The following is a 46,562-nucleotide window of genomic DNA, read 5'->3' as shown; positions in this document are numbered from 1 at the left end:
ACCTACTCTGAATGTTGATAATGGCGCAGTCGTTTCTGAAGAGGGGCTTTCCGGTGGTATTAAGGATACTGCGGGCAACAGCGACAGCACTGATAGTGTGATAGCTAGCGGTAAGATCACTGTGGGGGATGTAGATAGTCAGGACACACTAAACGTTACTCTCAGTGCTCCTTCCACAGCTTTGACATCCGGTGGCGTAGTGGTTCAATGGAGCTGGAATGCAACTACCAAGGTGTTGACTGGTTATACCGGCACTCAAGGCGGAGCGGACTACAAGGCGGTCATTGATGTCAAGTTGACCGCTCCTACCGGTAGCACCAAGGGTGACTGGAGCTATGAGGTGACCCTTAAGGCGCCGCTTGATCATCCGGATAAGGAAAGTGAAGACGCGCTTAGCTTCAAGGTGGGGGTGTCCGTATCGGATGGCAAAACAACCGTTACCGATAGTCTGCCTATCACTGTGGAGGACGATGCCCCCATCGCTGGCGATGCTGCCGCGGTTTCGCTGGTGAAAACCAGTATTCCTGATGTATTGACCGGCAAGTTCAGCATGACTGGTTATAGCGGTGATCGCACCAGCATTGATGGTGGCAAGTTCACCATTACGGCTAAAGGGTTCCTCTCTTCAACGTCTACTGTCTTGACCGGTGCTCTGGTTAATGGCTCGGGTGAAGGCATTGGTGTCAAGAGCTCGACAGCCCCTTACCACAATATTGAGAACGAGGTCGATTTCCGCAAACTGGCCGACGGCTCAGGGGTATCTGAAGAGCTGGTGATCAAGCTGGATGCCGGCACTGTGGCTTACGGTGCCAAGATCGAGTTCAGCAAGATGTTCGGTGGTGAGCTGGAGAGCGGCGTGGTCGAGTTCTACCGTGACGGAGTACTGATCTCAACACTTCCCTTTAGGTCGGATGCGGCGGGGGGAGAGTACAACCAGAACTTCCAAGTGCAGCAGGGTGGTTTTGACACCATGGTGATCAAAGCAACCGATAACGGCAATTCGTTCAACGTCAAGGACAACAGCGACTTTACCGTCAAGTCTATCGAGTTCCTTGGCTCCTCTACTCCGCAGGCAATTGCCTATGGCTCGGGGACCGCGGCACCGCAATGGGGGGCTGATGGCAAGGGACATATAGGGCTTTTGGGATCCAATGAAGTGGGTTTGATGACAGCTACTGGTAAAGAGATTTCCATTTCCAGCAAACCGGGCTTACCCAATACCCTGTATGGCGAAGCCAGCGATGGCACCCTGGTGTTCCGTCTGGAATTTACCCCTGCTACCGGCAAGTGGGAATTCTTCCAGTATGCAGAGATGCAGCGTCCGGTTGGTGATGGCGACATCGACTTCACCTTCAAGGCCTATGATCGGGACGGTGACGGCTCGCAAGGCAGCTTTGCTGTCAACCCGCTGGCGCGCCCTGATGTAACCGGCGTATCGAGTGCCACTGTGGTTGAAGGGGCTACCTTGCAGCATGTTGTGACCTTGAGTGGTGCGACTAATGTAGCGACTGAGTACAGCCTCTCAATCGCGGGCAGTGGTACTCATGCTGCCTCTAACTCTGACTGGGGAACTCTGCAGTTCAGTCACGGTGTTACCTATAACAGCAGCACAGGCAAAATCTCAGTACCAGCCGGTGTGACGAGCTTTACCGTGTCAGTGCCGACAGTGAATGACAAGCTGGTAGAACAGACTGAAACCTTGACTCTGACAGTAGGTGGTGCGACCGGAGCCGGAACCATTACTGACAACGATCTCTCTGTGCGACTGGGCAATGGTCTGGTTGATGAGGATGGTTTGTCTGGCGGAAATGCACACTTGCCTGAGCCTGTGGGTATGCCTGCTAGCGGCCCGCTTTCTGTGACTCAGTCGCTGCAGGTGACTGATGGCAGTGGTGGCAATGTCTCTGGCGTACAACTCAAACTTGTTGGCACCACGGGTCTGAGCGGGGTGACGGGTATTGATGGTCAGCCGGTCAATGTTGTTCAAGATGGCGCCGGGCTCAAAGGGTACTTTGGTAACAACCCTGCCAATGTGGCCTTTACCGTGACGGTGGATAACAGTGCCAATCCACCGAGCTACACCTTTACTCTGCTCAAGCCGCTTAGCCACACAGTAGATGGCCAGAGCACAGTGTTGACCAGCCAGGACGAATTGCGCTTTACCGTCAACTATGAGGTAAGCAAATCTGGGTCTGAGACTGCCACTGGTTCGTTTGACTTGGCTGTGCGTGACGATGTGCCGGTTGCCGGCCCGATTTTCCATGCTGTGGAGTCAGAAACCAAGATTGGCGCCAATGTGCAGCTGATTTTGGATATTTCCGGCTCGATGGGGCGAGATGCTGGCAATGGGAAGACTCGCCTGGATGTCATGAAGGAGTCTGCTAACCAGTTGCTGGATCAATATCTGGCGCAAGGGCAAACCCGGGTGCAGTTGGTGTTGTTCAGCTCTGACGCAAGTATTGTGAATCAGGGAACAAGTGGTAGCCCCATCTACTGGATGACTGTTGAACAAGCCAAAACACGGATCAACGGTTTGACTGCAAATGGTGGCACGGATTACGACGACGCCATTAAATGGGCTGAGAGTTTTTGGAGTGGCAATAGTAATGCAAGACCGTTAACCGGTGCTTCCAACGTAAGCTATTTCCTCTCTGATGGCGTACCGGAAGGTAGCGATGGCAGCAATCCCAACACCATTGAAGCGAGTGAGTTGGCAGCCTGGACGAAACATCTGCAGAACAATAAGGTGACTGCGCTTGCATACGGCATGGGGAACAGTGTGCCAGCTGGCGAGCTGGACAAAGTTGCATTTGATGGTTACTTGAATGTGGATGGTAATGCGGTAATTGTCCCGGACGTGACCAAGTTGCCACCCATTCTGTTGCAATCTGTGGTGCAGCCGATAGGCGGTAATTTGTTGAGCGGTGTTGAGGGATATGGAGTTGGTGCTGATGGTGGTTTTGTTGGCCAACTTACGATCCGCGGCGTGACGTATAACTTTGACGGCAGCACAGTTACTACTGCAGGCAGTTCGAGCGCGCTCAGCCATAGCTTTGATGCAGCAACCAAAACGCTGACTATCTACATCGATAACAAGCATTCGCTGATTGTCGATCTTGATAACGGCAGTTATCAGTTCTTTGGTGCCGCAGTGTCGCCCTCGGTCAAGCTTGATTTCGGTTACACCTTGAAAGATCTCGATGGTGACACTAGTGCAAGCACGCTGACCTTTGTTGTGGGTTATGACATCAAGTCAACGGGCGATATGATCGACTCTGTACAAATGTATGACCCCACAGCCAGTAATCAGAAAGTACAATGGTCGACATCCGGAACTGGCACCCCGATCAATAAGACGCTGCAGCACGTTGAAAACGGCATAGTTGTCGATGTGGGTGTCGGTGGCGACAAGGTCTACCTGGGTAAGGGTAACGATATTATCTATCTGGGAGACAGCCATGTATCCGGTTTCGATAGCAACGCTCAGCAGAAACAGGATGCAGCAGAGCTGGCTGTGGATAACTTCAGCCGTGGGGCCGACTCGCTTCTACTGCAAGACCCCAACAATGAAAACAGCGATCTGAAGATCACTGCAAACAGCAATGCCTATCTGGATATTGCTCATGGTGGTGGTGGTGATGACCGAATCTATGGTCAAAATGGCTCTGATGTCATTTTTGGTGGTTCGGGTAACGACCATCTCTACGGTGGTGACGGTAAAGATGCGCTGCGTGGAGGGAGTGGAAGCGATGTGCTGGATGGTGGAGCTGGTAATGACTATCTGATCGGTGGTTTGGGTAATGACATCCTGATTGGTGGGGAAGGGGCTGATACCTTTGTCTGGAACAAGGGAGATACAGTGTCCGGCTCCCTGACCAAGGATTACATCATGGACTTCAACAAGGGGTCAGGCTCCATCAACCGTTTGGAAGGTGACAAGCTGGATCTGAGCGATCTGCTGGATCACGATGGTTCTCACAGTACGACTGATCTGAAGAGCCTACTCTCGGTGTTCCAGGACAATGAAGGGGTGCACCTGCAGGTCAAGGAGAGCAGTACTGCGCCGGTGACTCAGGAGATTGTGCTGATGAACCATACCTTCGACAGTCTGACGGGCGGTTCTGGCACCACGGCCAACCAGGTGATCGATTACATGTTGACCAACAACATGCTCGATATCGACAAGTAAGCCCAACTCGGGGCAATAAAAAAGCGGCAGAGCAATCTGCCGCTTTTTTTATCTTTGCAGGGAAGCGAAATCAGTTGCCGAGGGTGGCGAACAGGCTCTGCTCCAGGGTGCCGCGGGAGACACAGACTGGCTTGATGGACGGGGCCGGTACGCGCTCGCCTGAGGATTCAACGAAGAACAGCTCGGTGTTGCCCTTGATGTTGACCGTGGCCACGCTGCTGTTGCCGCTCTGGGTGATGATCAGGTTGATCTGCAGGTTCGGGTTGCCCAGTGCAACTTTGGAACCCATAGTTCCGCAGTCCAGCCACTCCAGCCCGTCGGCTGACTGGTTGACGTTGGCAGTCATCAGGCCGGAGCCACGCTGGCTGTTTTCGATGGTTAGGCCGTGATCGGTGAACCACTTCTCGGCGCGAGCCCACACCAGATCCACCGGGATCGCCATCTCCTGTGTATTGTTGGTTGCCTTGGCAATTGGCGGGTTGTAGCGATACTCCTCACCGCCGTTATTGTCACCAGCACAACCAACCAGCAGCAGCGCCAATGCGCTCCCCATAATCTTTTTCATCTTGTTTCTCTCGTCCATATCACCAGGCCATTGGCCAACCGGCGCCTATTATCGCCGGAGCGACAATCTCTGTCAGCAACCATCCAGCGTTCGATGTTATGGGGAGGTGATCGGGGTGCTTTACAAAATTGGTTTGCTATCATAGATTTGCTCGAAATTCCTCCATAAGCACTCCTGTGACCAACATGCTCACCCCGGATCTGCTGCAGCAGATCATCGACCAATTGCCAATGAGTATCTTCTGTCGGGATAGTCATGGGCGTTACCTGTTCGCCAATCGTGAGTTCGCCCGTGAAGCCAAGCTGGAGTCGCCTGCCGAGGTAGTCGGCAAGACAGATGCAGATATGCCCTGGGGCGATCTCTTTCGCAGTGAGGATGAACAGCTGCTTGCCGGAGGCGTGCCGATGCTGTATCAGCAGCTCCATTGCAACCGGGGCGGGAATACCTGCTGGATGGAGGTGCACAAGGTGCCTCTTTACACCCCGCAGGGAGAGGCGTGCGCAGTATTCGGGGTGGTTAACGAGATTGCCCAGCGCAAGAGCCTGGAACAAACGGTCAAAAAGCAGCAGTTGTTGCAGCGTTTTCTGCTCGATGCAATTCCTGATCTGATCCGTTTCGATGATCACAACGGGGTGTTGCTGGAGTGCAATCAGGCGTTTCTCGACTTTATCGGCCATGGGGCCGATGAGGTGCTGGGTCAGCAGCTGCCGTTCCGGTTGGCGGCGCCGCAGGGGATGGGTCATGGCGAGTGTTGTCTGCTGGATGCCAGCGGGCAGGGGCGACACATGGAGATCACCCGGGTCGATGTCCCCGATGGTGATGGTCACTCTCTCGGGATCCTGACGCTGGGGCGTGACATCACCGGTCTGCGCACCACTCAGGCGCAGTTGCAGCAGGAGCAGCACTACGACAGTCTGACCGGACTGCTCAAACTCTCCCGGTTCTTGCAGACCAGCCGCCATCTTGGGGGACGCAGTGCCACATTGGTGCTGGTCGATCTGCACCATTTTCGTGAAATCAACGATCGTTTCGGGATCCGGATTGCCGACCGCTTGCTGAGCCAGGTGGCCAAGCGGTTGCAGCAGCTGGTACCGCCGCGTTCCCTGCTCTGTCGGGTCGCTGCCGATGACTTCAGCCTGTTGTTGCCCGACTTCAACGAGCCATTGCAGGGGTGGAGCCAGCATCTGCAGCAGCAGTTGATGGAGCACTATCAGGTGGAAGATCACCGCATCCAGATCCCGGTGTTTCTGGGGCTGGCCCAGGGGCGGGCAAGCGATGCCGAGCGGTTGCTCAGTCATGCCGAGGCTGCGCTGGCGCAGGGCAAACGGCAGCAACAGTACTGCACCCTGTTTGATCCCGAGCTGCATGCCCGGCTCAAGCGGCGTCAGTTGATCGCCGCCCAGTTGCCGCTCGCCATCAAGTCCGCCCAGCTGGTTGCCGTCTATCAGCCCATCATCTGTACCCGCACCCACCGGCTGCATGGCGCTGAGCTGCTCTGTCGCTGGCCCCATCCCGAGCTTGGGATGATCTCCCCCGACGAATTCATTCCGTTGGCGGAAGAGATGGGGATCATCGGTCAGCTTGGCCAGTTAATGTTGGAGCAGGGCTGTGCCCAGCTGGCGCAGTGGCAAACTGCGCAGCCGGATATGATGCTCTCCATCAACCTTTCGCCGCTGCAGTTCCGTGATCCGGCGCTCTGTGAGCGGGTCTCAGCCTGCATCGCTCGCCATGGTCTCAAGGCCAGTCAACTGGAGCTGGAGATCACCGAAGGGGTACTGATGGAGAATGCCGACGAGATTGAGACCAACCTCGACAACCTGATTGCCGCCGGTTTTCAGCTGGCCATCGACGACTTTGGTACCGGTTACTGTTCGCTGGCCTATCTGCCGCGTTTGCAGGTGGCGACCCTCAAGCTGGATCGCAGCTTCACTCAGGGGCTGGCCAGCAATAGCGCGACTACCGCTATCGTGCGTTCGGTCATCGGGTTGGGCCATGAGCTTGGGATCCGGATTACGGCCGAAGGGGTAGAGACACCCGAGCAGCAGCTGTGGCTGACCGAGGCGGGGTGTGATCGGCTCCAGGGCTATCTGTTCAGTCGCCCACTGCCGCCGGCGGAGTTTGCTGCCAGCTATCTGGCGTGAGAGATCGTCAGAAACAACAAGGCCATCGCAAGGTGGCCTTGTTGTTTTACGATGGAGGCAGGATCAATCCTGGAAGTAGGTGCCCCAGCCATCGTAATCCACCCCGTATTTTTCCAGGATGGGCAGCATCTTGGCGATATCGGCGACGATCGCTTCGACATTCAGCTTGCACTCGATGGTGGCATCGAAGCAGAAGATGGTGGCGCCGTCATCCAGCTCCATCTCTTCGGCATCGGTCACTTCAAAACCGGCCTTGAACAGGTCAACCGCTGCTTTTTCCAGACGGTCGAAATCCTGGCAGGCGAAGTGGTGCTCGATGTCGTAATCCGCATCGGGATTGCTGCCATCGGCCAGCAGTTCGTTGACGATCTCGGTGGTCTCATCACGCCACTCTTGCATATTCAGACTCATGTTGCCTCCAGGCGGTATCATTGCGGCAAAGCATACTCGCAGAGTGGATTCGGCTCAATGCGGCGGACCCACTGAACCTCGAATTTCCATCATATTGGCGCAGCCTGCAGGGCGTGCAGAGGCCAGCAAGTACGGCAAACAGGACTGAAATGGATAATAAATGGCCGCTTCGTTCGGTTGTTGAGCGAACGCGCTTTTTATCGTGCCATCATGGTTGACACTCTGCGCTGGAAAGGGTTTAATGCGCGCCGTTGCCCAGATAGCTCAGTCGGTAGAGCAGGGGATTGAAAATCCCCGTGTCGGCGGTTCGATTCCGTCTCTGGGCACCACAATTCCTCCTTAGTTCAGTCGGTAGAACGGCGGACTGTTAATCCGTATGTCACTGGTTCAAGTCCAGTAGGAGGAGCCAAATTCGAAAAGCCCGCTCAATCGAGCGGGCTTTTTCATTTCTAGTTGCTGTTGCATGCTGCCAAAAAGAGCGTCGCGCCACAGGTGGCACTGAACAGCAGCATTCCGGTTTGCAACATGCTGCCAGGGCATGGCTTCTTCTCTCTTTTTCTGGCCCTGATCCACTTCGGTTTCATCACATTCCCTTATCCATTTTGTCGGCCTGAATGGCTGCACTCCTGTGCAGGCGAGCCATCTTTGTTGAATGGCGCCATGGCGTCAATCTCCCCCGCAAAACAATTAATTCAGCACCGTTGAAGAGCGGCTTGTCTGGTGATGTTTCGACCTTTAAGCCATTGTTAACATTTTGGAAAACCGGAGTGACCCTGTGGCTGGGCGGGGATATGATGGGGTCAATGATGTTCCCATCCTGACGGAGAGATCCCAGATGAACAGCCCCTTAAGCTATGTACTGGACGGCATTCATTGCGAGCCGCACTTTTTTACCGTTCCCCTCGATCATGATGAGCCGGATGGTGACAGCATTACCCTGTTTGCCCGCACCCTCTGCCGTAAAGACAAGCTCGATGAGAAGTTGCCCTGGCTGCTGTTTCTGCAAGGTGGGCCGGGATTCGGGGCGCCGCGCCCGACGGCCAATAGTGGTTGGCTCAAGCGGGCGTTGCAGGAGTTCAGAGTGCTGCTGCTGGATCAGCGGGGCACCGGGATGTCGAGCCCCATTCACGGGCAGATTCTGGCCAAAATGACACCGACCGAGCAGGCGGAGTATCTCGGCCATTTTCGCGCCGACAGCATAGTGCAAGATGCCGAGTTCATCCGGCAGGAGCTCAGCCCCAAGCATCGCTGGAGCCTGCTTGGTCAGAGCTTTGGCGGTTTTTGCTGCCTGACCTATCTCTCGCTCTTCCCCGATAGCCTGCGGGAGGTCTATATCACCGGCGGTATCGCACCGATCGGCCGCAGTGCCGAGGAGGTCTACCGCGCCACCTATCAGCGGGTGGCTGACAAGAACCGTGCCTTCTTTGCCCGCTTCCCCCACGCTCAGGGGATTGCCAACCGGTTGGGCAACCATCTGCACCAGCACGATGTGCGGCTGCCCAACGGTCAGCGCCTGACGGTGGAGCAGTTCCAGCAGCAGGGGCTGGATCTCGGTGCTACGGGGGCCTTCGACGAGCTCTATTACCTGCTGGAAGAGGCCTTTATCGGTGACAAGCTGAGCCCGGCCTTTCTCTATCAGGTGCAGAGCATGCAGCCATTCAATACCAACCCGCTGTTTGCCATTCTGCACGAGGCTATCTACGCCGAAGGGGAGGCGACTCGCTGGGCGGCAGATCGGGTCAGAGGGGAGTTTCCTGCGGTGAACTGGGCACCCGGCAAGGATTTCGCCTTCACCGGCGAGATGGTTTACCCCTGGATGTTCGAGCAGTTCCGCGAGTTGCTGCCCCTGAAAGAGGCGGCCCATCTGCTGGCCAACAAGGCGGACTGGAGGGCGCTCTATAATCCGGCCCAGCTGGCCCGCAACAAGGTGCCGGTAGCCTGCGCCGTCTATGCCGAGGATATGTATGTGGAGTTTGACTACAGCCGCGAAACCCTGCGTGGCCTTGGCAACAGTCGCGCCTGGATCACCAATGAGTATGAGCACAACGGTTTGCGTGCCGATGGTGAAGCGATTCTTGATCGTCTGATCGCGTTGAATCGCGACCGTTAATTGCCGTTATCGGCAACTATCGCGGGAGCCCGGACTCCCGCGATGGTTGTGATGGATAGTTGTTATGAAAGCGTGACTCCCTGAACCTTGCCCCGCGCCTGCCAGACGATGAGTGGATAGCTGGCTGATTAATTTCCCCCTCTTTCACTGTATCTGCCGATCCCTCACCATATACTTGCCAAACGACTCTGTATTGAGCCGCGGTCAAACCGATTGACCAACCCGTGCTCATTACCATTAGAAAGTCGCTCCGATGCTCTGTATCCCGCGTATCAGATATGCCATCTCTGCATGCCCCGCTGTCCGGGGGAGGGGATGGTCGTGCTTTTCAATCAAGATAAGGATGTATGATGAGAAAGTCTCTGTTGGCCTGCTCCCTGTTGCTGTGCCCTGTCGTGTTTGCTGCCACCCCCCATTGGGAATATAGCGGTGAGGCAGGGTCTGCCCACTGGGCCAAGTTGACCCCTGAGTTTGGTCAGTGTGCGGGCAGCAATCAGTCGCCGGTTGACCTGAGCGGATTGGTCGAGGCCAAACTGGCCCCGCTGGTACTCCACTATCAGGCGGGTGGCAACACAGTGGTCAACAACGGTCATACCGTGCAGGTCGGTTATGCCCCGGGCAGCACCTTGCAACTCGATGGCACCAGGTTTGAACTCAAGCAGTTCCACTTCCACGCCCCGAGTGAGAACCTCATCGAGGGCAAATCCTATCCGCTGGAAGGGCATCTGGTGCATGTCAGTGACAAGGGAGAGATCGCCGTGGTGGCGGTGATGTTCGAGGCTGGCAAGGCAAATCCGGCGTTGGCGGCTGCCTGGAGTGCATTACCTGCCAAGGTGGGGGAGATCCAGGCCCTCAAAGCGCCGCTCTCTGCTGAACAACTGCTGCCCGAGAATCGTGACTACTATCGCTTCAGCGGTTCCCTTACTACGCCTCCCTGCTCGGAAGGAGTGCGCTGGCTGGTGATGAAGCAGCCGGTTGAGGTCAGTCAGGCCCAGATCGACGCCTTCAAGGCGGTGATGCACCACCCCAATAATCGGCCGGTGCAGCCCCTCAATGGGCGCGTGGTGCTGCAATAACACAGCGTTGCAATAGCGCAGTAGATAGCAAAAACAACAAAGAGGGCCGCGAGGCCCTCTTTTACATGGCGAGGTATCGGCGAGCGATCAGAGGCTGGCGGCGATGCGGGCACCGAGCGCCGCGTTGTTTAGTACCAGCTGGATGTTGGCCGCCAGCGAGTTGCCGCCGGTCAGCTCGCAGACGCGTGCCAGCAGGAAGGGAGTAGACGCCTTGCCTTTGATCCCCTGCTCGTCCGCTTCATGGAGCGCCCGGGCAATGGCTGCGTCGATGTCGGCTTTCGGCATGGCGTGTGCGGTCGGGATGGGATTGGCCACCACGGCGCCGCCCGCCAGCCCCAGCTCCCACTTGAGGCGAAGCGCCTCGGCGATGGCTGCCGGACTCTCCAGTCGATAATCAACCTTGAAGCCGCTCTCGCGGGTGTAGAAGGCGGGCAACTCTTCGGTCTGATAGCCGATCACCGGCACCCCTTGCGTCTCCAGATACTCCAGAGTCAGCCCGATATCGAGGATCGATTTGGCGCCAGCGCAGACCACGGCTACCGGCGTCTGGGCCAGCTCCTGCAGATCGGCGGAGATATCGAAGGTCTCCTGCGCGCCGCGATGTACCCCGCCAATGCCACCGGTGGCAAAGACCCGGATCCCCGCCATGGCAGCGATGATCATGGTGGAGGCGACCGTGGTGGCCCCCATCCCCTTGCGCGCCAGCACGAACGGAATGTCGCGGCGGCTGCACTTGGTCACGCTGTGGCCTGCCCGGCCCAGCGCTTCCAGCGCACCGGCATCCAGACCCACCTTGAGGCGGCCGTCGAGGATGGCGATGGTCGCCGGAATGGCGCCGTTATCGCGCACTACCTGCTCCACCTGACGGGCCGTCTCCACGTTCTGCGGATAGGGCATGCCGTGGGAGATGATGGTTGATTCTAGGGCGACGACCGGTTTGCCGGCGGCCAGCGCGGCAGCAACTTCCGGTTGGATATCGAGGTAAGCGTTCAGCATGAGTACTCCTCCAGTATGCGGTCAACGGCGGTCTTGCTCAGACCGGAAAAAACGGTATCGGAACAATTGACGGTGAGGGCGGCGCAGCCCAAGGCAAAGCGGGTGGTTTGGGCAATGTCGAGCTCTTGCAGCCAGGCGTGGGCGAGGCCAGCCATAAAGGCATCCCCGCCGCCGGTGACGTTGAGCACCGGACTACCCAGCACAGGCAGGTGGCCCTGTTGCTCGCCATCGCTGTAAAAGATCCCCTGTTCACCCAGACTGAGGAACAGTCGCTTGACCCCGGCGCGGTGGAACCAGGCGGCCACCATGGGCCAGGTTTCGGGCCCGGCGATGGTCATGCCGCACAACTGCTCGGCTTCACTGCGATTGGGTTTGAGGGTGTGGATCTTGCCGAGCCAGGGGCGGATCTTCTCCACCTTGGCCACCGAAACGGTATCGACAAAGATGGCGTGCTCTCCCTGCCGCTCGAACAGCCAGTCGAGGGTGTGGATGGCCAGATTGGTGTCGAGCACCCAAAGCCGGGCACCGCCGAGAAAGCCACCGAGCGGGGTCAGGCGGGCAGGGGTGAGCTGCTCTATGATGGCCATGTCGTTGATGGCGCAGCTCATTTCGCCGCTGCCATCATGCAGGCTGAGGTAGCAAGAGGTAGTGTGGCCATCGAGCACCAGGGTCTGGCGCACATCGACGCCGGCCCGCTGGCTTACCTCCAGCAGATGATGACCATACTGGTCGTTGCCGACCGCTGTAAGCAGCCGGGTGTCGCTGCCGAGCCGCGCCAGATTCTCGGCGATATTGCGGCCAACACCACCTGCCGAGGTGCGCACCTTGCCCGGGTTGGAGTCGCCGAGCAGCAGGTTGTCATGGCTGGTGCCACAAATATCCATATTGGCACCGCCGATCACCACTACGTAGGGGCCTTCTCGCAGTACATAACCTCTGCCTTGCACATATCCCTGCCGGATCAGGCTGGAGATGTGGCTGGCCAGCGCGGAGCGGCTGATGCCGAGGCGATCGGCCAGATCCTGCTGGGCAATCATGGGATCCTGACGCAGCAGGGCTAGGATCTCTTGTTCACGCTCAGTCATAGACAAACATCCATTTACAAACGTTTGTCCATTATTGCTGGGAAACGTTTGCTGGCTATCGGCTTGTACAAAATTTGTCGGCTTGCGCACAAAAAATCGACATTCAAAGCTGGGTTGGCAAGCGGTTTAGCCGGGGAGGGGACTTTTAACGGGTCGGTGGCCCTGCAACGGCTTATAATGGCCGTCGCAAGATGAGGAGAGATGATGGAAAAGAGTGCATTCTGCTGCGTGGGGTTGGTCAATCCCAAGTCCCCGGAAAATGTCGGTTCCGTGATGCGGGCTGCGGGTTGTTACGGGGTGGACGAGGTCTACTACACCGGCAACCGCTTCGAGCTGGCGCGCCGCTTTGCCACTGATACCAAGCAGATGGTGGAGAAGATCCCGCTGCTCGGGGTGGATGATCTGATGGCGTTTATCCCGCAGGGATGCGTGCCCGTGGTGGTCGATCTGATCGACGGCGCTACACCGCTCCCCGACTATGTCCATCCGGAACGCGCTTTTTATATCTTCGGGCCGGAGGATGGTACGCTCGATCCTGCCCTCTATGGCGCGGTGAAAGATGTGGTTTATGTGCCGACCAGTGGCTGTATGAATCTGGCCGCCTCGGTCAATGTGATCCTCTACGACCGCTTGGCCAAGGGAATGAGGGGAGAGTAATTAGCGCAACGTTATCATTCAGTCTGCAGGACTGGCAGCCACTTTCTGTTCCAGTTCTTCGATAAAACCCTGATAGTAGTCATAGAGCTGATAGTGCTTATAGATCTCTGCCAGACCCCCGCTGCGGATCAACTCAACCATTCCCTTATCCCAGAGCTGTAACATCCGGTTGCCTTGCTGGGTATCGGCAAAAATGGGATAGGTCGGGATCCAGCGCAGGAAGACGCGATGCAGCTCGGGAGGGATAGCCTCATCCACATAGAGCACGCCGGCAGTGAGGTAAAAGCGATATCGCTCTTTACCAAGCAGTTGCAGGGCCAGCTCATCGCTGTCAATTTCATGCCACTGCATGGTGACCGCAATGTACTTGTCGAATGCCCAGCCCCGCCGCCATATCACGGTTTGCCCTTCCAGACTTTTCTCCCCTTGCCACTGGGGTTGCCATTTCTTGAGCATGAACACGGTCAGGTCATCCGCTGATGCCGGATAGCGAGATTGCTGGACGCCGGATACTTCATCGCGATATACCCCCATGGCGATATCTCCCCCTTTTTTTGCAATGACAGCGAGAGCGCGCTTATAGGGCACAATATGGGGGGTTACCTGATAGCCGTGAGGCTGGTAGATGGCTCGCACCAGATCCAGATAGAGGCCTTTGCCATCCTTTTGACAAAAACCGGGCCAATCATCGCAATAAACGTCAATAGACTCTGCCCGGCAATTCGCCGCAGTGAACAGACAACAGAGCAACAGACAGATGCGTAGCATGGTCAGAGCTGGCCTCGCTGGGGCAGAGGAAAAAACACTGATACCCTACTTTATACCATGGCATTGATGGCGACGGCGTACAGAAAAAATCCCTGATGTTCATTTTGCGACAGGGTCGAGAGTTATTTTCAATCTGATGGTTATGATGAACTCAAGATTCAATAGTACCCCAATCAGTAGAGGAGACTGCATTATGCCATCGATCAAAACTCTGCTTTGTCCTGTCGATTTTTCCCAAATGTCCCGGGCGGTACTCGACTATGCCGTATTCATGGCGCAGAGCCATGAGGCCCAGCTCAAGCTGATCCATGTCGTAGACCAACTGCACGGCTTTGACAGTTACAAAATTCTTCATATGACAGCCGTTGAGATCACTCACGAAATGGAGCGTCAGGCCAGAGCCCAACTCAAAGAGCTGATTGCCACCCTGCCTATTCCGGCAACGTTTGATATTCGCTTTGGTAGGGCAGCGGATGAAATCATTATCCAGGCCAAGGAAGACGAGGTTGAACTGATCGTTATGGGGAGTCACGGCCGCTCCGGCATCAGCCATCTGCTGGTAGGCAGTGTCGCCGAGTCTGTGGTGCGTCATGCACCCTGTCCGGTACTGGTGGTGCGCCAATAACGCGCCACGTTTAGTGTGAAAAGCGTAACAAACAAGGCCAGCGATTGCTGGCCTTGCGTTTTCTGGTGTTGTGCCCGCTAGCCGTGGGCGTAGATGACACTCCCTCCCTTGATGGTATCTATGATGGCTCTGGCCTGCTCTTTGGGCAGGGCGGGGCAACCCCAGCTGCGGCCCAGCTTGTCATATTTGCGCAGATGGGTCGGGCTGGCATAGGCGGCGCCGTGTACCACGATGGCACGCTTGCGGGCATTGCAGTTTTTACCCGGTGACAAGCCATCGAGTCGCAGCGAATAGCCATGCTTGCCCTGATAGGTTTCCGCCGTGCGATAGACGCCAAGAGAACTTTGCCGAGAGTTGAGCTGGTTAGAGAAGCGTTCAGCATCCAGTTCACCGGAGTTGCGGCCATGGCTGACCCAGGTGTGATAAAGCAGCTTGTGGCGTTTCATATCGATGACAAACAGTCTGCGCTGGGTGGATGGCTTGCTGTAATCGATGATGGTGAGAATGGGTTTGCGTTTGTGGCGCACAGTTTGATAACTGTTGAGTGCCTGACGAAAGGTCTGTTTATCCAGCTTGCCGGCCAGACCCAGTTGACGATAGAGGCTCTGATCCCAGCTGGCATCTGCTGTACTGCTCCAGATGAGTGATATCAACAGCAGTGGCAACAGCAGCCATCCGCGTTGCCAGTCTATGTTCCCGCGCGCTTGTCTCATCCGTGAATATCTCCTTGTCACACCCTGTCAACGACGCGGATATTGCCATCAATCCGCTCGATAGTTATATGCAAGGTGCTGAAAAGGCGCAATAAAAAAACCGGCCGCAGAGCGGCCGGAAGTAATTCAAACAGTAGACATTGGTATCACAGGGTATAACTGACTTCCAATTACTTAGAAGTTGTACTGCAGGGCAACCGCGACTACGTCATCGGTGTTCTTGCCCAGAGAGTTGGTGGACTTGCCATCTACGGAGTCCAGCAGGTTCAGCTTGTAATCAACGTAGGCGTTGAAGTTGTCGGTGAAGTTGTACCAGGCACCGATAGATACGTACTCGGTGTAGGTATCATCGATACCACGAGCGGAGTCTTTCACGTCAGTGCGCAGGTAGGCCAGAGAAGGCTTGAACTTGCCGATGGTGTACTGGGCAACGGCTTCGTAGCCATCCATCTTCTCGGCGTAGCCGTTGTTGACGAACAGGTGGTCTTCACCGTGGGAGTAGGTTGCAGCCAGGTAGAGGTCGCCAGTTGCATATTTGGCGCCGAAGCCCATCAGCTTGGCATCCTTGTCGCCACCGAAGGCGGCATAGCGAGCTTGCTCGTCAGTCTTTCCAGCCTGGTTATAGGCAGCACCCAGGCTCAGGCCCATATCGAAATCGTAGTTGGCAGATACTGCGAAGCCTTCAGCAGAACCTTTGCTATTCCAGCTTTCGCCGTTGTAGGTGTTGCCGTTGAAAGATTCAGTGATTGCACTGCGACCGGCGTTTTGCGGATCGTTGTTACCGGTGAACTGGGCACCCAGAGTCAGACCCTGATAGGTGTAGATGTACTGGGCCAGACCGTTGGTACGGCCGGTGCCGAATACTTCGGTATCTTTGCCCAGGCCGTCACCGCCCCACTCAGGCAGGACGTCGGTATAGTTGTTGACGGCCTTGGTGAACAGACCATCCTGACGACCATAGCTGAATGCGCCGAAACGGTCGTGCTTGATGCCGGCATAGGCATAACGCAGCTCGTCGTTGTCAGAACCGGAAGTCGGCAGGTTGTACTCGGCAAAGCCGAACGCCTTCATCTCGGGAGCAATCTTGGTCTCGCCAGCAACGTGCAGACGGAAGTAGCTCTGGTCACCTTCGGAACCGTTGTCGTCAGTACCGTAGTAAGCACCTTGTGCACGGCCACCGATATCCAGCTTGGTATCGTTCTGGTTGTAAACGGTAGCAGCATGGGCGCCGCTCGCCAGCAGCAGGCTGGAGATGGCAATAGTCAGTGCAGACTTCTTCATATGCGTTATTCCTCTGATGTAAACACTTCCGAACTTGTTGTCGGTTCTGTGAAATCGGAAATAGTCCGATAGCCACACGGTAGGCGTCCCAACCTTGACTGGGCCTGAATCCATCGTTGTTTAATTGAGGTGACGAGGTCGTTATCAAGACTGGGTGTGACGGTTTTTGACAAGATAAAAAGAGATTAAATTCAATGAATTATTTTCTAGTGACTTTTTTGATATCAAGGCTGTTCTGAGCAACAAGGTCGATGGCTCAAGTTGTGAGCTAGATCACGCAGGGGAGAATGGGGCGGGAAAAACGGGGCGGGAGCCTTGCAAGGCTCCCCCCAGTGATCAGATGGGCTTTTGCCACAGGGTCAGCAGCAGATCCTGTTCCAGTTCATTCGGGCCCTGTTGAGCGAAAGCGTGACGCTGCTCACCGGTTGCCCGCCAGCCAAGACGGCTGGTCTCCAGAATAAAGCTGCGCATGGCCTGATCCATGGTGAAGCTGAACTGGCAGCGTTGTTGAGTCACCGGATTGAGGCCGCCGAGGGTTGGCCAGCTGAGGGGGTGTTCCATGCTCACCGGATTGAGGCTGACCCGCAGTTGCCACTGATGACGGGGGCCCGGCTGCAGATAGAGCAGATAGCCACCGGGGGCCAGCCAGCTGACCAGCTGCTCGGTCTTTACCTTGAGATCGTTGACCAGCAGCACCTGAGCAGAGCCCGGTTGCAGCGGTGCACGAGCGGGATCGGCAATGACAAACTGGCCGTCCGGCTGCGCTTTTTTGGCGGCAAAGATGGTGTTCTTGGCGATATCAACCCCAGCAAACTGCCAGCCGGGCAGGCGCTCTGCCAGCGCGCGGCAGTAGTAGCCTTCACCACATCCCAGATGAACCAGCTCTTGCGGGGCCAGCGGAGCGAGTAGAGCGGCCATGGCCTCGACCAGCGGCAGTTGGTGGCCGGCTTCTAGGAAATGGTGTTTGGCGCGCATCAGGGCGCGGCTGTCGCTGTCTTTGGGGTTTTTCTTGCCGGGGATGAGATCCAGATAACCTTCCGGTGCCGGATCGAAGTGATGCTTGTTGTCGCAATAGCGCCCCTGGGAGGCTTCATGAAGATGGAGCGGACTGCGGCAGCGGGGACATTGAAGGTGCATAGTAACTCTCTGGGCGAATGCCGGAACAGTGAAGGGCGTTCGGGATTATAGGGGAGAGGATCAAAAAAGGCTGCCGTAGCAGCCTTTTTTATCCCAAGGCCTCAGTCAGGCCTGCGGACGGGTCATCAGCGAGTGCCAAATACCACAATGGTCTTGCCGTGAGCAGAGATGAGCTCCTGCTCTTCCAGCATCTTCAGGATGCGGCCCACGGTTTCACGAGAGCAGCCGACGATCTGGCCGATCTCCTGACGGGTGATCTTGATCTGCATGCCATCCGGGTGGGTCATGGCATCCGGCTGTTTGGCCAGGTTGAGCAGGGTCTGGGCGATCCGGCCTGTCACATCCAGGAAGGCGAGGTTACCCACTTTCTGGCTGGTGTGTTGCAGGCGCTTGGCCATCTGGCCAGAGAGACGCATCAGAATGTCCGGGTTGACCTGGATCAGCTGGCGGAACTTCTTGTAGGAGATCTCTGCCACTTCGCAAGAGCCTTTCGCGCGAACCCAGGCGGAGCGCTCGGGGTTCTCGTTCTCCTCGAACATCCCCATCTCGCCCAGGAAATCACCCTGGTTCAGATAGGAGAGGATCATCTCTTTGCCCTCATCGTCCTTGATCAAGACGGCCACAGTGCCCTTGACGATGTAGTAGAGGGTCTCCGCTTTTTCACCCGCATGGATCAGGGTGCTCTTGGCGGGATACTTATGAATGTGGCAGTGCGACAAGAACCATTCCAGGGTGGGATCGCTTTGCGGTTTGCCAATGACCATGAGAATTCCTCTGTAGTGTCTTTTTATGGACTTGTGCGTCCGGGCAAGCTGCCAATCTTGCCATTCCTTGTATTGGTCGCAGTAGGATAAGAGCCTTTGCCTGTGCTGACAAGGCTTTGCGGGCTTTTGACAGAGCCCTTTGAGTAATGCCTGCTGCGCCGCTTCGGCCATTCTAGGGAAGATAGAGGTCGGAGATGTTGATTTTGATCTATTTCCATCCCAACTCCCCCTGTTCGGCAGAGATAAGCGACTGGGTTATGCTAGGGATCCATCATCATGATTAACAGGAGAGAGTGCGAGATGAAAGCCAAGGTCAGCTGGGTGGAAGGGATGAAGTTTGTGGGTGAGAGTGAATCCGGTCACAAGGTGATCCTGGATGGTGCCAACCCCGGTGAGGGGGCCAGCCCGATGGAGATGATCCTGCTGGCGGTCGGTGGCTGCAGCTCCATTGATGTGGTTTCCATCCTCGAAAAAGCGCGCCAGTCGGTGACCGCATGCCATGTTGATGTCAGTGGCGAACGGGTCGATAGCGTGCCCCGGGTTTTCGAGAAGATTAATCTGCACTTCGTGGTGACGGGCAAGGGATTGGCAGAGAAACAGGTTGCCAGAGCGGTCGATCTGTCGATGGAAAAATACTGTTCTGTTTCCCTGATGTTGGAAAAAGCGGTACAAATTACCCATAGTTATCAAATTGTTGAAGCTTGATAACGATAGTTTCGTTGGTACCCTGGCATAAGGCCGTTACGTAAGGCCACTGCACAAGGCCATGACATAAAGCCATTACATAAGGAAAGTGCAATGAAAAAATTGATCGCTCTGCTTCCCCTTTTGGGTCTGGCGGCGTGCAGCAGCCCGCAACCTACCCAGTATCAATACAGCCAATACCAGTGTGGCGAAGAGATGCTGGCCGTTACCTATGATGCCCAGGCTGACATGGTGCAGTTCCCCTATGCCGGGGTTTATCACAAGCTGGCGCGTGTGGAGTCAGAGTCTGGCGCCAAATATTCCGACAGCGTCACCACTTTCTGGAATCAGGAGAAACAAGCCCTCCTCACTCAGAAAGGAGTAACGCTGCTGACCTGTACACTTAAATAAGTGACCACAGATAGCTGAAGGTGTGCAGCTTTGTGCCCGGGTCTGGCCTAGGCCGGATTGGGTCAAGAGGTTGAGACCACAAAAAACGGCTTGCCGGGAGGCAAGCCGTTTTTCTATCCATCCGTTATCACTAAGCAAGCGCTAGTTGGTGGGGACGCGATTGAGCAGCTCGGCCGCGAGCTGCTGGCTAAGCGCCTGACGCTGGCTGTCTGCAATGCTCACGTCGCTGGTCAGCTGGATGATGCTGCTCCAGACTGCTTTCTGGGTTTTACGATCGAGCAGCACGATGGCCAGCGACCCTTTGCGCTGGTTGGCCGAGGCATATACCCCGGGCGTCATGCCAAGGCGCGCGAAAATTTCGCCGTCACTCATATCCTTGCCGCCCGCGACGCCGATGGCGACCCAGAGATCCGCCTCGTCGAGCGGTGCACTCTGCCACCCCTTGCCATTGAGCTCCCGGCTCACCGCCTGCTGCATCGGCTCAAGCCACCCTTCCGCCAGCTCACCGGCAAATTGATACTGTTCGGCCAGGGCGTAGCGCGGGGTTGCACCATAGGTCCAGTTGCCCATCGGGCGAACCAGCATGGTGCCGGACTCCAGCGTGGGGGCCGCTGGCCCGCTGCTGCAACCGCCAAGCAGGGCGAGCAGTGCCACAGAGAGATAAGCAAGCCGCATCGTGAACTCCTTTGAATCAGGTTATTTTGCCGGTTTCGATCAATTGCTGGATAAGCGGGCGCAGGATCAGCTCCATCGCAAAGCCCATCTTGCCACCCGGCACCACTATGGTGTTCATTCGCGACATGAATGAGCCATCGATCATCGACAGCAGGTAGGGGAAATCCACCTGCTTGATACCGCGAAACCGGATCACCAGCATACTCTCGTCCAGACTCGGGATCACCTTGGCGCTGAAGGGGTTGGAGGTATCCACCGTTGGTACTCGCTGGAAGTTGATATGGGTGCGCGAGAACTGCGGGGTGATGAAGTTGATGTAGTCATCCATGGAGCGCACGATGGAGTCGGTTACCGCCTCGCGGGAATGCCCTCGCTCCGAGGTATCGCGAATGAGCTTCTGGATCCACTCCAGGTTGACGATGGGCACTACGCCTATCAGAAAATCCACGTGGCGCGCCACATTGTGATCCTCGGTGACCACACCGCCGTGCAGCCCTTCATAAAACAGCAGATCGGTATTGCTGGGCAGATGCTGCCAGGGGGTGAAGGTGCCGGGCATCTGGTTGAAGGGCACCGCCTCGTCAAAGCTGTGCAGGTAGCGGCGATACTGGCCATTGCCATCCTGCCCATAGCCCTGAAAAAAGCTCTCCAGCAGCCCGAAGTCATTGGCCTCAGGGCCAAAATAGCTGATATGACGCCCCTGCTCGCGCGCCTTGCGGATCGCTACATCCATTTCCGGTCGGGTGTAGCGGTGAAAACTGTCACCTTCCACCACCGCCGCGGTATATCCCAGTTGATGGAACATGGAGCGAAAAGCGTTGGTGGAGGTGGAGGTGCCGGCACCGGACGAACCGGTAACAGCAATAATGGGGTGCTTGGCCGACATGGGATTCTCTCTTCCTTGGGAATTCCGTTATAAGGTCCGGATTGCGGTTGGGTCAAGACTGCTCGATGAAGCGGTCTTTCATGACGATATTCACCGATTCGTGCAGCTCGCTATAGACGATGACAGCTTTGCCTTGCTGTAATTGTTCTCTCACTGCATCGACTTTGACGCCAAGCGGTACATCCTGCTCTCCATATTCGGTTCCCTCCTGCAACACAAAGTGTTCGATCAGGTTGGTCAGGGTGTCGCCGTCCAGTTCTTGCCAGGGAATGATCATTTAAAGGTCTCACAGCAAAAGAGGTGATCGTCAGGCTATTGTTGTGTTGAATCCCGCGAATGCAATCACTTTTTACCTTTTCACCGGAGTCTGAGAGATGTTGTCTGAAGCGCAGCGCAGCGCGCCGTTAACCCTGACTGAGCATCTGGACAGCGCACGTCGAGAGGCGATTGCCCGAGGCATGGTGTGGTTCTGGTTGTTGAACTGGCTGGTGGTGTTGTTTCTTTCGATACGCTACGAGGTTTACAGCCAGGTCGGGCTCGCCAGTGATGACAGCTTGCCCTGGCGCTTTCAGAGTGAGCTGGCCCTGGTCATGGTGGTGCTATTGCTGCTACCTGTTGTCAGCCTGTTTTGTGACCATCTGCAGGATCGCCTCTGGTTACGGATGGCTGCGCTGGTGATGGTGCTATGGGGCGGACTCTGGACGCTGCACATCTACACGATTGGTCAGGTGGAGCTGCGGGGAGGGGTCAGCTATGCCAACGGGATCATGCGGCTCAACCTGCTGGCTGCGCTCATTGCGTTTTATCCCGATCGCAAGGTGTTTTATGGCTATCTCTTGGGCCCGATGACGGTGGGTGTGGGGTTGGAACTCTTTTTACGCGTCGATTTTCCCCAGATCTACCTGCTTGGCGTGTTGTTTGGCGTGATTGCGCTGGAGGTCGGCCGCCGCATGCTGCACCGCTGGTTTGAGTTGGCGATCATGCGGGAGCATGAAAATCTGACGCTGCTGCGCAAACTTGATCAGCTCGCCAAGCAAGATCCTCTGACCGGTGTCGCCAACCGGCGGCATTTCAATATCGAGTTGGACCGCGCGTTGGCCCATAGCCAGGAGAGCGGCGCTCCGCTATCGCTCATCCTGATCGATGTGGACTATTTCAAGCGCTTCAACGACCACTATGGCCATCAGGTGGGGGATATGTGTCTCAAGGAGGTGGCACAAGCGCTCAACCGTGCGGTACGCACGCCATCTGATCTGGTGGCCCGCTATGGCGGAGAGGAGTTTGTGCTGCTGCTGCCCAATACCGACCGTCAGGCTGCGGCCAGCGTGGCGCAGCGGCTGCAAGATGGCTTGGCCAGCCTGCAGCTGGAGCATCTGGCGTCCGATGTTGCCCCCTGGGTGACGGTGAGTCAGGGGATTGCCAGCAATGTGTCCGGTGAAGGGGCAAACCAGCTGCTGGAGCGGGCCGATCAGGCGCTCTATCGTGCCAAGGAGTCGGGACGCAATCAGTTCTGTGTTGCGGAGTGACTCTGTTCGGCAATCCAGCGACTGATCCGCTCATCCAGCCAAAACCGTGGCCGCCAGGGCGTGCCGTGCAGAAAGCCGACATGGCCGCCACGCTGGCTCAACTCATAGCGCACCGTGGGCGAGAGTTGCTCCGGCCGGGGAATGACCGCGTGTGACATAAAGGGATCGTCGGCGGCGTGCAGGATAAGGGTAGGGATGGGGATTTGAGCCAGCAGCGGTAGTCCCGAGCAGCTCTGGTAGTAGTGGGTGGCGCTGTGAAAGCCGTGCAGAGGCGCGGTAACCAGCTCGTCAAAATCGCGCAGGGTGGCAATCTGCTCCACTTGTCGAGGTTGCCAGCGTTCACTCGCTTTCTGCTGCTGGCGGATCTTGTTGAGCAGGTTGCGGCGCATGGTGCGCAGCAGATAGTTCTGATAGACCTTCGAGAAACCCTGATTGACCCGCTCGGCGCAGCTTGCCAGTTGCAGCGGGGCCGAGACCACCACAGCCGCTTTCAATGCCGCAGGACAGCCCCGCGCCAGCAGATTGACCAGCATATTGCCACCCAGTGAAAAGCCGATGGCGATCAGCGGTTTGCCCGGGAAGCGCTGGCTCAGCTCGGCAATCAGCTCCTGCGCATCACCGATGGCGCCGGAGTGATAGGCCTGCAGGTGGCGATTGGGCGCGCCGCTGCAACCGCGAAAGTGCATCAGCACAGCCTCTCTGCCCTCTTGCTGCAGGTGGGCGAACAATCCCTTGGCATAGTGGGAGTGAATGCTCCCCTCCAGCCCGTGAAACACCACTATCAGCGGCCGTTCATCAAGGCTGACTTCCCCGCTCCAGGCGAGGTCGACAAAGTCCCCATCCTGCAGTTCAAACCGCTCCGCCACAAAACGGGCAGGGGGGCGGCGCAGCCATTTGGGCAATATGGTCTGCAGATGAGGATTGCGTGCCCACCAGGGGGCGTGGAAGTGGCTCTCGGTCAGCATGGGGTCAGTCGGTCTGGGTCGAAGATAAGGAGGACGGGAGGTGTGTTCCTCCCGCCAGTCATTGGCTTATTTCAGCAGGCGATCGTGATGTTCGGCGCCGCGCAGCATGGCCTGAATCAGCTCATTGGCCTCGAACTTGGTCAGCGCTTCATGGGCTCCCACCTGATGGGCCCGCTCCACACTGATCTCGCTGGAGAGCGAAGTGTGCAGGATGATGTAGGCCCCCGCCAGTTTGCTGTCGCTCTGTACCTCGAAGGCCAGCTCGTAGCCATCGAGCCCCGGCATCTCGATATCGCTCACCAGAATGTCGATCGGGGTCTTCTGGCTCGCCCGCGTCTGCATCAGGGTCAGAGCATCCTTGCCATTGGTGCAGACCTCATAGGGGATATTGATGTAGTCGAGGGCGGCCATCAGCTGACGGCGGGCGACCGAAGAGTCATCAACCAGCAGGATCCGCATCGGCTTGATCCGTTCCCGCTGCACATCGGTCAGTACCGGATAGAGGTGGCTCGGATCATCCGGATAGACCCGGGAGAGGATCAGCTCCACATCCAGCAGCTGGATCAGCTGGTCATTGACCCGGGTCACGCCGGTTACGAACACATTGTGGCCGAGGGAGGCGGGGGGCGATTCGATATCGCGCCAGTTGCACTCGGTGATCTTGTCGATGCCCCGTACCAGAAAGCCCACCAGGGTGCGGCGGCAGTCGGTAATGATGATGAAGCAGTGGGGCATCTCCTCCTTGCTGATGGGGCGATAGCCCACCGCCATCGCCATGTCGATCACCGGAATGGTGGAGCCGCGCATATTGGCGGCCCCCAACACGGTCGGGTGCGAGTGCGGCATTGCCGTCAGCTGGGTGTAGGGCACTATCTCCTTCACCTTGAGGGTACCGATGGCAAAGGATTGTTTGGCTGAAAGGTGAAACAGCAACATGCCCTGGGATTGATTGGCTTTGCTCGTCATGGCAGATGTCCTGTTGGTCGAAACGTTGGCAGTCACTTCAGGCCTCTAGCATAAAGGATTACGGGGGGAATGGCCCTTCCTTGTTAACGACCATCTGGCAAAAAACTGGACTCATTCAGCCAATTTCGTTGGCGTATTCCATCGGCGTCCGGTTATTGATCGCTATCCTCGCCAACGCCCCATTGCTGGCAGGCCGCTTGCAACGCGGCCTCATCGGCATAACCCAGCTTGCTGGCCACCTGCGCGGGTTTGCTGCCGCCTTTGAGCAATCTGAGCGCCTGCAGCAGTTGCCACTGTTGTTGCAATTCACTCCCTTCCACCGGCGCATCGGCTTGTTGTGCCCACAGTTGCAGAGACTCCGGTTGGCCATTGGCCATCGCTTGCCAGCAGGCTTGCAGCTCACCGTGACCCTGCTGGCTGATGGCGCACTGTTGCAGCTCATCCAGGATCACCTGCAGTCGCTGACCGTAGGCCCCTTGCCACTCTTTTGGACGTTGCCATCGGGCCAGCGAGTCGAGCAGGGCATCGAGCAGGGGCGTGGCCTGCAGCCAGCCTGCCTGCTGCGGCTGAGCCATGCGCAAAGAGACATTCAGCTGATCGTACTCGCAACCGCTGAGGGGGCTGAAGGCCGCAAGGGCATCGGCGCAGAGCCAGAAGCTGCTGCCTGCCGGCAGCAACAGCTCATGTTGGCCCAGTCTCAGCAGCGCGGCGCCCCGGGTGATCCGCAACAGCTGCCCGACCGGAGTTCGTTTGCGGTTGCCAGCCTGCAGGTCGTGACAGGAAAAATGGTGATACTCGATGGCGTGATGCATGTAAAAACCCTGATATGATGCTGCCTGGAGGTAACAAATATGGAAACCAGACGTAAAAAACGCTTCATTGCCGGTGCGGTCTGCCCGGCGTGCGGCAAGTTGGACAACATGATGCTGTATCTGGAGCATGGAGTCGAGAAGGTGACCTGCGTCGCCTGTGGCGATACCCAGGTACAAACGCCTGCCGAGGTCGACAAGCAGACTCGCGAGGCGGAAGAGGTGATCGGGGTGTTTCGCCCCTGATAAGGCAACGGCGGGTGGAGTGCGGGTCTCCTCGCTGACGCTGTTGCCGTTTTTTTCGTCACTCCGTGGCGCCGCACGGCATATGCGCGGCCCGCTTTTTAGGGTATTCTGAGCCCGTTTTTTTCTATCCGCAGGATCCTGACATGAAAGTAGCTCCTCTGAGCGTGGTTACGCTGGAATACACAGTCACCGACGAGCACGGTGAAGTCATCGACAGCACTGTCGGCAAAGAGCCGCTGGTCTATCTGCACGGCACCCGTTACCTGGTCTCAGGCTTGGAAGCCGAGCTGGAAGGTCGCGCGGTAGGTGAAGCCTTCGAAGTGACTCTGGCACCGAGCCAGGCCTACGGCGAATATGACGAGACACTGGTACAAGAAGTACCGGGCGAGCTGTTCGACGGTATGGAAGTCTCCGAAGGGGATACTTTTGTGGCTGAAACCGACGATGGCCACCGTCCGGTGACCGTGGTTGAAGTGTCCGAAGAGTTCGTCAAGGTAGATGGCAACCATCCGCTGGCTGGCGTGACTCTGGGCTTCAAGGTCGAGATCAAGGATGTGCGTGCTGCCACTGCCGAAGAGCTGGCTCACGGCCACGTTCACGGTGCCGGTGGATGCGGTCACGATCACGGTCATGACCACGATCACGGCGGCTGCTGTGGCGGTCATGGTCACGACCACGATGAGGATCACGGCCACGGCGGTTGCTGCGGTGGTGCTGGCCACGGTCACGATCATGGCCACGACCACGGTGACGACCATGGTCACGGCGGCTGCTGCGGTGGCGGCGGTTGTGGTGGCAAGGGCCATCACCACTGATCACGGCCATGCCGATGATAAGAAATCTGCCGTAGGAGTCATACCGAGCAATTAATGCTCGTTAATGGCTCCTCCTTGGATGATGAAATCCGAAGCCGGTTGTTCTGGCTTCGGATTTTTTATGTCTGTCAAATAGGCTCGCGGCTTTTCCCAAGCTAACAGGGCCGCTTATTTTTGGTTAATGCTCAGCGTTATTCCCTCTCGGTTCCGCGATGGGGCTTTTGTGCGGAGCGCAAACGCCATCTGCAAACGAGTCATCAAATCGGTGTCTTCATCGGCACAATATGACCAAGTTACTTCATGTTCCAACAGCTATAACGAGCCAGCGTCAGTCTCTATTTGGTCTCGTTGTGCCCCATAAAAAAATAGCCAGTCAGGCTTAACTGACTGGCTATTGCCTAGTGACTAACTGATAGGCTCGAAGCCTTACAGCTGTTCGATACCGACGATATGCCAAGGGGCATTGTTCTTGGCCAGATCGCGCTCGAGGTGCCACACCTCTTTGATGTCTTCTTCGACCTGCTCCTGACGGTCCATGTAGCGGCCGCTGAAGCGCACGCTCACCTGAGCCCAGTCGCTGCCATAGTCAGCACGTACCAGCTGGGTATCCACATACATTACTTCCGTATGCTGGTCGCCAGTCAGTTCGGCGCGCTCGGCTTTGAGCTGCTCAAACAGCTCGGGGCTGACGTACTCGCGCACCTTTTCCAGATCGTTCTTGTTCCACGCCTCTTGCAGGGTGCGATAGTGATCGCGGGCACCGGCCAGGAAGCTGTTCATGTCAAAGCCCGGCGGCAGGCGGAACGGCACGTCGCTGTCGGCAAAGCCGGTGGCTTGCGGTGCGCTGTTGCTCTGCTCAAACTGCTGCGGGGCAGCAGATTGCGGCGGCTGATAGCCCGCATAGGCCGCCTGTTGTGGCTGTGGCGTCGCGACCTTGCCCTTGCGCAGGGTACGGATCAGGAAGACGGCACCCAGCGCCAGCAGGGCGATCAGCAGGAAGTCCATTCCTTGCAGACCTTCAAAGGCACCGCTGCCCAGCAGGTAGGCAAACAGGCCACCGGCCAGCAGGCCGCCCAGCAGGCCGCCCATCATGCCGCTCTTTTTCGGCGGAGTCTGGGCATTCAGTGTCGGATTCTTGTTGTCGACCGGTTTGGCCGCAGGCTGGGCCGGCGCAGTTTTGTAACTTTTACCAAAGGATTTGCCGCCGCCAAACTTCTTGGCTTCGGCGTGAGGTGCCCCCAGGCCAATGGCCAGGATCACGGCAAACAGGGTCAGCATCTTTTTCATTTTGACTCTTTTCACTCTCGTCTGTGGGTGGGGCATGCTCCGCTTTGGCAAGCTCAGCAAGGCGCATGGCAGGCTGCCTGTCCCTAATTGTGTCGCAGCTTGTATTCATCAATATCACCTCTGGCATGAATTATTCATGAACGAGGTTGTCGCGATGCGGCGTCAAACAAGAGGAGTAAACCGGATGAAAAGCAGAAGATTGAGTCGCAAGGAGCGCAAAATGCGAAGCAAAATCAAAATGGTCAAGGTAGAGCAGACACTGGTTTGGCCCTTTATGATGGTATGAGCCGCCAGATAGGGCTCGCCGTAGTTGGCTTTCTTTTGTAAAATTCCCGTCCCCTTCCCGCTGCGGTTTTTATGTGTATGGCAGAGCAAGTGACGGCGAAAAAAGACGCCAAGACACAACAGCTGAAAGTTCCTCCCCACTCTTTTGAGGCCGAACAGTCCGTACTGGGCGGCCTGATGCTGGATAACGATGCCTGGGATCGGGTTGCCGAACGGGTTATTGATCAGGATTTCTACAGCCGTCCGCACCGGTTGATCTTCCAGGCCATGACCCGCCTCTCCAACGCGGGCAACCCCATCGATCTCATCACCCTGCAGGAGGAGCTGGAGCGCTCCGAACAGCTGGAAGAGGCGGGTGGCTTCGCCTATCTGGTGGAGATCGCCAAGAACACCCCGAGTGCCGCCAACATCAACGCCTACGCCGAAATCGTGCGCGAGCGGGCGGTGGTGCGGGAGATGATCTCGGTCGCCAACGAGATAGTCGAAGCGGGTTACGAGCCACAGGGCCGTACCTCCGGCGATCTGCTGGATCTGGCCGAGAGCAAGGTATTCAAGATTGCCGAGCAACGCACCAGCGCCAACGAGGGGCCTCAGCCCCTGAAGCTGATCCTCGAGCAGACTGTCGACAAGATTGAAGAGCTGTTCAAGACCCCGCACAACGGGGTGACCGGGGTATCGAGCGGTTACAACGATCTCGACAAGATGACCGCCGGTTTGCAGCGTTCGGACTTGATCATCGTGGCGGCCCGTCCCTCCATGGGCAAGACCACCTTTGCCATGAATCTGTGCGAGCATGCGGCCCTCACTGCCGACAAGCCGGTGCTTATCTTCTCGCTGGAGATGCCCTCCGAGCAGATCATCATGCGTATGCTCGCCTCGGTCGGTCGCATCGATCAGACCAAGGTACGTACCGGTCAGCTCGATGACGAGGATTGGGCGCGCCTCTCCTCCACCATGGGATTGCTGCTGGAGAAGGGCAAGATGTATATCGATGACGCCTCCGGCCTCACTCCGACCGATGTGCGCTCCCGTGCCCGTCGGGTGGCACGCGAGCACGGTGGCCTATCCATGATCATGGTGGACTACCTGCAGTTGATGCGGGTGCCGGCGCTCTCCGATAACCGTACCCTGGAGATCGGCGAGATATCCCGCTCCCTCAAGGCGCTGGCGAAAGAGCTGCAGTGCCCGGTGGTGGCGCTCTCCCAGCTGAACCGAAGCCTGGAACAGCGGGCCGACAAGCGCCCGGTCAACTCGGACCTTCGTGAATCGGGCTCCATCGAGCAGGATGCGGATTTGATCATGTTTATCTATCGTGATGAGGTTTATCACGATGACAGCCCGGACAAGGGGATTGCCGAGATCATTATCGGCAAGCAGCGTAACGGCCCCATCGGCCGGGTGCGTCTCACCTTCCAGGGGCAGTTCTCCCGGTTCGACAACTACGCCGGCCCGGCGTTTGATGACGATTATTGATGTAAACCCAAGGTGATGGTGGTTTTGCCATTACCACAACTACCCTGACCGATAGCCAGTTATTGGCTGCCGCTCAGGGCCTGTTTTCCCGGTTCGACAATTATGCCGGTCCGGCCTTCGACGACGATAAGTGAGTGGCGGTCTTCTGCCCGATGAGGGGGAGACCATTTGTGCCCTCGTAAGGGAAAACCATGAAAGCGGCTACTGCCCAAATCAACACTGCGGCCTTGCGCCACAACCTCGCCGTGGTCAAGCGCCACGCTCCCGCTTGCAAGATCATCGCTGTGGTCAAGGCCAACGCCTATGGCCACGGACTGCTGCCGGTCGCCCGCACCCTGGTGGATGCGGATGCCTATGCGGTGGCCCGTATCGAAGAGGCGCTGATGCTGCGCTCCTGCGCCGTGGTCAAGCCCATCGTGCTGCTGGAGGGCTTCTTCTCCGCCGACGACCTGCCGGTGCTGGCGGCCAACAATCTGCAGACGGCGGTTCACACCTGGGAGCAGCTCGAAGCGCTGGAGCAGGCCGAGCTGCCAGCCCCCGTGGTGGCCTGGCTCAAGCTCGACACCGGCATGCATCGCCTCGGGGTGCGGGCCGACGAGATGCCCGCTTTTATCGAACGACTCGGCAAGTGCAAGAACGTGGTGCAGCCGTTCAACATCATGACCCACTTCAGCCGTTCCGATGAGCTGGAGCAGCCCACTACCCGCGAGCAGATCGACTTGTTCAGCAAGTTGACCGCACCGTTGGCGGGCGAGCGGGCCATGGCCAACTCGGCGGGCATTCTGGCCTGGCCAGACTCCCACTGCGACTGGGTTCGCCCCGGTGTCATCCTCTATGGCGTGTCGCCCTTCCCCAACACGGTAGCGGCCGATTATGGCCTGCAGCCGGTGATGACCTTGAAGACCCAGCTGATTGCGGTGCGGGATCACAAGGCGGGCGAGCCGGTGGGCTATGGCGCCAACTGGGTGTCAGATCGCGATACCCGGCTCGGGGTGATCGCCATCGGCTACGGTGACGGTTATCCGCGCATGGCGCCCAATGGCACATCCGTGCTGATCAACGGCCGCATCGTGCCGCTGGTGGGGCGTGTCTCCATGGATATGAGCACGGTGGATCTTGGGCCCGGCGCCACCGACAAGGCCGGGGACGAGGCGGTGCTGTGGGGCGAGGGGCTACCGGTAGAGCGGGTGGCCGACGAGATTGGCACCATCCCCTACGAGCTCATCACCAAGCTCACCTCCCGCGTCTTTATGGAGTACGTCTGATGTGGCAGCAGTGCCTGCTGACGTTGAAGCCCCGTTCGCGGGGCTTTCATCTGGTGACGGACGAGCTGGTGGCCAAACTGCCGATGCTGGCGGATTACCGGACTGGCATGGCGCATCTGCTGCTGCAACACACCTCCGCCTCGCTCACCCTCAACGAGAATTGCGACCCCAGCGTGCGCAGCGATATGGAGGCCCATCTGCACCGGCTGGCGCCGGAAGATGCCCCCTACTATCGCCACACCTATGAGGGGCCGGATGACATGCCTGCCCACATCAAATCCTCCCTGCTCGGGGTGAGCCTGCTACTGCCGATCCGTGACGGTCAGCTGGCACTTGGCACCTGGCAGGGGATCTGGCTTGGCGAACATCGCGTCGATGGTGGCGCCCGTAAGATGCTGGTGACCCTGCAGGGTGAGTAATCAGACTGCAACCAGCTGAAAGATGAAGATAAAAAAGAGGGATGGCGCCGAGCCATCCCTCTGTCGTTTCTACGGTTTTGTGAGCCATCCACCTGCCAGTGGTGAAACGCTTTTCGTGGCTCAGGCGACCTTGAAGGGGGTCAGCTCGGCCAGCGGGGCGGCGTCCATAAAGGCTTGCGGCTCCTGACCGTGTTTGAAGATCTTGAAGTCCTGCTCGCGGGCGCTCCAGTACTCCAGACGCTCGCTGCCGTTTTCTCCGGTGATTTGCAGCAGACTCGCTTCGCGCAGGGCCACCACATATTCGCTCGGGTTGATGGCGCAGAACTCGGCCAGACGCTCGTCGCGGGTCTCACCCATGTGGCCGCTGATGCTGGCATCCAGATAGTGCGGGTTGATCTGCAGCGGGAACAGGCCCAGCGCGGGCAGCACGGCGGCGTTGCAAACCGGCATGTCGTTGGTGGTGCGGATGCTCGGAGTCGCCACGTTGCAACCGGCGCTCCAGCCCACATAGGGGATGCCTCGTTCGCGCACGGCACGCTGGATCGGTACGATCAGGCCGTTTTCATGCAGCATCTGGTTGAGGCGCCAGGTGTTGCCGCCACTGATAAAGATGGCGTCGGCCTGATTGACGGTCGCGACCGGATCATCAAAGTGGTGAATGCTGATGGTCTCGATCCCGAGGCTCTCGGTAAGTTCGTTGGCACGGGCATCCCAGTCGCTGCGGATCACCGCATAGGGGATGAGCAGAATGCGCTTGACCTGTTTGCGAGCCAGCAGGCTTTGAACCCGATCTCGGGCCCAGCCGAGCAGACCCGGAAATTCGTTGGCTTTACCGTTGCTTAGCAGAAGCAGTTCCATCAGATATGTCCTCAAAAAGTGAAAGCGGAGGAGGGAGGGCCACCGGAGCCGCCGTGCGGCCGGATGGCAAGAGGAGGCATGCTACCACCATTGGCGCGGCGGTTCTGTGATCGCGAGGCCCATTCAACGGCTATGGAGGAGTTATGGATGGATAACTCAATGCCAGCTGGTGGATTAATAAGCAGCGCTCCGCTCGCTGCCATCGCCAATAAAAGACCCCGCCGCAGCGGGGTCATGGCAGAGTTAGTCGAGTTTGAGATCGACCCACACCATGCGGTGATCCGAACTGACTCCCTTGGCGATGCCGAGTTTCGCATCATAGACCAGGTGATAACCGGCCTCGAAGCTGGCAGGCCAGTAGACACCGCTCTTGACCGCGTTGAGGTTGGCGGAGGGGATGACGTGATCCAGCTGCAGCACGCTGCTATTGGTGATCCGCTCCGGGTTGGGGCGATTGAGGTTGCGTTTGCAGTCGGTCCCCTTGCTGACACACTCCGGGCCCCCTTCGCTGACCGGGATCAGGGTGCCATTGGTGATGGCCTGATTCATCAGCGGGTTGTTTAGCAGATCCTGAATGGCGGTCAGGTCACCGTCACCGGTGAGCGGATCGGCGTTGAGATCGCCGGCGATGACAAACTTGGCGTTTTTGGCCAGCCCACCCTTGGTGCCCTTGTCATCGGTCATGTAGTTGAGACCCTTGACGTAGTCGTTCCAGAAGGCGATCTCGGCGCGGTTGTGCTTGACGGTGTGACGCGCTGCGTTGGCAAAGATCGGTGGGGTCGGGTGGGAGATCAGGAAGTGGATCACCTCTTCACCCTTCTCGGTCTTGATGCGTACCGGCACATCGGCGTGGTTCTTGGAGGAGAGCGGGTACTGCTGCCAGGCCGCGTCTGAATACCAGGCATCACCACACTGGCGGCTGGCCGGGATCTTGACCTTGGGATTGTTGCAGTCATCGATGATGGGGTTCTGCTCGCCCGGCATATCCTTCCACTTGAAGTGCTGGAAGGTACGGATCTGCTTGGTGTCGATGGGGTATTTGGACATCACCGCAAAGGCGTACTGGCCGTGGTAGTTGCCAAAGCCCCAGGCATCGTCGGGGCCGCTGTTGACCTTGCCATCCAGATTGAGGTCATAACCGCTCATCAGGCCGGTGTTGGTGGCGAAGTTCTGCATCACTGGATAGCTGATGGCCGTCACCTCTACGTGCTGGGCATGGGCCAGATAGTTGTCGTTGAAGGCTTTCAGATCGGCAGTGCTCTCGCCTTTGCCGTCGTTGTCGAACTCGTTGAGCAGGAACACATCCGGGCGGGTGCGCTGGATGATCTCCGCCACGTTGCGGATCTGCTGCACGTTCTTGGCTTTGGTTTCAGTGGCGCCGCTCAGGCTCCCTTCGGCGAGGCGGGCTAGCAGGGCATCCTGCTCGGTGCGGGTCAGCGCCAGCTCACCGGTTAGCATACCGGCGGCAGTGCGATCAAAAGAGAGGTTGAAGGTGGCAAAACGAACCATGGGATCAGCTGCCTTTGAGTCGTTGTCGCTGTTGCAGCCAGCCAGCATCCCGAGGGAAATAGCGGCGGCCAGTAGGGGCTTGTTGATATTATTCATTGTAATTATTCCGTAGCATCAATGAGTTATGCCTTCTGTGAGGCGGCGTCATTATAAGTAGACGGTGATGCTGCGGGGGTTTTGCCTGAGCAAAGTGTGAGGATATTCACACCACATATCTGGCGATGATGAATGTTAGCAGGGCGATATGGGGTGTGAAAAACCGGTTTTTACGCTGCAGTTTCCGGGATGAATGGCGCGCTTCCAGCCGTTACCGCACTCTGAATTTGTCACACCACCATCGGCAGGCCGCTCTCGGGGTGATGGATCACCTGTGCCGGATAGTCATAGAGACGGGCGATGAGCTCAGGGGTCAGCACCTCGGCAGGCGTGCCATCGGCCATCAGCTTGCCCCGCTCCAGCATCACCAGCCGATCGGCATAGCGCGCCGCCAGATTGAGGTCGTGCAGCACCACCAGTACCGCTGTATTGCGGCTGGCCAGGGCGCGCGCCATGGTGAGCAACTGGTGCTGGTATTTCAGATCCAGCGCCGAGGTGGGCTCGTCGAGCAGCAGCAGGCGGGGTTGCTCGGCTTGCTCGGTCGGGGAGGGGGCCTGCCAGATCTGCGCCAGCACCCGGGCAAACTGCACCCGCTGCCGCTCGCCGCCGGAGAGACCGGGATAGAGCCGCTTGGCCAGATGCTCGACCCCGGCATGAGTCATGGCCGCCGCCACAATCTCGTCGCGCCGCGCCGCCGGTTCACTGTGGGGCAAGCGCCCCATGGCGACCACTTCTTCGCAGAGAAAGGGGAAGTTGAGTGAGGAGCTTTGCGGCAATACCCCGAGCCGGTGGGCCAGCTGGCTGCTGTCCCACTGCTGGCGATCCGCGCCAAACAGGGTGATGGAGCCCTCATATTCCAGCTCGCCGGTCAGGCACTTGAGCAGCGAGCTCTTGCCCGCCCCGTTGGGGCCGAGCAACGCGGTGAGGGTGCCGCTCTCGAGACTAAGATCGAGCCCATCCAGGATCTGGCGCTGGCCCCGGCGCAGGCTGAGTCGGCTGCAGTTCAACAGGGGGGCGGAGAGTGAGGATGAGAGTGGTTGCATAACAGTCCGTATCACAGGGTGCGGCGGCCTTTTACCAGCAGCCAGATGAAGAAGGGGGCGCCGAGCAGAGCGGTGATGATGCCCACCGGCAGCTCGGCCGGGGCCTGCAGGGTGCGTGCCAGCATATCGGCTGCCAGCAGCAGGGCGGCGCCAAGCAGGGCCGAGAGTGGCAGCAACCTGACATGGTTGGGGCCCGCCAGCAGGCGCACCAGATGGGGCACTACCAGCCCGACGAAGCCGATCATCCCCGATACCGCCACCGCCACCCCGACGCCCGCGGCGGTGAGCAGAATCAGGCGACGTTTGAGGGATTGCACATTGACCCCCAGATGACGGGCCTCTCCTTCACCCAGCAGCAGGGCGTTGAGGGGATTGGCATCTCGCATAAAGAGCCACAGCAGGGCCGCCAGGGTGAGCAGGGCCAGCGCCACATCGGCCGGTTTGCCTGCTGCCAGCGTTCCCATCTGCCACAGGCTCAGGTTGCGCAGCATCTGATCGTCCGCCAGATAGGTGAGCAGGCCGATCACTGCACCGGAGAGCGCCGTGATGGCGACCCCGGCCAGCAGCATGACGGTGACCGAGGTGCCTCCCTCACGGGTGCCGAGCAGATAGACCAGGGTGGTGGTGAGCGCGCCGCCGAGAAAGGCGAGCAGCGGCAGCAGACCAACCCCGATGGTGGCTTGCAGCTGCTGGCCGAGGGGGGCCAGCAGCACGATGGCGAGCGCCGCACCGAGCGCCGCACCGCCGGAGACACCTATGATGCCGGGGTCAGCCAGGGGGTTGCGAAACAGCCCCTGCATCACGGCGCCACAGAGCCCGAGGATCCCCCCCACGGCGATGCAGAGCAGGGTACGAGGCAGGCGAATTTCCTGCACGATCAGCAGCTTGTGTGACTCAATCCCGCTCTCCTGCCCGGCAAACAGCGCCCGCAGACTCTCGCCCAGGGTGAGAGTCATGGGGCCGGTTGCCAGCGAACCGAGCAGCAACAGTGCCAGTGCGGCCGTGGTGAAGGCCAGCAGCCAGGAGAGGGGTAACCGCATCATGACCCCTGCTTGATCCACTGGGCGATCTGGTTCGCCTGTTGCAGGGAGTTGAGGCTCAGGCCCCCTTGCAGGGCGTGGCCATCGATGGCGTGAATGGCGTTACGCTTGCCAGCCGGGGTGGCGGCCAGGGCGGGCACTTCTGCCAGCACCTTGGCCGGGTCGGCATATTGCTGCCAGTCACGACCGCTGACCAGTACCAGATCGGGCTGCATCTCGATGAGGGATTCTGCGGATACCGGCTTGTAGTTGCGCAACTCGGCGACCGGATTGATGCCGCCCGCCAGCGAGATCAGCGCGCTGGCAGTGGTGTCACCCCCGGCGATGCTGGTGGGTTGCCCCTTGTGCAGCAGCAGGAAGGCGACCTTGAGCGGTTTGTTCTGTTTGGCTTGCGCCGCCAGCTGATCGGTCTGAGCCTGGATCTCTGCCTTCAGGCGATCGCCAGCGGCTTTGTCGCCCAGCAGGCTGGAGAGGGTGTCGATACGCTGGTTGAGGTTAGCGAGGGTTGGCGCGGTATCCAGCACTTCCACCTTGACCCCGGCACGGCGCAGCTGATCCAGGGTCGGGGCCGGGCCCATCTCGTCGCTGCCCACCAGTCGGGTGGGGGATAGGCTCAGGATCCCTTCGGCGGCCAGTGCTCGGTGATAACCCACCTTGGGCAACCCTTTTGGCAAGGGGCTGCTGACATCGGTGGCGATCAGGCTCGATTCACCGCCAAGGGCCAGAATGAGTTCTGTGGTGGCGGGGCCGATACTGACGATACGCTCTTTCTGTCCGTCGGTGGCAACGGCAGAGAAGGGGGACAGTGAACTGCAGAGCAGGGTGATGGCGAGGGCAAGACGACGGCCCATGCTAACCTCCGAAGGGGTGAATGAAACGGGTGTGCCGCCGAGAATATCAAGGCTTTGGAAAAAATGCACTGATAATGATAGCAATTATCAATTGCATTGATTCCGGTGCTTTATTAGAGTAGCCGCCATGATAAACAGCGGGACAACATGGTCCCGCAAAGGGAGAAAACATGAGCATTGCACAACGCATTCACGCGCTGCTGGAGCAGGATCCCGGCGCTCATCCGTCCACCCTGGCGGCCCAGCTCGCCATCAGCGAATGGGAGGTGGTTCGCCATCTGCCCGCCGAGCTGGTGACCCTGCTGCCCGCCGATCGCGCACAAGGTCTGCTGGAAGATCTGGCCGATTGGGGCCCGGTGACCACCATCGTCGAATCAGAAGGTTCCATCTTCGAGGTAAAAGCCCCCTTCCCGAAAGGCAAGGATGCACGCGGTTACTACAACCTGATGGGCCGCGACGGTGAGCTGCATGGTCACCTCAAGCTCGACAACGTGGCGGGGATTGCGCTGGTCAGCAAGCTGTTCATGGGCAAGGAGGGGCACTCCTTCCAGTTCTTCGGTCACTCCGGCCGCTGCATTTTCAAGGTCTATCTGGGTCGCGACGAGAAACGCCAGCTGCTGGCCGATCAGGTCACCCGTTTCATGGCGCTGCGCCACAACTCTCAAGAGGAAGTCAAAGCATGAGTGAACGTCAGGAGCGTCTGCAAAACCGCCTGCAACCGGAGATCCGCGAGTTTCGCGACAGCTGCCGCACCTTGCAGCTCGCCACCGTCGATGGCGAAGGCAATCCCAACGCCAGCTATGCCCCGTTCGTGCTACAGGAAGATGGCTACTATGTGCTGATCTCCGAGATCGCCCGCCACGCCCGCAACCTGCAACAGGTGCCGCGGGTATCCCTGATGCTGATCGAGGATGAGAGCGGTGCCCGCGAGCTGTTTGCCCGCAAGCGTTTGACCTTCGATGCGGTGGCTGAAGTGGTGGCCCGTGACGACGCTCGCTGGAGCAAGGCGGTGGCGGCGCTGGAGGGGCGTTTTGGCGAGATCATCAAGGGTCTCTCCAACCTCAAGGATTTCAAACTGTTCCGCCTCAAGCCGGAACAGGGGCTGTTCGTCAAGGGCTTCGGCCAGGCGTTCGCGGTCTCCGGTGACGAGCTGGTGGATTTCGTCCATCTGGTGGAAGGGCACAAGCGCATCGACACCGGTGCCGAGCTCACCAGCCCTGCCGATGCGCCGGTCTGATAATCTCTGTCGACCACGACAGCCGTCATAACAAAACGGGCAGCCAATTGGCTGCCCGTTTTTATTGCGTTATCTCATCCGCCAGTTCAATCCTGCCAGCTGGCCTTGTTGGGAAAAGCGCGACGATCGGCGTCGGTGGCCGTTTCGTTGCACTCTCCCCGCACCTTCCAGGAGGTCTGGCTCAGCACTATGTAGCCCTGGCGGCAATACTGCTTGGTCGCCAGGGTCTCGGTCAGCAGGTTCTCCTGCAACGCTTCCCGCTGCTCCAGCAATCGTTGACTCTGGGCCGCCGAGAGGCCGCGCGGTAAGGTGTCGTTGGGGGCAGCTTCAAAGGTGAAGCGCTTGCTCCCCTCCTCGTTGATGTGGGTCAGAAACAGGGGCTCCGGCCCGTCATACTTCTGTCCGGGCAAGCTGGAGCAGGCCGACAGCAGGGGAACAATCAACAACAGGGTGGCAGACAACAGGCGCACGACAGACTCCAGTGAGAAACGAGGCGAGGCTCGCAGATTAGCACGGCTGCTGGGCGGGTGTTACTGCCAGCAGCTCGTCGGTGGTGAGCAGGGTCACATTGCGCCCCTCCGGCAGGCTGAGGTGGCGCCACATCCAGTGATGGTGCTCGGTGATCTGGGCCGCGCTCAGGTGGGGGCGATCGGCGGTGGTGTGACCATCGCTCAACACCAGCACCTCGTACCCATGGGAGGCGGCACTGCGCACTGTGGTATCGACGCAAAAATCGGTGGCACAGCCACAGAGAATGAGTCGATCGACCGGCTGCTCGGCCAGCAGGAAGGCGAGCTCGGTATCGAGAAAGCTGTCACATGCTGTCTTGCGCACCCGGCTCTCTCCCTTGGCCGGTTGCAGCGCACTGTGCAACTGCCAACCCGGGGTGCCCGGTTCCAGTTCGGTACCGGGGGGCGAGTCATGCTGGATATAGATGACCCGTCCCTGTTGCTGCCTGACATGGGCCGCAGCCCGATTGATATTGGCCAGCACCTGCTCCTGGCGGTAACGGGGCTCGTTGAACAAGCCTTGCTGCACATCGATGATCAGTAACACATCCATATTTTACCCGCCGTTTCCTGGAAGATTAGGGTTGCAGCCACTGGCTGCAGTCACGACTGCGGGATTGATGCAGCGCGCCCATATCTTGCTTCATCTCGTCACTGTTTTGCCAGCGCTTAGGCAGCGGCATGATGGTTACCTGCACATCGGCTGCGCGATCTGCAACAGAGGTCTCATCTGTACGAGGCACGACCAGCGCTACCTTGAGGGCAGGATTGCGGCTGGCGATGCGACTGGCGAGCCCAAGCCCTCCCTCGACGTGGAAATTGCCGGCGATATGCATGATCTGCTGGCCCGGGTGCTTGGCGAGATAATCCACCATGCTCTCGGCCATGGTGTCATCCCAACTGGTCTGGGCGGCGAAGCGGCGGGCGTTGCTGTCGGCATCGCCGTGGTGCATGGAGGCCATAAATTTCTGGCGATAGGGATCATCCCCCAGCGTCAGCTGGCGGGCCAGCTGGCTGCGACGTGTGGCGGGCAGTTTGTCGAGCCACTCAGCCCCCTCCTGACCGACACAGCTCACCAGCGGCTTGGGGGCGTTGGCGGCGATCACCGGCATCTGGTGCGCTTTGGCAAACTCCACCAGCGGGCGATAGTCGCTCGGATAGTTGGGCCAGGCGTTGCCTTCGCGGATCAAGGCCGCTTCACCAATCTGGTTCGCCAGATAGGCATCCAGCGTCTTCTGATCGGCGCGGCTGAACTGCTCCATGGAGAGGACCAATGGCCGACCGTGCTGCTGACCTGCGGTGTAGAGCCCGCTCAGCAGGCTCGATTGCAACAGATGCACGGCGGGATGGCTGTGCAGCTCGCCCACCAGAATGATGTCGGCGTCGGCAATTCGCGCGATTGCCTGCTCCAGCGTCAGGTCTGCATCTCCCTCGCTACTTAGCCGGTAGTCATAGAGCGTCTGCAACTGTGATGACACGGTTGGCTGGGTTGGGGTGGCACAGGCTGCCAGCAGCAGCGGCAGGGCGAGCAGGGGAAGTCGTCTAATCATGGGATCTCACGGCTGATATGCCCGGATGCCGGTGCATCTCGGGGGGCTAATAGAGAATAAGGGCAACACAGGGCGACAGTGTAAAACCAATTTGGTTCAAAACAAATGAGAATGATTTCGTTTCTTGTTGATCTTTGTCGAGAGCCGGGTAATATGCGGCCTGTTTGATAACAGTTCTCAATAAGGATTCGCTGTGACCCATCATAACGCACTCTCTCTGGTTGCCCTCGCTGTGGCGGCCGGTCTCTCCTCCCAGGTCTTTGCTGCCACCCAGAAGGCGGATGAAGTCGTGGTCGTCAGCGGCTCACGGATGGAGCAAAAACTGGAAGATGTCTCCGGCCCCATCTCGGTGATCACCGCCAAGCAGATTGAAGAGCAGGTCGTCACCAACGTCGCCGACCTGTTCCGCTACGAACCCGGTGTGACCGTGCTCGGCGGTCAGGGGGATGCGCAGACCTTTATCATCCGCGGCATGGGGGAAAACCGGGTCAAGGTGGTGCGCGACGGTGTGCGCCAGAACGATGCTTACAGCAAGGGCGGTGTTGGCCAGAGCTACTTCGATACCGACATGATCAAGCAGGTAGAAGTGGCCAAGGGGCCGGCGTCTGCCGCCTACGGCTCCGATGCGCTGGGTGGCGTGATTGCCATCACCACCAAGGATGCCAGCGACTTCCTCAAGGGCAAGGATAGTTATCTGGATGTGACCAGCGGTTACGCCTCCAGCAGCCACCAGAAGATGGCGGGCTTTACCGGCGCCTTACGCACTGGTGAAGTGGAGAACCTGCTGCGCTACACCTGGCGCGATGGCGGTGTGACCCAGAATTTCGACTCCACCAAGAACGACTTCGATATCGGTACCCACGCCCTGCTGCTCAAGAGCAAGTGGAACCTCTCCGATGAGCAGTTCCTCAAGCTGACCGTTGACTACCTGACCGATGGCGAGGAGCCGGATGCGGTCAAGCTCAACAAGGTCGGTACCGGTACTGCCCGTGTCTTTGATCAGCCCATCACCGACAAGCAGACCGACAACCTCTCTGTGGTGCTGGATCACGGCATCGCGCTGAATCAAGGCTGGGCCGATCGGATGGATAGCAAGGTCTACTTCGCCCGCACCAAGCAGACACTGGATCAGTACGCCTCATCCAAGTATCCGGTCAGCCCCGGCAACCCCTATGTGACCAAAAACTCGCTGGATCACAACGTGTTCGATCAGAAGAACATCGGCGCCCAGCTGCAGTTCCACAAGGCGGTCGCCAACCACCGCCTGGCCTGGGGGGCTGAATACGAGCACACCGACAACGAACGTACCCGTTACAAGGGGCCGACGACTCCCGGTGATTTTGTCGGCTACAACGAGCTGAGTTTCCCGGCTACCACCAGCGAGCGCAGTGCCCTGTGGGCCTTTGACGAGATCAAGTTTGGCGAGCGCTGGGTGCTGACCCCGGGTGCCCGTTATGACTACTACCGGATGACCCCGGACAACGATCCGGCCTACACAGGCGACAAGCTGCACAAGTTCTCGGAAGGGGAGTTGTCACCCAAGCTGGGTTTGGTGTTCAAGGCCCACGAGGCGGCTAACCTGTTCGCCCAGTACAGCCACGGTTTCAAGGCCCCCATGTATGACAGCGCCTTCTCCACCCTGAACCATCAGGCGTACGGCTATCGCATCGAGCCCAACCCGAACCTCAATCCGGAGAGCAGCGACGGCATCGATCTCGGCGTACGTGGCAGCAGCAATGGCTTCAGCTATGAAGTAGCCAGCTTCTACAACAAGTTTGAAGACTTCATCGAGATGGTTGAAGTGGGCAAAGAGGGGAGAACCGCTGTCTACCAGTACCAGAACCTGAGCAAGGCGACCACCAAAGGGGTCGAAGCCAAGGCGGATTACTGGCTCAACGACATCGTCAATGTATGGGGCAACCTCGCCTACATCGAAGGTAAGGATGGGGATGGAAACTACATCAACAGCCTGAGCCCGCTCAATGGCTCGATCGGTGTGCGTCTGGAACAGTCCCAATGGAACTTTAACACCGCGCTGCGCTTTGCTGATGACATGGACAAAGTCCGTAAAGACAGCAAAGGCAACGATTACGTGAAGAGCGCCGGTTGGGGTGTTGTGGATATGTACGCCCAGTTCAACCCGATGACCGATCTGCAGCTCAACGTCGGGGTCTTCAACCTGTTTGACAAGGAGTACACCAGCTACGAGCGCATCGCCGGTCGTGCCGAGGGCTCCGATAACAGCATGATGACCGAACCGGGCCGCAACCTGAGTGCACGGGTCAAATACGTATTCTAAAGAGCAAACAACAGACGCAGATGATCAAAGGGGCTTCGGCCCCTTTTTTGTCGCCGCCATGTTGTGACGATGGAGCAGAGCAGATGTTTGCCTAAAAAAAGAAACCCGCCATGGGCGGGTGGAAGGATTGCAACACTAACCAGGAGGAGGTGTTACCAGGTAGACCCCGCTTCTTCGGTAATAGTTCAATTTTATTGAAGTTTTTTCGTTTTCTTCGCGGGGTTTCCATCGGGATCTGCGGTGGAGGATGGGTTATCATTCTGCTCCCGTCATCCGGTTGCAGAGGATCTATGCCCGCGTTCTCCTGGTTAGCGCTCTTTTTCGGCGCCTTCTATTTTGTCTACGGTGCTTACTTGCCGTTCTGGTCGCTCTGGCTGGAGGGGGTGGGCGTCAGCGCCGAGATGATTGGTCTCCTGCTGGGGGCGGGGATGGCGATCCGCTTTGCCGGCAACCTGATGGTGATGGGGCAGATCAAGGGGGCGGGCCATCTGCTGCCGGTTACCCGGTTGCTCTCCCTGCTCAGTCTGCTGGCGTTTCTCGGCTTCTATCTCAGTCATAACCTCTGGTGGCTGGTGGGCTTGACCCTGCTGGCGAATTTTATCTATCCGACCCTGATGCCGGTGGGGGAGGCGCTGGCGACCCGCATGGTGGTGCAGGCGCACCTCGATTACGGCAAGGTGCGGCTGTGCGGCTCCTTTGCCTTTATCGTCGCCTCTACCCTGGTGGGGGCGCTGGTGGGCAACTTCGGTAGCGACTGGATTTTGCACACCATGGTGGCGGGGCTGGTGCTGATGCTGCTGCTCAGCTGGTTGCCGCTCTATCCGGCGCCACAGGATAGTCAGGGCGAGCGGGCCAAGGCCTCTTTGCTGGCGACTCTGCGCAGCGCACCGGTGCGCCGTTTCCTGCTGCTGACAGCTCTGCTGCAGGGGAGCCACGCCGCCTATTACGGTTTCAGCGCCATCTACTGGAAGGCGCAAGGGTATAGCGGCACCATCATCGGCTATCTCTGGGCGCTCGGAGTGGTGGCGGAGATCTGTATGTTTGCCGCCGACAAGCGTTTTTTGCAGCGCTTTGGCGCCCAGAGTCTCTTTATCGCCGGTGCCATCGGTTGTGTGGTGCGCTGGGTATTGCTGGGTGCCTCGACCGAGCTATGGGTGCTGGTGCTGGGGCAACTGCTCCACTCGGTGACGTTCGGCATGAGTCATCTGGGGGCGGTGCGTTTCATGACTCGCCAGCTGCCCGCCGAGCAGTTGATCCCGACCCAGGCGCTCTATGCGGCCCTTGGCCTCGGCATGACGGTGGCGGCCCTGATGGCACTTTGCGGCGTGCTGTTCGAGCCTCTCGGCGGCGGCATCTTCTTCCTGATGGTGCTGGTGGTCTTGCCGGTGTTCTTCCTGCGGCTGCGCCCCTTTGCGCCGTCTGCGCAGGAGAGGGCTCCGGCCTGATAGTTGTCTATTTGAATCATCACCTAACAAAAGGGAGAGCCACGGCTCTCCCTTTTTCGTTGCTGCGGTTGCGCTGTTACTGCTGCTCGCCCAGATAGAGGCGGCTGAGGCGGCGCCAGGTGTCCGAGCCGATGGTGCCGGCAAGCAGCCCATTGGATGCAGCATCAAAGCGGCCATCCGGCAGCCAGCCCAGTTGGGGCAGCAGTTGCGCCAGCGTCACGTCATTGTGCTGCAGCTCCCGCTCCAGCGCTTCCCAGAAGGCGCTCCCCTTGACGTAAAAGAGCGGGTAGTAGGAGCGATCGCCCGTCAGTACCTCGCGAGCTGCCCGATAGAGGCCGCTCTCGCTATGGGGCAGCTGTTTGCCCTGCTCGGCCAGCTCGTTGACCGCCGTGACTTGATGCAGCCGAAAGCGGCGCAGCGCTTTGATAGCGAGGTACTCGGCGAGGCTCTCATTGACCCAGGTGGGTTGTGGAGCAGAGTGGCGAGCGCTGAGGATATGCACCGCCTCGTGGGCCGAGGTGCGCAGCAGGCGCAAGGGGGCCTGTGGCGTCGGTTTGCCAGCCTCGGTGGGGTAGTTGGCGACAAACACCTGATCTCCGGCGGCGCCGCCGAGGGAGCGGGTCGCCACATCCCGCCCCAGCCACACCAGTTGCCATGGATGAGTGGGCGGATCCACATCGAGCTGGAAGGCCAGATAGTCGATGATCTCATTCAGTTGCTGCTGCAAGGCCGACAGATCGAGCTGATTGGCGGTCTCGTCATGGCTCAGCACCAGCAGCGGATCCGGCTTGGTGACGGGCACTGTGTCCAGACCAAACGGCAGGATCAGCGGCGGCTGGTTGACATCCGGCAGTGGTTGGCAGCTGCCATCCGGCAGACAAACCTTTCCTTGGCGGCTCCCCATCTGGCGCACAAAGTTACCCCACTCGGTCAATAGCCACTGGTTGGGAGCAAACAGAAGCGACTGTTGGGCCGAGGCATCTGCACCCTCTGCCGGAGCTGGTGTGAGCGTGATCTGCCAGCCGATCTCCTTGCAAGAGAAGGGCTGGTTGAGGGCAACCGGCTGGTTGTTTGCAAGGCAGACCAGCGCGGGGGAAACCGCCGTGGCACTGCCCGGCAACTGACGAGCGGGGAGCAGGGTAAAGGGAGGCTTGCCCTGCATGGTGAGGCGCACTTGCAGCACATTGGCGCTGGCGCCCTGCTCGATAAGGTAGCGGGGGCCGCTCGCGTCATTGCCAGCGCAGGCCCACAGCGGCAGCAGCCACAGGGCAAACAGGGTGATATGACGACTCATAAGAGGGTTAGCGCTCCTGCTCGTAGCCCAGCAGATCGCCGGGCTGGCATTTGAGTTCACGGCAGATGGCCTCCAGGGTGGAGAAGCGCACCGCCTTGGCGTGGCCATTCTTGAGGATCGAGAGGTTGGCCTCGGTGATGTCGATGCGCTGGGCCAGTTCGCGGGCGGTCATTTTGCGCTCGGCCAGCAGGGCATCGAGTCGGATGATAATGGGCATATGTTCCTCACACCGTCAGTTGCTGTTCATCGGCTAGCAGTTTTGCCTCGCGCATGACCAGTGCCAGCGCCAGTACGATCAGTCCCGCCAGCAGTACCCGGAAATCTGAGGTACTCAGCGCTATGGTACCGAGTACTTCCGGGCCTCTCATGGTGAGCACCGTATCCAGCAAGGGGGTCAGGATCAATTCGACCAGGAAGGTTGTACAGAGCAGCACTCCGATCTGCCGATAGCGGCGGATCTGCTCGAAGGTGAAGAGCAGACCGGCGCGGTAGCCACGAAACAGCTGGCGCAGTTGCCAGAGCATCATCATAAAGACCAGATCCGGCAACAGCTGTACCAGGGTGCCTAGCAGCCGGGTGGAGAAGTGAAGGGGATAGTCGGCAGGATTGATGCCGGGGCGGCTCAAGATGGTGTTGAGCTTCTCCTGCAGAAAATCGGCGCCACCGAAGGGGGTCCACACCTCCAGCAAGGTGATCAAAGGGGTCGCCAGCAGTGCCAGCAGTAGCAGCCATTCGATCAGCATGCTCGAGCGTTCGAGTTTGTTGGAGATCATCTCATTCCTCACTGTGATGGTTTTATCTGAAAGGTAAAGTTTATCGTTTATCAATATTTACATCGGCAATATTTATTGTTTTACGATATACAGTCAAGATGAAACTTATTGAAAAACGATAATTTCAATCTGTCCGAAGGGGATGACTTTTGGCTGCAGCCTCTCTAGACTGGCGAGGTTGTATACAAAAACTCAACATGGACAAGGAGTTATCGATGCACCAGGGATGGCTGCTGATCGGATTGTCGCTCACCTATCTGGGGCTGCTGTTTCTGATCGCCTTCGTGGCTGACAAGCACAAACGGCACCGTCTCAAGGGGCAACCGCTGCTCTACAGCCTGTCGCTGGCGGTCTACTGCACCTCCTGGACCTTCTTCGGCACCGTGGGGCAGGCGAGTGAATCGCCCTGGTCGCCGGTGCCCATCTACCTTGGCCCCATGCTGGTCTTTCTGTTTGGCTGGCGGCTGCTGGCCCGCCTTATTCTGGTGGCCAAGCGCGAGCACATCACCTCCATCGCCGACTTTATCGCCGCCCGTTACGGCAAATCCCAGCGGCTCGCCATGGTGATCGCCCTCATCGCCATCATGGGGATCCTCCCTTATCTGGTGTTGCAGCTCAAAGCCATCGTCACCGGGCTGGATCTGCTGATGGTCAACAGCGGCGGCATCAGCCCGACCAGCAATACCAGCGAGCTGGCGCTCGGGGTCACCCTGCTGCTGGCGCTGTTCAGCATCCTGTTCGGTACCCGCCATCTCGATGCCACCGAGCACCACAGGGGGATGGTGGTGGCCATCGCTTTCGAGTCGGTGGTCAAATTGCTGGCCTTTA

46 protein-coding genes and 2 tRNA genes (1 of these 48 only partly in view) are annotated in these 46,562 nt (G+C 58.4%); 21 read left to right on the top strand and 27 right to left on the bottom strand.

Features of this window, described 5'->3' with window-relative positions:
- On the top strand, window positions 1-4,189 hold a 4,189-nt coding region (locus LRL22_RS10415), incomplete at its 5' end, for a type I secretion C-terminal target domain-containing protein (protein ID WP_270905339.1).
- A 70-nt stretch (window positions 4,190-4,259) separates the two neighbouring features.
- Here the strand turns inward: LRL22_RS10415 and LRL22_RS10410 are convergent.
- Complete coding sequence (locus LRL22_RS10410; protein WP_270905338.1) at window positions 4,260-4,754, bottom strand: hypothetical protein; 495 nt, start codon at window positions 4,752-4,754, stop codon at window positions 4,260-4,262.
- Between the two features lie 185 nt (window positions 4,755-4,939).
- Between LRL22_RS10410 and LRL22_RS10405 the strand changes: the two genes are divergently transcribed.
- Window positions 4,940-6,895 (top strand): sensor domain-containing protein, encoded by a 1,956-nt coding sequence (locus tag LRL22_RS10405; protein ID WP_270905346.1) that lies wholly within the window; start codon window positions 4,940-4,942, stop codon window positions 6,893-6,895.
- Window positions 6,896-6,958: 63 nt separating this feature from the next.
- On the opposite strand, the gene rraB is transcribed toward LRL22_RS10405, so the two are convergent.
- A complete protein-coding gene (gene rraB, locus LRL22_RS10400; protein ID WP_026034893.1) occupies window positions 6,959-7,294 on the bottom strand; it encodes a ribonuclease E inhibitor RraB in 336 nt (111 codons plus the stop codon).
- Window positions 7,295-7,559: 265 nt separating this feature from the next.
- Here rraB and LRL22_RS10395 point away from each other — a divergent pair.
- The 4 genes from LRL22_RS10395 (at window position 7,560) to LRL22_RS10380 (ending at window position 10,492) form a co-directional block, all read left to right on the top strand.
- Window positions 7,560-7,635 (top strand) — tRNA-Phe (locus LRL22_RS10395).
- Between the two features lie 4 nt (window positions 7,636-7,639).
- Window positions 7,640-7,715 (top strand) — tRNA-Asn (locus LRL22_RS10390).
- 426 nt (window positions 7,716-8,141) lie between these two features.
- The gene (locus LRL22_RS10385) at window positions 8,142-9,416 is read left to right on the top strand and encodes an alpha/beta fold hydrolase (protein WP_270905337.1); all 1,275 of its coding nucleotides are present in this window, start codon (window positions 8,142-8,144) and stop codon (window positions 9,414-9,416) included.
- A 350-nt stretch (window positions 9,417-9,766) separates the two neighbouring features.
- The gene (locus LRL22_RS10380; RefSeq protein WP_270905345.1) at window positions 9,767-10,492 is read left to right on the top strand and encodes a carbonic anhydrase; all 726 of its coding nucleotides are present in this window, start codon (window positions 9,767-9,769) and stop codon (window positions 10,490-10,492) included.
- Between the two features lie 87 nt (window positions 10,493-10,579).
- Here the strand turns inward: LRL22_RS10380 and LRL22_RS10375 are convergent, their stop codons facing one another.
- Window positions 10,580-11,488 carry a pseudouridine-5'-phosphate glycosidase gene (locus tag LRL22_RS10375; protein ID WP_204477660.1) on the bottom strand — a complete coding sequence of 303 codons (909 nt, stop codon included), beginning with the start codon at window positions 11,486-11,488 and terminating at the stop codon, window positions 10,580-10,582.
- The gene (locus LRL22_RS10370; RefSeq protein WP_216961106.1) at window positions 11,482-12,573 is read right to left on the bottom strand and encodes a PfkB family carbohydrate kinase; all 1,092 of its coding nucleotides are present in this window, start codon (window positions 12,571-12,573) and stop codon (window positions 11,482-11,484) included. The genes LRL22_RS10375 and LRL22_RS10370 overlap by 7 nt, the downstream gene beginning before the upstream one ends.
- A gap of 204 nt (window positions 12,574-12,777) precedes the next feature.
- Between LRL22_RS10370 and LRL22_RS10365 the strand changes: the two genes are divergently transcribed.
- On the top strand, window positions 12,778-13,230 hold the full coding sequence (locus tag LRL22_RS10365) for an RNA methyltransferase (protein WP_216954310.1): 453 nt from the start codon (window positions 12,778-12,780) through the stop codon (window positions 13,228-13,230).
- An 18-nt stretch (window positions 13,231-13,248) separates the two neighbouring features.
- Here the strand turns inward: LRL22_RS10365 and LRL22_RS10360 are convergent, their stop codons facing one another.
- A complete protein-coding gene (locus tag LRL22_RS10360; RefSeq protein ID WP_216961110.1) occupies window positions 13,249-13,998 on the bottom strand; it encodes a substrate-binding periplasmic protein in 750 nt (249 codons plus the stop codon).
- 193 nt (window positions 13,999-14,191) lie between these two features.
- Here LRL22_RS10360 and LRL22_RS10355 point away from each other — a divergent pair, with 193 nt between their 5' ends.
- Window positions 14,192-14,623, top strand: a complete 432-nt coding sequence (locus LRL22_RS10355) for a universal stress protein (protein ID WP_216952973.1) — start codon at window positions 14,192-14,194, stop codon at window positions 14,621-14,623.
- Window positions 14,624-14,700: 77 nt separating this feature from the next.
- Here LRL22_RS10355 and LRL22_RS10350 read toward each other — a convergent pair whose 3' ends face one another.
- From LRL22_RS10350 to crp, 4 genes are all read right to left on the bottom strand, one after another.
- Window positions 14,701-15,336 carry a murein L,D-transpeptidase catalytic domain family protein gene (locus LRL22_RS10350; protein ID WP_158111356.1) on the bottom strand — a complete coding sequence of 212 codons (636 nt, stop codon included), beginning with the start codon at window positions 15,334-15,336 and terminating at the stop codon, window positions 14,701-14,703.
- Window positions 15,337-15,510: 174 nt separating this feature from the next.
- On the bottom strand, window positions 15,511-16,617 hold the full coding sequence (locus LRL22_RS10345) for a porin (protein ID WP_216961114.1): 1,107 nt from the start codon (window positions 16,615-16,617) through the stop codon (window positions 15,511-15,513).
- A gap of 336 nt (window positions 16,618-16,953) precedes the next feature.
- On the bottom strand, window positions 16,954-17,754 hold the full coding sequence (locus tag LRL22_RS10340) for a putative RNA methyltransferase (protein WP_128816510.1): 801 nt from the start codon (window positions 17,752-17,754) through the stop codon (window positions 16,954-16,956).
- Window positions 17,755-17,879: 125 nt separating this feature from the next.
- Complete coding sequence (gene crp / locus LRL22_RS10335) at window positions 17,880-18,518, bottom strand: cAMP-activated global transcriptional regulator CRP (protein WP_005335304.1); 639 nt, start codon at window positions 18,516-18,518, stop codon at window positions 17,880-17,882.
- A gap of 300 nt (window positions 18,519-18,818) precedes the next feature.
- Here crp and LRL22_RS10330 point away from each other — a divergent pair, with 300 nt between their 5' ends.
- Together LRL22_RS10330 and LRL22_RS10325 are read left to right on the top strand one after the other, a co-directional pair.
- Window positions 18,819-19,223 carry an OsmC family protein gene (locus tag LRL22_RS10330; protein ID WP_005362569.1) on the top strand — a complete coding sequence of 135 codons (405 nt, stop codon included), beginning with the start codon at window positions 18,819-18,821 and terminating at the stop codon, window positions 19,221-19,223.
- A 93-nt stretch (window positions 19,224-19,316) separates the two neighbouring features.
- Window positions 19,317-19,613 carry an MliC family protein gene (locus LRL22_RS10325; RefSeq protein ID WP_043820839.1) on the top strand — a complete coding sequence of 99 codons (297 nt, stop codon included), beginning with the start codon at window positions 19,317-19,319 and terminating at the stop codon, window positions 19,611-19,613.
- Window positions 19,614-19,754: 141 nt separating this feature from the next.
- On the opposite strand, the gene LRL22_RS10320 is transcribed toward LRL22_RS10325, so the two are convergent.
- Genes LRL22_RS10320 through LRL22_RS10310 form a run of 3 tightly spaced genes read right to left on the bottom strand, consistent with a single transcriptional unit; the run spans window position 19,755 to window position 21,451 of the window.
- Window positions 19,755-20,288, bottom strand: a complete 534-nt coding sequence (locus LRL22_RS10320; RefSeq protein WP_005335300.1) for a DUF4136 domain-containing protein — start codon at window positions 20,286-20,288, stop codon at window positions 19,755-19,757.
- Window positions 20,289-20,304: 16 nt separating this feature from the next.
- The gene (locus LRL22_RS10315; RefSeq protein WP_005335299.1) at window positions 20,305-21,174 is read right to left on the bottom strand and encodes a phosphoribulokinase; all 870 of its coding nucleotides are present in this window, start codon (window positions 21,172-21,174) and stop codon (window positions 20,305-20,307) included.
- Between the two features lie 52 nt (window positions 21,175-21,226).
- Complete coding sequence (locus tag LRL22_RS10310) at window positions 21,227-21,451, bottom strand: YheU family protein (RefSeq protein WP_005335298.1); 225 nt, start codon at window positions 21,449-21,451, stop codon at window positions 21,227-21,229.
- 97 nt (window positions 21,452-21,548) lie between these two features.
- Between LRL22_RS10310 and LRL22_RS10305 the strand changes: the two genes are divergently transcribed.
- Window positions 21,549-22,700 (top strand): GGDEF domain-containing protein, encoded by a 1,152-nt coding sequence (locus tag LRL22_RS10305; RefSeq protein ID WP_270905336.1) that lies wholly within the window; start codon window positions 21,549-21,551, stop codon window positions 22,698-22,700.
- Here LRL22_RS10305 and LRL22_RS10300 read toward each other — a convergent pair.
- The 3 genes from LRL22_RS10300 to LRL22_RS10290 form a co-directional block, all read right to left on the bottom strand.
- On the bottom strand, window positions 22,679-23,665 hold the full coding sequence (locus LRL22_RS10300; RefSeq protein ID WP_270905335.1) for a hydrolase: 987 nt from the start codon (window positions 23,663-23,665) through the stop codon (window positions 22,679-22,681). The two genes, LRL22_RS10305 and LRL22_RS10300, sit on opposite strands and share 22 nt — an antisense overlap.
- A 66-nt stretch (window positions 23,666-23,731) precedes the next feature.
- The gene (locus LRL22_RS10295) at window positions 23,732-24,631 is read right to left on the bottom strand and encodes a chemotaxis protein (RefSeq protein WP_005335289.1); all 900 of its coding nucleotides are present in this window, start codon (window positions 24,629-24,631) and stop codon (window positions 23,732-23,734) included.
- A 152-nt stretch (window positions 24,632-24,783) separates the two neighbouring features.
- Complete coding sequence (locus LRL22_RS10290) at window positions 24,784-25,443, bottom strand: AraC family ligand binding domain-containing protein (protein WP_270905334.1); 660 nt, start codon at window positions 25,441-25,443, stop codon at window positions 24,784-24,786.
- A gap of 39 nt (window positions 25,444-25,482) precedes the next feature.
- Between LRL22_RS10290 and LRL22_RS10285 the strand changes: the two genes are divergently transcribed.
- Both LRL22_RS10285 and slyD read left to right on the top strand, forming a co-directional pair.
- Window positions 25,483-25,686: a YheV family putative zinc ribbon protein gene (locus tag LRL22_RS10285; RefSeq protein WP_005335287.1), complete on the top strand. Its 204-nt coding sequence runs from the start codon at window positions 25,483-25,485 to the stop codon at window positions 25,684-25,686.
- A gap of 143 nt (window positions 25,687-25,829) precedes the next feature.
- Window positions 25,830-26,501, top strand: a complete 672-nt coding sequence (gene slyD, locus LRL22_RS10280; RefSeq protein ID WP_100645229.1) for a peptidylprolyl isomerase — start codon at window positions 25,830-25,832, stop codon at window positions 26,499-26,501.
- A gap of 426 nt (window positions 26,502-26,927) precedes the next feature.
- Here slyD and LRL22_RS10275 read toward each other — a convergent pair whose 3' ends face one another.
- Entirely contained in the window at window positions 26,928-27,788 is an 861-nt protein-coding gene (locus LRL22_RS10275; RefSeq protein WP_005335275.1) for a Tim44 domain-containing protein, read from the bottom strand.
- Window positions 27,789-28,151: 363 nt separating this feature from the next.
- On the opposite strand from LRL22_RS10275, the gene dnaB reads away from it, so the two are divergent.
- The 3 genes from dnaB to LRL22_RS10260 all read left to right on the top strand — a co-directional run bounded on the left by dnaB (window position 28,152) and on the right by LRL22_RS10260 (window position 31,230).
- Complete coding sequence (dnaB, locus tag LRL22_RS10270) at window positions 28,152-29,546, top strand: replicative DNA helicase (RefSeq protein ID WP_026035132.1); 1,395 nt, start codon at window positions 28,152-28,154, stop codon at window positions 29,544-29,546.
- 191 nt (window positions 29,547-29,737) lie between these two features.
- Window positions 29,738-30,811, top strand: coding sequence for an alanine racemase (gene alr / locus LRL22_RS10265; RefSeq protein ID WP_270905333.1), 1,074 nt, complete (start codon window positions 29,738-29,740; stop codon window positions 30,809-30,811).
- Window positions 30,811-31,230, top strand: a complete 420-nt coding sequence (locus LRL22_RS10260; protein ID WP_270905332.1) for a secondary thiamine-phosphate synthase enzyme YjbQ — start codon at window positions 30,811-30,813, stop codon at window positions 31,228-31,230. Before alr ends, LRL22_RS10260 begins: the two co-directional genes overlap by 1 nt.
- 120 nt (window positions 31,231-31,350) lie before the next feature.
- Here LRL22_RS10260 and pepE read toward each other — a convergent pair whose 3' ends face one another.
- The 5 genes from pepE to LRL22_RS10235 form a co-directional block, all read right to left on the bottom strand.
- Window positions 31,351-32,088, bottom strand: a complete 738-nt coding sequence (gene pepE, locus LRL22_RS10255; protein WP_270905331.1) for a dipeptidase PepE — start codon at window positions 32,086-32,088, stop codon at window positions 31,351-31,353.
- A 243-nt stretch (window positions 32,089-32,331) separates the two neighbouring features.
- On the bottom strand, window positions 32,332-33,693 hold the full coding sequence (locus LRL22_RS10250; RefSeq protein WP_270905330.1) for an endonuclease/exonuclease/phosphatase family protein: 1,362 nt from the start codon (window positions 33,691-33,693) through the stop codon (window positions 32,332-32,334).
- 230 nt (window positions 33,694-33,923) lie between these two features.
- On the bottom strand, window positions 33,924-34,736 hold the full coding sequence (locus LRL22_RS10245; RefSeq protein ID WP_158114140.1) for a heme ABC transporter ATP-binding protein: 813 nt from the start codon (window positions 34,734-34,736) through the stop codon (window positions 33,924-33,926).
- 11 nt (window positions 34,737-34,747) lie between these two features.
- Window positions 34,748-35,779: a FecCD family ABC transporter permease gene (locus LRL22_RS10240; protein WP_199259014.1), complete on the bottom strand. Its 1,032-nt coding sequence runs from the start codon at window positions 35,777-35,779 to the stop codon at window positions 34,748-34,750.
- Window positions 35,776-36,627 carry a heme/hemin ABC transporter substrate-binding protein gene (locus LRL22_RS10235; protein WP_270905329.1) on the bottom strand — a complete coding sequence of 284 codons (852 nt, stop codon included), beginning with the start codon at window positions 36,625-36,627 and terminating at the stop codon, window positions 35,776-35,778. The genes LRL22_RS10240 and LRL22_RS10235 overlap by 4 nt, the downstream gene beginning before the upstream one ends.
- Window positions 36,628-36,797: 170 nt before the next feature.
- On the opposite strand from LRL22_RS10235, the gene hutX reads away from it, so the two are divergent.
- Window positions 36,798-37,310 (top strand): heme utilization cystosolic carrier protein HutX, encoded by a 513-nt coding sequence (gene hutX, locus LRL22_RS10230; protein WP_005362516.1) that lies wholly within the window; start codon window positions 36,798-36,800, stop codon window positions 37,308-37,310.
- On the top strand, window positions 37,307-37,864 hold the full coding sequence (hutZ, locus tag LRL22_RS10225; protein ID WP_042658521.1) for a heme utilization protein HutZ: 558 nt from the start codon (window positions 37,307-37,309) through the stop codon (window positions 37,862-37,864). Before hutX ends, hutZ begins: the two co-directional genes overlap by 4 nt.
- A gap of 86 nt (window positions 37,865-37,950) precedes the next feature.
- Here the strand turns inward: hutZ and LRL22_RS10220 are convergent, their stop codons facing one another.
- Genes LRL22_RS10220 through LRL22_RS10210 form a run of 3 tightly spaced genes read right to left on the bottom strand, consistent with a single transcriptional unit; the run spans window position 37,951 to window position 39,923 of the window.
- Window positions 37,951-38,334 carry a hypothetical protein gene (locus LRL22_RS10220; protein WP_005335256.1) on the bottom strand — a complete coding sequence of 128 codons (384 nt, stop codon included), beginning with the start codon at window positions 38,332-38,334 and terminating at the stop codon, window positions 37,951-37,953.
- A 37-nt stretch (window positions 38,335-38,371) separates the two neighbouring features.
- The gene (locus LRL22_RS10215) at window positions 38,372-38,926 is read right to left on the bottom strand and encodes a cysteine hydrolase family protein (protein WP_270905328.1); all 555 of its coding nucleotides are present in this window, start codon (window positions 38,924-38,926) and stop codon (window positions 38,372-38,374) included.
- Between the two features lie 25 nt (window positions 38,927-38,951).
- On the bottom strand, window positions 38,952-39,923 hold the full coding sequence (locus LRL22_RS10210; RefSeq protein ID WP_064340769.1) for a ChaN family lipoprotein: 972 nt from the start codon (window positions 39,921-39,923) through the stop codon (window positions 38,952-38,954).
- 193 nt (window positions 39,924-40,116) lie between these two features.
- Between LRL22_RS10210 and LRL22_RS10205 the strand changes: the two genes are divergently transcribed.
- Window positions 40,117-42,222, top strand: coding sequence for a TonB-dependent hemoglobin/transferrin/lactoferrin family receptor (locus LRL22_RS10205; protein WP_005354204.1), 2,106 nt, complete (start codon window positions 40,117-40,119; stop codon window positions 42,220-42,222).
- Between the two features lie 290 nt (window positions 42,223-42,512).
- Window positions 42,513-43,667 carry a 3-phenylpropionate MFS transporter gene (locus LRL22_RS10200; protein WP_005348183.1) on the top strand — a complete coding sequence of 385 codons (1,155 nt, stop codon included), beginning with the start codon at window positions 42,513-42,515 and terminating at the stop codon, window positions 43,665-43,667.
- A 76-nt stretch (window positions 43,668-43,743) separates the two neighbouring features.
- On the opposite strand, the gene LRL22_RS10195 is transcribed toward LRL22_RS10200, so the two are convergent.
- From LRL22_RS10195 to LRL22_RS10185, 3 genes are read right to left on the bottom strand one after another with little or no spacing between them, the layout of a single operon-like run.
- A complete protein-coding gene (locus LRL22_RS10195) occupies window positions 43,744-44,961 on the bottom strand; it encodes a hypothetical protein (protein ID WP_270905327.1) in 1,218 nt (405 codons plus the stop codon).
- 7 nt (window positions 44,962-44,968) lie between these two features.
- Window positions 44,969-45,178 carry a helix-turn-helix domain-containing protein gene (locus LRL22_RS10190; RefSeq protein ID WP_005335250.1) on the bottom strand — a complete coding sequence of 70 codons (210 nt, stop codon included), beginning with the start codon at window positions 45,176-45,178 and terminating at the stop codon, window positions 44,969-44,971.
- A gap of 7 nt (window positions 45,179-45,185) precedes the next feature.
- Window positions 45,186-45,734, bottom strand: a complete 549-nt coding sequence (locus LRL22_RS10185; RefSeq protein WP_115521890.1) for a DUF2975 domain-containing protein — start codon at window positions 45,732-45,734, stop codon at window positions 45,186-45,188.
- A gap of 215 nt (window positions 45,735-45,949) precedes the next feature.
- On the opposite strand from LRL22_RS10185, the gene LRL22_RS10180 reads away from it, so the two are divergent.
- Window positions 45,950-46,562: the beginning of a hybrid sensor histidine kinase/response regulator gene (locus LRL22_RS10180; protein ID WP_270905326.1), read on the top strand. The gene runs 2,843 nt beyond the window's last position; 613 of the gene's 3,456 nt are visible here — the first part of the coding sequence; its start codon is at window positions 45,950-45,952; its stop codon lies off the right edge, out of view.

Source organism: Aeromonas sp. PI_26, from assembly GCF_027854445.1.
In the GTDB taxonomy this organism is placed as follows: domain Bacteria; phylum Pseudomonadota; class Gammaproteobacteria; order Enterobacterales; family Aeromonadaceae; genus Aeromonas; species Aeromonas veronii.
The sequence above is the reverse complement of the archived record's forward strand: the minus strand, read 5'-3'. Positions and strand labels throughout refer to the sequence as shown.

Coding starts and splice junctions, on each gene's coding strand:
- LRL22_RS10410 (WP_270905338.1), bottom strand. CDS start 4,754: ATGAAAAAGATTATGGGGAGCGCATTGGCGCTGCTGCTGGTTGGTTGT.
- LRL22_RS10405 (WP_270905346.1), top strand. CDS start 4,940: ATGCTCACCCCGGATCTGCTGCAGCAGATCATCGACCAATTGCCAATG.
- rraB (WP_026034893.1), bottom strand. CDS start 7,294: ATGCAAGAGTGGCGTGATGAGACCACCGAGATCGTCAACGAACTGCTG.
- LRL22_RS10385 (WP_270905337.1), top strand. CDS start 8,142: ATGAACAGCCCCTTAAGCTATGTACTGGACGGCATTCATTGCGAGCCG.
- LRL22_RS10380 (WP_270905345.1), top strand. CDS start 9,767: ATGAGAAAGTCTCTGTTGGCCTGCTCCCTGTTGCTGTGCCCTGTCGTG.
- LRL22_RS10375 (WP_204477660.1), bottom strand. CDS start 11,488: ATGCTGAACGCTTACCTCGATATCCAACCGGAAGTTGCTGCCGCGCTG.
- LRL22_RS10370 (WP_216961106.1), bottom strand. CDS start 12,573: ATGACTGAGCGTGAACAAGAGATCCTAGCCCTGCTGCGTCAGGATCCC.
- LRL22_RS10365 (WP_216954310.1), top strand. CDS start 12,778: ATGGAAAAGAGTGCATTCTGCTGCGTGGGGTTGGTCAATCCCAAGTCC.
- LRL22_RS10360 (WP_216961110.1), bottom strand. CDS start 13,998: ATGCTACGCATCTGTCTGTTGCTCTGTTGTCTGTTCACTGCGGCGAAT.
- LRL22_RS10355 (WP_216952973.1), top strand. CDS start 14,192: ATGCCATCGATCAAAACTCTGCTTTGTCCTGTCGATTTTTCCCAAATG.
- LRL22_RS10350 (WP_158111356.1), bottom strand. CDS start 15,336: ATGAGACAAGCGCGCGGGAACATAGACTGGCAACGCGGATGGCTGCTG.
- LRL22_RS10345 (WP_216961114.1), bottom strand. CDS start 16,617: ATGAAGAAGTCTGCACTGACTATTGCCATCTCCAGCCTGCTGCTGGCG.
- LRL22_RS10340 (WP_128816510.1), bottom strand. CDS start 17,754: ATGCACCTTCAATGTCCCCGCTGCCGCAGTCCGCTCCATCTTCATGAA.
- crp (WP_005335304.1), bottom strand. CDS start 18,518: ATGGTCATTGGCAAACCGCAAAGCGATCCCACCCTGGAATGGTTCTTG.
- LRL22_RS10330 (WP_005362569.1), top strand. CDS start 18,819: ATGAAAGCCAAGGTCAGCTGGGTGGAAGGGATGAAGTTTGTGGGTGAG.
- LRL22_RS10325 (WP_043820839.1), top strand. CDS start 19,317: ATGAAAAAATTGATCGCTCTGCTTCCCCTTTTGGGTCTGGCGGCGTGC.
- LRL22_RS10320 (WP_005335300.1), bottom strand. CDS start 20,288: ATGCGGCTTGCTTATCTCTCTGTGGCACTGCTCGCCCTGCTTGGCGGT.
- LRL22_RS10315 (WP_005335299.1), bottom strand. CDS start 21,174: ATGTCGGCCAAGCACCCCATTATTGCTGTTACCGGTTCGTCCGGTGCC.
- LRL22_RS10310 (WP_005335298.1), bottom strand. CDS start 21,451: ATGATCATTCCCTGGCAAGAACTGGACGGCGACACCCTGACCAACCTG.
- LRL22_RS10305 (WP_270905336.1), top strand. CDS start 21,549: ATGTTGTCTGAAGCGCAGCGCAGCGCGCCGTTAACCCTGACTGAGCAT.
- LRL22_RS10300 (WP_270905335.1), bottom strand. CDS start 23,665: ATGCTGACCGAGAGCCACTTCCACGCCCCCTGGTGGGCACGCAATCCT.
- LRL22_RS10295 (WP_005335289.1), bottom strand. CDS start 24,631: ATGACGAGCAAAGCCAATCAATCCCAGGGCATGTTGCTGTTTCACCTT.
- LRL22_RS10290 (WP_270905334.1), bottom strand. CDS start 25,443: ATGCATCACGCCATCGAGTATCACCATTTTTCCTGTCACGACCTGCAG.
- LRL22_RS10285 (WP_005335287.1), top strand. CDS start 25,483: ATGGAAACCAGACGTAAAAAACGCTTCATTGCCGGTGCGGTCTGCCCG.
- slyD (WP_100645229.1), top strand. CDS start 25,830: ATGAAAGTAGCTCCTCTGAGCGTGGTTACGCTGGAATACACAGTCACC.
- LRL22_RS10275 (WP_005335275.1), bottom strand. CDS start 27,788: ATGAAAAAGATGCTGACCCTGTTTGCCGTGATCCTGGCCATTGGCCTG.
- dnaB (WP_026035132.1), top strand. CDS start 28,152: ATGGCAGAGCAAGTGACGGCGAAAAAAGACGCCAAGACACAACAGCTG.
- alr (WP_270905333.1), top strand. CDS start 29,738: ATGAAAGCGGCTACTGCCCAAATCAACACTGCGGCCTTGCGCCACAAC.
- LRL22_RS10260 (WP_270905332.1), top strand. CDS start 30,811: ATGTGGCAGCAGTGCCTGCTGACGTTGAAGCCCCGTTCGCGGGGCTTT.
- pepE (WP_270905331.1), bottom strand. CDS start 32,088: ATGGAACTGCTTCTGCTAAGCAACGGTAAAGCCAACGAATTTCCGGGT.
- LRL22_RS10250 (WP_270905330.1), bottom strand. CDS start 33,693: ATGAATAATATCAACAAGCCCCTACTGGCCGCCGCTATTTCCCTCGGG.
- LRL22_RS10245 (WP_158114140.1), bottom strand. CDS start 34,736: ATGCAACCACTCTCATCCTCACTCTCCGCCCCCCTGTTGAACTGCAGC.
- LRL22_RS10240 (WP_199259014.1), bottom strand. CDS start 35,779: ATGATGCGGTTACCCCTCTCCTGGCTGCTGGCCTTCACCACGGCCGCA.
- LRL22_RS10235 (WP_270905329.1), bottom strand. CDS start 36,627: ATGGGCCGTCGTCTTGCCCTCGCCATCACCCTGCTCTGCAGTTCACTG.
- hutX (WP_005362516.1), top strand. CDS start 36,798: ATGAGCATTGCACAACGCATTCACGCGCTGCTGGAGCAGGATCCCGGC.
- hutZ (WP_042658521.1), top strand. CDS start 37,307: ATGAGTGAACGTCAGGAGCGTCTGCAAAACCGCCTGCAACCGGAGATC.
- LRL22_RS10215 (WP_270905328.1), bottom strand. CDS start 38,926: ATGGATGTGTTACTGATCATCGATGTGCAGCAAGGCTTGTTCAACGAG.
- LRL22_RS10210 (WP_064340769.1), bottom strand. CDS start 39,923: ATGATTAGACGACTTCCCCTGCTCGCCCTGCCGCTGCTGCTGGCAGCC.
- LRL22_RS10200 (WP_005348183.1), top strand. CDS start 42,513: ATGCCCGCGTTCTCCTGGTTAGCGCTCTTTTTCGGCGCCTTCTATTTT.
- LRL22_RS10195 (WP_270905327.1), bottom strand. CDS start 44,961: ATGAGTCGTCATATCACCCTGTTTGCCCTGTGGCTGCTGCCGCTGTGG.
- LRL22_RS10190 (WP_005335250.1), bottom strand. CDS start 45,178: ATGCCCATTATCATCCGACTCGATGCCCTGCTGGCCGAGCGCAAAATG.
- LRL22_RS10185 (WP_115521890.1), bottom strand. CDS start 45,734: ATGATCTCCAACAAACTCGAACGCTCGAGCATGCTGATCGAATGGCTG.